The sequence below is a fragment of the Rhodococcus sp. DN22 genome, assembly GCF_036669995.1.
GTDB classification, from domain to species: domain Bacteria; phylum Actinomycetota; class Actinomycetes; order Mycobacteriales; family Mycobacteriaceae; genus Rhodococcus_F; species Rhodococcus_F erythropolis.
This window is the reverse complement of sequence record NZ_CP133326.1, coordinates 3939776-3997446: the sequence shown is the minus strand read 5'-3', so window position 1 is coordinate 3997446 and position 57671 is coordinate 3939776. Positions and strand designations below refer to the sequence as shown.

55 protein-coding genes (1 of these 55 cut by a window edge) are annotated in these 57671 nt (G+C 63.5%); 33 read left to right on the top strand and 22 right to left on the bottom strand.

Annotated elements, in window-relative coordinates:
• Positions 1–92: 92 nt before the first annotated feature.
• The 5 genes from RA302_RS18215 to proB all read left to right on the top strand — a co-directional run bounded on the left by RA302_RS18215 (position 93) and on the right by proB (position 7115).
• Complete coding sequence (locus RA302_RS18215; RefSeq protein WP_070161365.1) at positions 93–3341, top strand: translation initiation factor IF-2 N-terminal domain-containing protein; 3249 nt, start codon at positions 93–95, stop codon at positions 3339–3341.
• A gap of 319 nt (positions 3342–3660) precedes the next feature.
• Positions 3661–3972 (top strand): 50S ribosomal protein L21, encoded by a 312-nt coding sequence (rplU, locus tag RA302_RS18210; protein WP_003944533.1) that lies wholly within the window; start codon positions 3661–3663, stop codon positions 3970–3972.
• Between the two features lie 42 nt (positions 3973–4014).
• Positions 4015–4284: a 50S ribosomal protein L27 gene (rpmA, locus tag RA302_RS18205; RefSeq protein WP_003944532.1), complete on the top strand. Its 270-nt coding sequence runs from the start codon at positions 4015–4017 to the stop codon at positions 4282–4284.
• Between the two features lie 231 nt (positions 4285–4515).
• Positions 4516–5967 (top strand): GTPase ObgE, encoded by a 1452-nt coding sequence (obgE, locus tag RA302_RS18200; protein ID WP_003944579.1) that lies wholly within the window; start codon positions 4516–4518, stop codon positions 5965–5967.
• 44 nt (positions 5968–6011) lie between these two features.
• On the top strand, positions 6012–7115 hold the full coding sequence (proB, locus tag RA302_RS18195) for a glutamate 5-kinase (RefSeq protein WP_003944552.1): 1104 nt from the start codon (positions 6012–6014) through the stop codon (positions 7113–7115).
• On the opposite strand, the gene RA302_RS18190 is transcribed toward proB, so the two are convergent.
• Positions 7088–7945: an NAD-dependent protein deacetylase gene (locus tag RA302_RS18190; RefSeq protein WP_042450219.1), complete on the bottom strand. Its 858-nt coding sequence runs from the start codon at positions 7943–7945 to the stop codon at positions 7088–7090. The genes proB and RA302_RS18190 overlap by 28 nt on opposite strands.
• Positions 7946–7995: 50 nt before the next feature.
• On the opposite strand from RA302_RS18190, the gene RA302_RS18185 reads away from it, so the two are divergent.
• A complete protein-coding gene (locus RA302_RS18185) occupies positions 7996–8517 on the top strand; it encodes a VOC family protein (protein WP_083291576.1) in 522 nt (173 codons plus the stop codon).
• A gap of 44 nt (positions 8518–8561) precedes the next feature.
• Here RA302_RS18185 and RA302_RS18180 read toward each other — a convergent pair whose 3' ends face one another.
• The 9 genes from RA302_RS18180 to RA302_RS18140 form a co-directional block, all read right to left on the bottom strand.
• Positions 8562–9494, bottom strand: a complete 933-nt coding sequence (locus RA302_RS18180; protein ID WP_030536631.1) for a D-isomer specific 2-hydroxyacid dehydrogenase family protein — start codon at positions 9492–9494, stop codon at positions 8562–8564.
• Between the two features lie 9 nt (positions 9495–9503).
• A complete protein-coding gene (locus RA302_RS18175; protein WP_003944463.1) occupies positions 9504–9902 on the bottom strand; it encodes an ectoine synthase in 399 nt (132 codons plus the stop codon).
• 15 nt (positions 9903–9917) lie between these two features.
• Positions 9918–11180 (bottom strand): diaminobutyrate--2-oxoglutarate transaminase, encoded by a 1263-nt coding sequence (gene ectB, locus RA302_RS18170; protein ID WP_007731008.1) that lies wholly within the window; start codon positions 11178–11180, stop codon positions 9918–9920.
• 48 nt (positions 11181–11228) lie between these two features.
• Complete coding sequence (gene ectA / locus RA302_RS18165; RefSeq protein ID WP_003944572.1) at positions 11229–11744, bottom strand: diaminobutyrate acetyltransferase; 516 nt, start codon at positions 11742–11744, stop codon at positions 11229–11231.
• Positions 11745–11904: 160 nt separating this feature from the next.
• A complete protein-coding gene (locus RA302_RS18160) occupies positions 11905–14004 on the bottom strand; it encodes a DEAD/DEAH box helicase (RefSeq protein ID WP_030536630.1) in 2100 nt (699 codons plus the stop codon).
• 39 nt (positions 14005–14043) lie between these two features.
• Positions 14044–14865, bottom strand: coding sequence for a MerR family transcriptional regulator (locus RA302_RS18155; protein WP_064113179.1), 822 nt, complete (start codon positions 14863–14865; stop codon positions 14044–14046).
• A gap of 53 nt (positions 14866–14918) precedes the next feature.
• Positions 14919–15800 carry a ribokinase gene (locus RA302_RS18150; protein WP_064689239.1) on the bottom strand — a complete coding sequence of 294 codons (882 nt, stop codon included), beginning with the start codon at positions 15798–15800 and terminating at the stop codon, positions 14919–14921.
• Positions 15797–17239: an MFS transporter gene (locus RA302_RS18145; RefSeq protein WP_003944479.1), complete on the bottom strand. Its 1443-nt coding sequence runs from the start codon at positions 17237–17239 to the stop codon at positions 15797–15799. The genes RA302_RS18150 and RA302_RS18145 overlap by 4 nt, the downstream gene beginning before the upstream one ends.
• A gap of 243 nt (positions 17240–17482) precedes the next feature.
• The gene (locus RA302_RS18140; protein ID WP_070161359.1) at positions 17483–18586 is read right to left on the bottom strand and encodes an NADH:flavin oxidoreductase/NADH oxidase; all 1104 of its coding nucleotides are present in this window, start codon (positions 18584–18586) and stop codon (positions 17483–17485) included.
• A 195-nt stretch (positions 18587–18781) separates the two neighbouring features.
• On the opposite strand from RA302_RS18140, the gene RA302_RS18135 reads away from it, so the two are divergent.
• The 11 genes from RA302_RS18135 to holA all read left to right on the top strand — a co-directional run bounded on the left by RA302_RS18135 (position 18782) and on the right by holA (position 30301).
• Positions 18782–20068, top strand: coding sequence for a glutamate-5-semialdehyde dehydrogenase (locus RA302_RS18135; RefSeq protein ID WP_338477390.1), 1287 nt, complete (start codon positions 18782–18784; stop codon positions 20066–20068).
• A gap of 40 nt (positions 20069–20108) precedes the next feature.
• On the top strand, positions 20109–21020 hold the full coding sequence (locus tag RA302_RS18130) for a MoxR family ATPase (protein WP_003944506.1): 912 nt from the start codon (positions 20109–20111) through the stop codon (positions 21018–21020).
• Positions 21021–21028: 8 nt separating this feature from the next.
• Complete coding sequence (locus tag RA302_RS18125; protein WP_007731020.1) at positions 21029–22492, top strand: VWA domain-containing protein; 1464 nt, start codon at positions 21029–21031, stop codon at positions 22490–22492.
• 18 nt (positions 22493–22510) lie between these two features.
• On the top strand, positions 22511–23227 hold the full coding sequence (nadD, locus tag RA302_RS18120) for a nicotinate-nucleotide adenylyltransferase (protein ID WP_003944462.1): 717 nt from the start codon (positions 22511–22513) through the stop codon (positions 23225–23227).
• A gap of 46 nt (positions 23228–23273) precedes the next feature.
• Positions 23274–23720 carry a ribosome silencing factor gene (gene rsfS, locus RA302_RS18115; RefSeq protein WP_003944502.1) on the top strand — a complete coding sequence of 149 codons (447 nt, stop codon included), beginning with the start codon at positions 23274–23276 and terminating at the stop codon, positions 23718–23720.
• Entirely contained in the window at positions 23717–24391 is a 675-nt protein-coding gene (locus RA302_RS18110) for a histidine phosphatase family protein (protein ID WP_007731024.1), read from the top strand. Before rsfS ends, RA302_RS18110 begins: the two co-directional genes overlap by 4 nt.
• The gene (gene octT / locus RA302_RS18105) at positions 24378–25160 is read left to right on the top strand and encodes a diglucosylglycerate octanoyltransferase (protein WP_042924057.1); all 783 of its coding nucleotides are present in this window, start codon (positions 24378–24380) and stop codon (positions 25158–25160) included. Before RA302_RS18110 ends, octT begins: the two co-directional genes overlap by 14 nt.
• A 4-nt stretch (positions 25161–25164) precedes the next feature.
• The gene (locus RA302_RS18100; protein ID WP_003944515.1) at positions 25165–26007 is read left to right on the top strand and encodes a DegV family protein; all 843 of its coding nucleotides are present in this window, start codon (positions 25165–25167) and stop codon (positions 26005–26007) included.
• Positions 26008–26088: 81 nt separating this feature from the next.
• On the top strand, positions 26089–26970 hold the full coding sequence (locus RA302_RS18095; RefSeq protein WP_042450208.1) for a ComEA family DNA-binding protein: 882 nt from the start codon (positions 26089–26091) through the stop codon (positions 26968–26970).
• Positions 26967–29327: a ComEC/Rec2 family competence protein gene (locus RA302_RS18090; protein ID WP_338477384.1), complete on the top strand. Its 2361-nt coding sequence runs from the start codon at positions 26967–26969 to the stop codon at positions 29325–29327. The genes RA302_RS18095 and RA302_RS18090 overlap by 4 nt, the downstream gene beginning before the upstream one ends.
• Positions 29324–30301: a DNA polymerase III subunit delta gene (holA, locus tag RA302_RS18085; RefSeq protein WP_003944476.1), complete on the top strand. Its 978-nt coding sequence runs from the start codon at positions 29324–29326 to the stop codon at positions 30299–30301. Before RA302_RS18090 ends, holA begins: the two co-directional genes overlap by 4 nt.
• 87 nt (positions 30302–30388) lie before the next feature.
• Here the strand turns inward: holA and RA302_RS18080 are convergent, their stop codons facing one another.
• Together RA302_RS18080 and rpsT are read right to left on the bottom strand one after the other, a co-directional pair.
• Positions 30389–30814, bottom strand: a complete 426-nt coding sequence (locus RA302_RS18080; RefSeq protein WP_141751433.1) for a hypothetical protein — start codon at positions 30812–30814, stop codon at positions 30389–30391.
• Positions 30815–30972: 158 nt separating this feature from the next.
• Complete coding sequence (gene rpsT, locus RA302_RS18075; RefSeq protein ID WP_003944567.1) at positions 30973–31233, bottom strand: 30S ribosomal protein S20; 261 nt, start codon at positions 31231–31233, stop codon at positions 30973–30975.
• Between the two features lie 317 nt (positions 31234–31550).
• Here rpsT and RA302_RS18070 point away from each other — a divergent pair, with 317 nt between their 5' ends.
• Genes RA302_RS18070 through RA302_RS18055 form a run of 4 tightly spaced genes read left to right on the top strand, consistent with a single transcriptional unit; the run spans position 31551 to position 35756 of the window.
• Positions 31551–33056, top strand: coding sequence for a circularly permuted type 2 ATP-grasp protein (locus RA302_RS18070; RefSeq protein WP_338481175.1), 1506 nt, complete (start codon positions 31551–31553; stop codon positions 33054–33056).
• A gap of 56 nt (positions 33057–33112) precedes the next feature.
• Entirely contained in the window at positions 33113–34084 is a 972-nt protein-coding gene (locus tag RA302_RS18065; protein ID WP_003944483.1) for an alpha-E domain-containing protein, read from the top strand.
• A gap of 8 nt (positions 34085–34092) precedes the next feature.
• The gene (locus RA302_RS18060; RefSeq protein WP_007731033.1) at positions 34093–34923 is read left to right on the top strand and encodes a transglutaminase family protein; all 831 of its coding nucleotides are present in this window, start codon (positions 34093–34095) and stop codon (positions 34921–34923) included.
• Between the two features lie 59 nt (positions 34924–34982).
• Complete coding sequence (locus RA302_RS18055) at positions 34983–35756, top strand: aquaporin (protein WP_070161351.1); 774 nt, start codon at positions 34983–34985, stop codon at positions 35754–35756.
• 30 nt (positions 35757–35786) lie between these two features.
• Here the strand turns inward: RA302_RS18055 and RA302_RS18050 are convergent, their stop codons facing one another.
• Positions 35787–36320 carry a type II toxin-antitoxin system PemK/MazF family toxin gene (locus RA302_RS18050; RefSeq protein WP_030536620.1) on the bottom strand — a complete coding sequence of 178 codons (534 nt, stop codon included), beginning with the start codon at positions 36318–36320 and terminating at the stop codon, positions 35787–35789.
• 72 nt (positions 36321–36392) lie between these two features.
• On the opposite strand from RA302_RS18050, the gene lepA reads away from it, so the two are divergent.
• From lepA to RA302_RS18035, 3 genes are all read left to right on the top strand, one after another.
• Positions 36393–38285: a translation elongation factor 4 gene (lepA, locus tag RA302_RS18045; RefSeq protein ID WP_003944564.1), complete on the top strand. Its 1893-nt coding sequence runs from the start codon at positions 36393–36395 to the stop codon at positions 38283–38285.
• Positions 38286–38291: 6 nt separating this feature from the next.
• Positions 38292–39221 carry a nitronate monooxygenase gene (locus tag RA302_RS18040; protein WP_047270792.1) on the top strand — a complete coding sequence of 310 codons (930 nt, stop codon included), beginning with the start codon at positions 38292–38294 and terminating at the stop codon, positions 39219–39221.
• 80 nt (positions 39222–39301) lie between these two features.
• Complete coding sequence (locus RA302_RS18035) at positions 39302–40282, top strand: ABC transporter substrate-binding protein (RefSeq protein WP_256261723.1); 981 nt, start codon at positions 39302–39304, stop codon at positions 40280–40282.
• 56 nt (positions 40283–40338) lie between these two features.
• Here the strand turns inward: RA302_RS18035 and RA302_RS18030 are convergent, their stop codons facing one another.
• Entirely contained in the window at positions 40339–42297 is a 1959-nt protein-coding gene (locus RA302_RS18030) for a glycoside hydrolase family 15 protein (protein WP_338477378.1), read from the bottom strand.
• A gap of 82 nt (positions 42298–42379) precedes the next feature.
• On the opposite strand from RA302_RS18030, the gene RA302_RS18025 reads away from it, so the two are divergent.
• The 6 genes from RA302_RS18025 (at position 42380) to RA302_RS18000 (ending at position 46732) form a co-directional block, all read left to right on the top strand.
• Entirely contained in the window at positions 42380–42586 is a 207-nt protein-coding gene (locus tag RA302_RS18025; RefSeq protein WP_003944489.1) for a hypothetical protein, read from the top strand.
• A gap of 123 nt (positions 42587–42709) precedes the next feature.
• The gene (locus RA302_RS18020; RefSeq protein WP_309599318.1) at positions 42710–42799 is read left to right on the top strand and encodes an Ms4533A family Cys-rich leader peptide; all 90 of its coding nucleotides are present in this window, start codon (positions 42710–42712) and stop codon (positions 42797–42799) included.
• A 196-nt stretch (positions 42800–42995) separates the two neighbouring features.
• Positions 42996–44027: a sulfate ABC transporter substrate-binding protein gene (locus RA302_RS18015; RefSeq protein WP_003944569.1), complete on the top strand. Its 1032-nt coding sequence runs from the start codon at positions 42996–42998 to the stop codon at positions 44025–44027.
• Between the two features lie 7 nt (positions 44028–44034).
• Entirely contained in the window at positions 44035–44883 is an 849-nt protein-coding gene (cysT, locus tag RA302_RS18010) for a sulfate ABC transporter permease subunit CysT (RefSeq protein WP_070161078.1), read from the top strand.
• Positions 44880–45686 carry a sulfate ABC transporter permease subunit CysW gene (gene cysW, locus RA302_RS18005; RefSeq protein ID WP_003944503.1) on the top strand — a complete coding sequence of 269 codons (807 nt, stop codon included), beginning with the start codon at positions 44880–44882 and terminating at the stop codon, positions 45684–45686. The genes cysT and cysW overlap by 4 nt, the downstream gene beginning before the upstream one ends.
• Positions 45683–46732 carry a sulfate ABC transporter ATP-binding protein gene (locus RA302_RS18000; RefSeq protein ID WP_007731046.1) on the top strand — a complete coding sequence of 350 codons (1050 nt, stop codon included), beginning with the start codon at positions 45683–45685 and terminating at the stop codon, positions 46730–46732. Before cysW ends, RA302_RS18000 begins: the two co-directional genes overlap by 4 nt.
• A 125-nt stretch (positions 46733–46857) precedes the next feature.
• On the opposite strand, the gene RA302_RS17995 is transcribed toward RA302_RS18000, so the two are convergent.
• The 7 genes from RA302_RS17995 to RA302_RS17965 form a co-directional block, all read right to left on the bottom strand.
• The gene (locus tag RA302_RS17995) at positions 46858–47754 is read right to left on the bottom strand and encodes a universal stress protein (RefSeq protein ID WP_003944544.1); all 897 of its coding nucleotides are present in this window, start codon (positions 47752–47754) and stop codon (positions 46858–46860) included.
• Positions 47755–47809: 55 nt separating this feature from the next.
• Positions 47810–48586: a DUF998 domain-containing protein gene (locus RA302_RS17990; protein WP_042450193.1), complete on the bottom strand. Its 777-nt coding sequence runs from the start codon at positions 48584–48586 to the stop codon at positions 47810–47812.
• 94 nt (positions 48587–48680) lie between these two features.
• Entirely contained in the window at positions 48681–49436 is a 756-nt protein-coding gene (locus RA302_RS17985; RefSeq protein WP_070161080.1) for a sirohydrochlorin chelatase, read from the bottom strand.
• 4 nt (positions 49437–49440) lie between these two features.
• Positions 49441–50727: a GTP-binding protein gene (locus RA302_RS17980; protein WP_058039406.1), complete on the bottom strand. Its 1287-nt coding sequence runs from the start codon at positions 50725–50727 to the stop codon at positions 49441–49443.
• A complete protein-coding gene (gene cysD, locus RA302_RS17975) occupies positions 50727–51662 on the bottom strand; it encodes a sulfate adenylyltransferase subunit CysD (protein ID WP_007731054.1) in 936 nt (311 codons plus the stop codon). The genes RA302_RS17980 and cysD overlap by 1 nt, the downstream gene beginning before the upstream one ends.
• The gene (locus RA302_RS17970) at positions 51659–52372 is read right to left on the bottom strand and encodes a phosphoadenylyl-sulfate reductase (protein ID WP_003944488.1); all 714 of its coding nucleotides are present in this window, start codon (positions 52370–52372) and stop codon (positions 51659–51661) included. Before RA302_RS17970 ends, cysD begins: the two co-directional genes overlap by 4 nt.
• Positions 52369–54099 (bottom strand): nitrite/sulfite reductase, encoded by a 1731-nt coding sequence (locus RA302_RS17965; RefSeq protein WP_007731056.1) that lies wholly within the window; start codon positions 54097–54099, stop codon positions 52369–52371. Before RA302_RS17965 ends, RA302_RS17970 begins: the two co-directional genes overlap by 4 nt.
• Positions 54100–54601: 502 nt before the next feature.
• Here RA302_RS17965 and hemW point away from each other — a divergent pair.
• Complete coding sequence (gene hemW / locus RA302_RS17960; RefSeq protein ID WP_054831429.1) at positions 54602–55828, top strand: radical SAM family heme chaperone HemW; 1227 nt, start codon at positions 54602–54604, stop codon at positions 55826–55828.
• Positions 55829–55863: 35 nt separating this feature from the next.
• Positions 55864–56484 carry a hypothetical protein gene (locus tag RA302_RS17955; protein ID WP_042450282.1) on the top strand — a complete coding sequence of 207 codons (621 nt, stop codon included), beginning with the start codon at positions 55864–55866 and terminating at the stop codon, positions 56482–56484.
• A 3-nt stretch (positions 56485–56487) separates the two neighbouring features.
• Here the strand turns inward: RA302_RS17955 and RA302_RS17950 are convergent, their stop codons facing one another.
• Positions 56488–56811, bottom strand: a complete 324-nt coding sequence (locus tag RA302_RS17950) for a type II toxin-antitoxin system VapB family antitoxin (RefSeq protein ID WP_003944521.1) — start codon at positions 56809–56811, stop codon at positions 56488–56490.
• Positions 56812–56968: 157 nt separating this feature from the next.
• Here RA302_RS17950 and hrcA point away from each other — a divergent pair, with 157 nt between their 5' ends.
• Positions 56969–57671: the 5' portion of a heat-inducible transcriptional repressor HrcA gene (gene hrcA / locus RA302_RS17945; RefSeq protein ID WP_003944583.1), read on the top strand. It continues 341 nt past the right edge of the window; only the first 703 of its 1044 coding nucleotides appear in the window; the start codon lies at positions 56969–56971; its stop codon lies beyond the right edge, outside the window.

Here is a 57671-nt window from a genome sequence, read left to right as displayed (position 1 = left end):
TTCTGAGTGCGAGTACACACAGCACGCTCCCGCGTGGCCGCGTGACAACTCGACTTCTGGGTTGGACGCGCCCGGGGGCTGAGGAGACTTACGTGGCCGATCAATCCCCAACCGAATCAGATTCCAGCACCACCCCGGAATTTCCCGACAAGATGCGCGTACACGCGCTGGCGAAGTTGCTCGGCGTCACCAGCAAGCAGGTCCTTGCCGAAGCCGCAGCGCTCGGTACCGAATTGCGCAGCGCGCAGTCGAGTCTCCACCGTGACGTCGCTCAGCGGATTCATGCCTCGTTGACTTCCGCGGCCGAGGCCATCGAGCCCGTCGTCGCCGAGCTCGACACCCTCATCGACCCGGTTGTCGAGGCGCCGGTTGCCGAGGAGCCTGCTGCAGAAGCTCCCGTGGAGGCTGCTCCTGTTGCAGAGGCTCCGGCCGAGAAGCCTGTCAGGGCTCGTCGCACTCGCAAAAAGGTCGTCGTCGAAGAACCTGCAGCAGAAGAAACAGTGGATCCGGCTGTCGCCGAGATCAGCGCTGGACTCGACGCCGCAGCTGCGCTGCAGAGCAAGGAAGCCGAGCAGTCCGATCTGTTCACTTCCTTCGAGGCACCGCAGACCCATCAGCCCGAGGTGGCTCCCGCCGCGCCGCAGGTCCCGCTGTTCCTGCAGCCGGATCTCGAAGCCGCCGAGGTAGCTCCGCGTCGCCGTCGCGCACGCCGCGAGCCTGCTGCACCGGCGGTCGTCGAAGAGAAGCAGACAACCGCGGAAGCCGAAACCGTCGTTCCCGAGGCAGCGCCGGTTGCAGTTCCTGCCGTCGAAGAGCCGGCTGTGACCGCACCGCAAACCGAGGGCGAGAGCGCCGAGTCCGAGGACGAGGACGACGATCAGCCGCGTCGCCGTCGTCGTGGACGCCGTGGACGTGGACGTGGTCGCGGTGAACAGGGTGGCGAGCAGGGTTCGGACGAAGAGTCGGATACCGCTACCGAATCGGAGCAGGAATCTGCCCCTGCGGCAGTCGAGAAGCAAACCGACGACGCTGCCGGCGAAGAATCCGGTGATAAGTCCGAGTCCACCGCTGATGCGGATTCCGAGAATGCCGACGATTCCGATCTCGATGCCGACGGATCGAGCCGCCGTCGCCGCCGTCGTCGTCGTCGCAAGACCGGCACCGACGGCGCCACCGACGCGACTGCGACGTCCGAGGACGATCCGCCGAACACCGTCGTTCACGAGCGCGAGCCGCGCAACAAGACCCGCGTCAAGGACGAGGTCCAGGGCATCAGTGGTTCGACACGTCTGGAAGCGAAGCGTCAGCGTCGCCGCGACGGTCGTGACGCCGGCCGACGTCGCCCACCGATCCTGACCGAGTCGGAGTTCCTCGCGCGTCGTGAGGCCGTCGATCGCGTCATGGTCGTGCGCGATCGGGCAGACAGCGGTCAGCCGCATGCGACTACACAGGTAGCAGTCCTCGAAGACGGAGTGCTGGTCGAGCACTTCGTCACCAACTCGGCGTCCGCGTCGATGGTCGGCAACGTGTACCTCGGACGTGTCCAGAACGTGCTCCCCAGCATGGAAGCTGCGTTCATCGACATCGGACGTGGCCGCAACGGTGTTCTCTACGCCGGTGAGGTCAACTGGGAGGCTGCTGGTCTCGGTGGCAACTCGCGCAAGATCGAGCAGGCTCTCAAGCCTGGCGATCAGGTGCTCGTTCAGGTCAGCAAGGATCCGGTCGGCCACAAGGGTGCTCGACTGACGACACAGATTTCGCTTGCCGGTCGTTTCCTCGTCTACGTGCCCGGTGGTACGTCCACGGGTATCAGCCGCAAGCTTCCGGACACCGAGCGCAAGCGTCTCAAGGAAATCTTGCGCGACATCGTGCCCGCCGACGCGGGCGTGATCATTCGCACGGCGTCCGAGGGCGTCAGCGAAGAAGAGTTGGCGCGCGACGTGACTCGTCTGCAGGCTCAGTGGGCCGGCATCGAGGAGCAGGCTGCGGCTGCGGACACCGGTAAGTCCGGCAACCCGCAGGCGCTGTACGAAGAGCCTGACATGCTGGTCAAGGTCATTCGTGATCTGTTCAACGAGGACTTCTCCAAGCTGGTCATCGAGGGCGAGAAGGCGCACACGACGGTCGAGAACTACATCAACTCCGTTGCGCCCGACCTGCTTCCGCGGCTCGAGAAGTACACGCCGAACAACGGTATCGACGTCTTCGCGGCTCGCCGTATCGACGAGCAGTTGGCCAAGGCACTCGATCGCAAGGTGTGGCTGCCGTCCGGCGGCACCCTGGTGATCGACCGCACCGAGGCCATGACCGTCGTCGACGTCAACACCGGCAAGTTCACCGGAGCCGGCGGAAACCTCGAAGAGACCGTCACCCGTAACAACCTCGAAGCGGCCGAGGAGATCGTTCGCCAGATGCGCCTGCGGGACATCGGCGGAATGATCGTCGTCGACTTCATCGACATGGTTCTCGAATCGAACCGGGACCTGGTCCTGCGTCGGCTCACCGAATGCCTGGGTCGCGATCGCACGCGCCATCAGGTGTCGGAGGTCACGTCACTCGGGCTCGTGCAGATGACGCGCAAGAAGTTGGGCACCGGATTGGTCGAGGCCTTCTCGACCACCTGTGAGCACTGCCACGGCCGCGGCATCATCGTCCATTCCGAGCCCGTCGAGGTGAAGTCCTCGGACGACGGAGGATCGCGTTCGGGCTCGCAGCGCAGTGATTCCGGTACCTCGCGCAAGAACAAGCGTGGCCGCGGAGACAAGTCGGCTTCGACCGAGTCCAACGGACAGGAAGCTCCGGCGCCAGAGGTTCCGGCCGTCGACGCGACGGTCAAGCGGGCTCATCCGGTGGCATTGGCGATGGCCTCGCATCACCACGACGACGACGAGACCGTCGCGGCCGACTCGACCGAGTCTGATTCCGCCGGTGTGTCTTCGGGGGACGATGCATCCAAAAGTGCCGATCGGCAACAAGATCGGCCGATCGATACTCCTGCTGCTGCTGAGCGCCATGACGTTCCTGTTGTGGACTCTGCTGCGGAAGAAGTATCCGCAGTGGACAACGAGTCGGCCGCAGCTTCGACCGAAGCAGCTCCGCGCGGTCGTCGGCGTAGTCGCCGGGCGTCGCGGGCAGCGTCGGCACCGGTTGCCGAGGCAGCTCCCGAGGTGGGCACGGTCTTCGTGATTCCGACTCCGGAACCCGTGGTGGACGCGGTCGCGGAAAACGTTCCGGCTCCGGCCACCGAAGTTCCGGCCGAGGAAGAAGTTGTCGTCGTCAAGAGACCCCGTCGCAGGCGTGCAGCAGCACGTCCCGCAGGTCCTCCGGTAGACGGAGAGTAAGAACTACTGGCTTTCGGTCGGTTGGATGACTTCGCGATGAGCGAGGACATCCAACCGCTATCCGAAGTTTCAGCTGGTAGAAGCAGTACAGAGTAGTAAGCACCACCCCTCGGCGGGGCGGTTTGACCCTGACGGTTGCTTTCCCGTAACCTTGGAGGGTCGCCACCCGGCGGTAGAGATTCCGTGTGCCTAGAGTGCGCGTGAATGTCCCGGTACGTCAGTGCCGAGCCGAGGTGACATAAACCAGACCAGTCGCGATGCATTTGAAGCCTCAGGCAGCAGCGCGAGCAAGTTCGAAGAAGCAAGGGGTAGCCCTCCGATGGCAACGTACGCGATCGTCAAGACCGGCGGAAAGCAGTACAAGGTCGCTGTTGGTGACCTCGTCAAGGTCGAGAAGATCGAGGGTGAGCCCGGCACTGCTGTCTCGCTTGCTCCCGTTCTCGTGGTCGACGGATCTGACCTGACCACCGACGCGGCCAAGCTGGCCAAGGTCGCAGTCACCAGTGAGATCGTCGAGCACACCAAGGGCCCGAAGATCCGCATCCACAAGTTCAAGAACAAGACCGGTTACCACAAGCGTCAGGGCCACAGGCAGCCGATCACGGTGCTCAAGGTCACGGGCATCAAGTAACCAGTTCTTTCTAGCTAATTTCACCCGAGGAGGGTCAATAGCATGGCACATAAGAAGGGTGCATCCAGCTCCCGTAACGGTCGCGATTCAAACGCCCAGCGCCTCGGCGTGAAGCGCTTCGGCGGCCAGTCGGTCAGCGCAGGCGAAATCCTGGTTCGCCAGCGCGGCACGCACTTCCACCCCGGCGTCAACGTCGGCCGTGGCGGCGACGACACCCTGTTCGCTCTCGCTGCCGGCGCAGTCGAGTTCGGCCAGAAGCGTGGACGCAAGACCGTGAACATCGTTCCGGCCGTTGTTGCGGCTGAGGTCTAGTCTTTCTCGCTAGTTGTGCGTCATCGGTTCTACTTCGGTAAGCCGGTTCTGCTTTCGGTAAGAGAGTGACGCGTTCCAAGCTCCCGATAGGGGCGGACCAGGGTTGAAATAACCCGGTCCGCCCCTATCGTTTGTTTAAGCAGTACCCGTTTTGCCCCGAGCAACCCTGCTCACCAGAAGTTCAGCTCATCGCGTGAGACCCGCAATTGACTGAGGAAGGATCCGGCAGTCATGTCCCGATTCATTGACCGTGTTGTGCTGCACGTCAGCGCTGGAAAAGGCGGCAATGGTTGCGCCTCCGTACACCGCGAGAAGTTCAAACCGCTCGGCGGTCCGGACGGTGCCAACGGAGGTCGCGGTGGCGACGTCATCCTCGTGGTCGACGAGAACATCCACACCCTCCTCGACTTTCACTTCCATCCCAACGCGAAGGCGACCAACGGCAAGCAGGGCGCCGGCAGTAACCGCGAGGGTGCAAACGGTGAAGACCTCATCCTCAAGGTTCCGGATGGAACTGTGGTTCTCGATACCGACGGCAACGTGCTTGCCGACCTCGTGGGAGTCGGTTCACGCTTCGACGCCGCTCAGGGCGGCCGCGGCGGACTCGGCAACGCAGCACTCGCCTCGAAAGCCCGCAAAGCTCCCGGTTTCGCACTCCTCGGTGAGGACGGTGTCGAGCGTGACCTGGTTCTCGAACTCAAGTCGGTAGCCGACGTCGGTCTGCTCGGATTCCCCTCCGCCGGTAAGTCTTCGCTTGTGTCCGTTCTCTCTGCGGCCAAGCCGAAGATCGCCGACTACCCCTTCACCACTCTGGTCCCCAACCTCGGCGTCGTCTCGAGCGGCGACACCACCTTCACCGTCGCCGACGTGCCCGGGCTGATCCCCGGTGCCAGCGAAGGCCGCGGTTTGGGCCTGGACTTCCTGCGCCACATCGAACGCTGCGCCGTATTGGCGCACGTGATCGACTGCGCCACCCTCGATCCGGGACGTGACCCGATCTCCGACATCGACGCCCTGGAAGCAGAGCTGGCTGCGTACACGCCTGCGCTCTCCGGCGATTCGGGACTCGGTGACCTCGACAAGCGCCCGCGCGTCGTCATCCTCAACAAGACCGACGTTCCCGAGGCCGCCGAATTGGCCGAAATGGTCACGCCTGAGATCGAAGCTCGCGGATGGCCGGTCTTCACCATCTCGGCGGTGAGCCGAGAAGGATTGCGACCGTTGACATTCGCGTTGGCGAAGATGGTCCGCGACTACCGCGAAGCTCATCCGAAGCCCGAGCCGAAGCGCCAGGTCATTCGCCCGGTCAAGGTCAAGGATTCCAGCTTCACCATCGAGAAGGATCCCGATATTCCCGGTGGGTTCGTCGTCCGAGGCACCCGCCCGGAGCGGTGGATTCGTCAGACCGCCTTCGACAACGACGAGGCCGTTGGTTACCTCGCCGACCGTCTTGCTCGATTGGGCGTCGAGGACGCATTGGTCAAGAAGGGCGCTCAGCCAGGAGCTTCCGTCACCATCGGTGACGTCAGCTTCGAGTGGGAGCCGATGACGCCGGCCGGTATCGATCTGACCCGCACGGGCCGTGGAACCGACCCGCGTCTCGATCAGGTGGAGCGCATCGGCGCCGACGAGCGCAAGCACGCGCGTCGTGTCCGCCGCGGCTTGCTCGACGAAGACGCCTGACTCACGCGATTTCAGGACGAAAACCGAAGAGAGGGAACGGGACTGTGCTCGGGTCCACCAGGGAGTCGATAGCGTCGGCTCACAGTATCGTCGTGAAGATCGGGTCGTCTGCGCTCACCAGTCTGGTGGCGGGACTCGATACTCACCGACTCGATCTGTTGGCCGATGCCATCGAGGCTCGCATGCGTGCGGGTTCCGATGTCGTCGTCGTCTCGTCCGGTGCCGTCGGCGCCGGACTGGCGCCGCTGGGACTGACCAAGCGGCCTCGCGATCTCGCGACCAAGCAGGCTGCGGCCAGCGTCGGTCAGTTGGCTCTGGCTCACGCGTGGGGTACGTCGTTCGCCCGTTACGGCCGTACCGTCGGGCAGGTTCTACTCACGGCTGACGACATCGCTCGACGGACGCAGCACCGCAACGCCCAACGGACACTCGATCGTCTACGGGCATTGCACGCGGTGGCGATCGTGAACGAGAACGACACCGTTGCCACCACCGAACTTCGATTCGGTGACAACGATCGGCTGGCTGCTCTGGTTGCTCATCTGGTCGGCGCCGACGCGTTGATCCTGTTGTCGGATGTGGACGGACTGTACGACGGGGATCCCCGAAAGGGCGATGCCACACTGATTCCCGAGGTCAACAGTCCCGAGGATCTCGACGGTGTGGTTGCCGGTTCGGGTGGCGCCCTCGGTACCGGAGGCATGGCGTCGAAGCTCTCAGCAGCACGCCTGGCCGCTGATTCCGGCGTGCCAGTTCTGCTCGCGGCAGCATCGGACGCTGCGCAGGCACTCAGTGGTGCCGATGTCGGAACGGCATTTGCGCCCCGGCCGACGCGATTGTCGGCCCGCCGATTCTGGGTTCGTCACGCCGCTGACACATCGGGTGACCTCCACCTCGACGAAGGCGCCGTCCGCGCGGTCGTGTCCAAGCGTCGAAGCCTTCTGTCCGCTGGCATCGTCGGTGTATCCGGTGACTTCCACGCCGGCGACGTCGTGTCCCTGATGGGGCCGGGGGAGAAGCCCGTCGCCCGGGGTGTCGTTGCGTTCGACGCTGCGGAGATCGAGGAGATCCTGGGGCGCTCCACCACCGATCTACCGGCCGACATGCAGCGTCCTGTGGTTCACGCGGACGACTTGGTGGCGCTGTAGCTTTCGTGTTCAACGAGGGCGGAAAGTGCTTCAGCGCAACCGACTTCGAGCTTGAGGTCGGCGAATTCGTCGCCGCGAGTCGTGCCTCGATTGACGATGGCGATCGGCTTCCCGGTCTTGGCGGCATGCCGGACGAAACGTAGGCCGGACATCACGGTCAACGACGACCCGGCTACCAACAGTGCGTCGGATTGGTCGACGAGGCTGTACGCACGGGCGACGCGTTCCTTGGGGACGGATTCGCCGAAGTAGACGATGTCCGGTTTGAGTAAGCCACCGCACACGGCGCAATCCACGACGCGAAAGTGTGCGGTGGATTCGATCACGGCATCTGCGTCGGGTGCGATTTCGACTCCTGTTGCAGCAGCGACTGTTTCGGCGAATCCAGGATTGGCTTCTTCCAGCCTCTCCGCGAGAGTGGTGCGGGAGATCAGCCGCTGGCAGCTCAGGCATCGAACCTGCGCGTAGGTGCCGTGGAGGTCGATGACGTTTCGCGCGCCGGCCTTGGTGTGCAGGAGGTCGACGTTCTGGGTGATCACGCCGACGGCTCGCCCTGTTCGTTCCAGTGCCGCGACGGCCCGGTGGCCCTGGTTGGGGCGGGAGCTGTCCATGTATCGCCAGCCGATGTGGTTGCGCGCCCAGTAGTGCCGCCGAAACGCCGGATCGCCGATGAACTGTTGGAACGTCATCGGATTGCGCGGGGGTGAATCAGGTCCGCGGTAGTCCGGGATTCCGGAGTCGGTGGAGATGCCGGCGCCCGTCAGAACTGCCAGGCGACGGCCGGCCAGGAGCTCGGGGAGGGCGTCGAGGCGGCTGTTGTCGGTAGGCACCGTTCCAGGATAGGCGCGTGTGCGGGACGGAGGCGCGGAGGAAGTCCGAAATGTTCAATAGAACACGTGTGCGATCGCCAATACTCGTACACATGAACACAGTGAACCCGATCCCTGCTGGTTACCGCACGATCACTCCCTACCTTGCGGTGCCGGACGGCCATGCCGCACTCGACTACTACAAACGAGCACTTGGAGCTGGGATAGTCGATGCGATGAACGCACCTGACGGCTCCCTCATGCATGCGGAGATCCGGATCGGCGATTCGATGCTGCAGCTTTCGCAGGAGATGCCGGACTTCGGTCTCAAATCACCGCAGGACGGCTGGGTGCATTCGTCGATCGTCGTCTACACCGAGGACACGGACGAGTTTGTCGCTCGGGCAGTCGCCGAGGGAGGCACGCTGGTCACGGCTGTGGCCGATACATTTTCGGGCGACCGGCATGGAGTGTTTCTCGATCCGTTCGGCCACAGGTGGGCAGTATGCACGAAGGTCGAGGATGTACCTGCCGAAGAGGTCGCTCGCCGGGCGCGGGCGCTCTTCTTTCCGGAGACGCAGTCGCCACAGTAATTTGTGGCAACCGTGGACCGAGCATTCGAGCTTCGGCGGCGTGCTCAGTATCCGGCTACTGGGTCCACGAGGGCAGCCAGCGCCTCACCCTTCGCGAAGCGGGTCACGTTCTTGGAGACGTGATCCGCGAAGGCGGCGGGGCGAACGCCTGGCGGATTGGAATCGTGGGGTGTGATGATCGCATTCGTCAGATCCCACAGTGGGTGACCGTCCGGGAGGGGTTCGGGATCGGTGACGTCGAGACCGGCGCCGCCGATCTGTTCCGACTCGATGGCCTCGACCAGTGCGTCGGTGTCGACCAGTGATCCGCGCGCGACATTGATCACCCAGGAATGGGGTTGCATCGCCGCCAACTGCGCACGACCCACGAGGTGACGGGTGGCCGGGGTGGCGGGCGCAGCAATCACGAAGTGATCTGCGCGAGAATAGATTTCATCCATTCTGGATGCGGGGTACGTGGAGATCGCCCCGGGGACCGGGCTACCGGAACGATTGACTGCGATGCTGTCCGCCCCCTGCGCGGCCAGCATCGGAATCAGCGCGCGGCCGATACCGCCTGCGCCGATGATCGCAACCGTCGAGCCACGGAGGGTGCCGATCTTGGGAAAGAACTCGAACTGACGCCACGTTCGAGCCTCGATGTGTGCAGGCAAGTGACGAACTCCGGCCAAGAGAAGCATGAGTGCATGCTCGGCCACCGACGCCGAAAATGCACCGGCCGCCGAGGTCCACGTGATTTCTGTGTCCCTCGGAATCACACCGGAGTCGAACCAATCCTCGATTCCCGCCGACGGAAGCTGCACCCACCTGACCGACGCCGGTAACTCCGACGGAAAGGTCTCGGGTGAGCCCGCCCAGATCAGGGCGTCCGCAGTGTCGATCGGACTGATCAGACCGCCGCCCCGAAGCACCGCGCTGTCGAGCAGTGCATCGGGGACGGGGCCGATCGCTACGCGTGGAGAGGTGTCAGTCGCCATGACTAGACGCTACGCGGGGACCTCCACCAGTGGGTAGACACCGTTCTCGTCGTGCACCTCACGCCCGGTGACCGGCGGATTGAACACGCACAGCATGCGCATCTGCGTGTCCGGCTCGACGCGGTGACGCTCGTGGCCGTTGAGCAGGTACATCGACCCCGGTGCGAGATCGTATTCCTTGTTGTTGTCGAGGTCGATCAGCTTGCCGGTGCCCTCGACGAGCCAGACAGCCTCGACGTGGTTGGCGTAATGGAACTCGTTGACCGAACCCGCCTTGATGGTGGTCTCGTGGAACGAGAACCCGACGCGGTCGCCGCCGAGGACGATGCGCTTGCTGCGCCAGTTTCCGTCCTCACTCGTGATGTCGCGGTCGGTGTCGGTGATCTCGGTGGTGGTGCGAACGATCATGGGAGAGTCCTTCCTCTAGCTGCAGACCTTGAGTGTCGCCTCGGCCAGGATGGAGAGGCCGTGCTCGAGCTCGTCGTCGGTAATCGTCAGTGCGGGAAGCAGTTTCACAACCTGGTCGGAGGGTCCGGAGGTCTCGGCGAGCAATCCCTCGTCGAATGCCAACTGGCAGACCTTGCCGGCGCGCTCGGGCTGTTCGAAGACGAGGCCCTGAACCAAGCCACGCCCGCGGTGCGAGACCTCGCCGGGGAACTGATCGGAGAGGTTGGCGAAGCATTCGCTGATGCGTGCGCCCTTCTTCAACGTCGTCTTGGTGAGTGCGTCGTCGGACCAGTAGTGGTCGAGTGCCACCTTGGAGGTGACGAACGCCGGGTTGTTGCCGCGGAAGGTGCCGTTGTGCTCGCCCGGTCCCCAGACGTCGAGTTCACGCTTGAACAGCGTGAGCGCCATCGGCATTCCGTAGCCGCTGATCGACTTGGACAACGTGACGATGTCGGGAACGATTCCGGCCTCTTCGAAGGAGAAGAACGGGCCGGTACGGCCGCAACCCATCTGGACGTCGTCGACGATCAACAGGATTCCGCGATCCGAGCACAGTGTTGCCAGCGCCCGAAGCCATTCGGGGCGAGCGACATTGACGCCACCTTCACCCTGCACGGTTTCGACGATCACTGCCGCGGGGCGGTTGATTCCACTGCCGGAATCATCGAGAACGCGGGAGAACCACTGGAAGTCCTCGGTGACGCCGTCGAAGTAGTTGTCGAAGGGCATCGGTGTCGTGTGCACGAGGGGGACACCGGCGCCCGCGCGCTTCATCGAGTTACCGGTCACGGAGAGTGCACCAAGTGTCATTCCGTGAAATGCGTTGGTGAAGTTGATGACTGCCGAACGTCCGGTGACCTTGCGGGCCAGCTTCAGTGCAGCCTCGACGGTGTTCGATCCGGTCGGGCCGGGGAACTGGACCTTGTAGTCCAGGCCGCGCGGCTCGAGGATGTTGCGCTGAAAGGTCTCGAGGAATTCGCGTTTGGCGACTGTCGACATGTCGAGGCCGTGCGTGATGCCGTCGCTCATGATGTAGTCGACCAGTGCGGACTTGAGCACCGGGTTGTTGTGGCCGTAGTTGAGGGCGCCGGCACCGGCGAAGAAATCGAGGTAGTCGCGTCCGTTCTCGTCACGAATCCAGGATCCGGATGCGCTGGTGAACACTGCGGGCCAGTCACGGCAGTAGCTGCGAACCTCGGACTCGAGGGTTTCAAAAATGCTTGCTTCGTTGATATTCATATCTTCTTTGTTCCTCCGGGGCATGCTGTATGCCGAGCGCGAAGTGCGCTAGGCGCCGATCGTGTAAAGATCTTCGGCTTCGTGTCCATCGGGAAAATCGTTGGGCGAGAACAAGGTCTGCCTGGTTATCGGTACTTCGCGCCGACGTGCGAGCGCGGTGAAGAGTGCGATCGAAGCCTCGTTGTCGGGGCTGATCGTCGTCTCCAGATGTGTAACACCCAGCGGGGCAGTGCGATCCATCAAGTCGGACAGCATGCGGGCAGCAATTGCCTTGCCGCGCTGGTCTTCGTCGACCGCCACTTGCCACACGAACAGGGTTTCCTGAGCGCTGGGACGGGTATAACCGGAAACGAATCCGACTACGCGGCCGTCTACCTCCGCGACGATGGACGTCGCGCTGAAATCCCTGCACCACAACAGGTATGCATAACTCGAATTGAGGTCGAGCACCTTCGAATCACGTGCGATCTCCCAGAGCCGGACTCCGTCATCGATCTGTGGGCTTCTGAACAACACCGCGTCCGGCGCGGTGGTCGGGATAGCTCTCGTATCAACAGGCTTCATCGGTCATCTGAACGTAACAATCATTGCTGGCGAAGTCATGCAGATGTCCGTTTCGGGCCGTGTGGAACCCGTTGCGCCCCAGGTGAGGACATGAATGTGATGGTGCTCACATTATGTAACTTTTGCCGTTGTCCGAGCGACTATTTCGGGCAAAAAATCGCTATTTCGGGCTCGCGAGTGCCAACGGAAGTACCGAGTGCGCACCAGCCTGTCGAAGTGCGCGCGCGGCCATCGTGAAAGTCCAACCGGTATCAGCGATTGCGTCGACAAGAAGTATTGGTCCCTGGTGGATACTCATGTCCGGGACTTCCCAAACATCGACCAGTCCGGACACGCGATAGGCGGAGTTCGCTGCCGACACCGGAGGGTGGTCGGGCCGCAAGCGAAGGGTGCCCAGGTCGGTCAATCGCCCGACCTCGGCCAACTTGGCAGCCAGGCTCGACACCAACAAAGGATGCGTCGTGGATTCGAGGGCCATGACACCGGTGGGTCGCTCGGCCCAATTCCAGGCGGCCAGAACGCTGATACACGCGCTGACCACCGCATCGGGTACCTCGGCGTCGGGACCGTCGAAAAGCGCGCGGAGACGTTGACCCCAGCCCAGGTCCGACATCCGTCCGAGAATGCGCCCGGTTTCGGGCCCCTCGGTGATCTTCCCGGACAGCTTGACGCCCAGCTTGCTCAGGCCGGTCGGCCACATCTTGCGCGGCTCCAGGTCGAATCCGGGGCGCTGCAAGCGCGCCCGAGTCTCGTCGAGGGCGGCGGTGTCGACAGTGGTGTCGTAGCGATTGCCTGTGCAGTTGTCACAGCGACCGCACTGTGAGTTCTCCGAGGTCAGACCAGGATCGTCGAGTTGTTCACGCAGGAAGGTCATTCGACACGTCGTGATGCTCTGGTACTCGACCATTGCGGCCTGCTCGGCCTGGCGAGCGTCGTCGAGTCGGCCGTAGCGCTCGGCGTCGTACACCCAGGGTTCGCCGGTGCTGATCCACCCGCCCTTGACGCGTTTGACCGCGCCGTCGACGTCGAGGACTTTGAGGACCATCTCGAGACGCGTGCGATTGAGCTCCACCAGAGGTTCGAGTGCCGGTGTCGACGTGGCCTTTTCGGTGTCGAGGTGTTCGATGACGCTGCGGACCAGGTGCTCGCGGGGGAAGGCGACCGAGGCGAAGTAACTCCAGATCTGCTTGTCCTCGGCGCCAGGCAGGAGGATCACGTCTGCCCTGTCGGTGGAACGACCGGCGCGGCCCACCTGCTGGTAGTACGAGATCGGCGACGACGGTGCGCCGAGGTGGACGACGAACCCGAGATCAGGCTTGTCGAAGCCCATCCCGAGTGCCGAGGTGGCCACCAGAGCCTTGACGCGATTACCCAACAAGTCCTGCTCGAGAGATTCACGTTCAGTGGGATCGGTCTGGCCCGTGTAGGCGGCGACGGTATGGCCGCGCTCGGAGAGCAGGCTTGCGAGGTCGCGCGCGGCCGAAACCGTCAGCGTGTAGATGATGCCCGAACCCGGCAGCGTCTCGAGCATGTCGGCAAGCCAGGCAGCGCGCGCCGTCGCCTCCGGAATGTGGACTACAGAGAGGTGAAGCGATTCGCGTTCGAGCCCGCCGCGAAGGACGAGGGTTTCCTCACCGCCGACGCCGAGTTGGGCGGACACGTCCTCGACGACGCGGTTGTTGGCCGTCGCCGTGGTTGCGAGGACGGGAATGCCCTCGCCGAGTTCGGCGATCAAGGTCCTGATGCGGCGGTAGTCGGGACGGAAGTCGTGGCCCCAGTCGGAAACGCAGTGAGCCTCGTCGACTACGACCAGGCCGGCATCAGCTGCCAGGGCCGGGAGCACCTGATCGCGGAAGTCAGGGTTGTTCAGGCGCTCGGGGCTGACCAGAAGGACGTCGAGATCATTGGCTGCGACGCGGGCATGGATGTCGTCCCATTCGGTGACGTTGCCCGAATTGATGGTTGCGGCGCGCACTCCGGCACGTTCGGCAGAACTGACCTGGTTTCGCATCAGGGCCAACAACGGAGAGACGATGACGGTGGGGCCGTGGCCCGTTGCCCGGAGCAGCTTCGCCGAGATGAAGTAGACCGCAGATTTGCCCCAGCCGGTCCGCTGTACGACGAGCGCGCGTTTGCGCTGCACCACCAGCGCCTCGATGGCCGTCCACTGGTCCTCGCGTAGGCGGGCATCCGGCCCCGCGAGTTCGCGGAGCAGCCGCTCGGCTTCGTCGCGCATGGCTGGGGCAGTGGCGGTGGTCATGGACCCCATGGTGCACGACCCTGCCGACACGTGCGGGCTTCAGGCCTTGGCAACAGGTTCCTGCAGTTCGGTGACCCAGCCGTCGACATCCTCCGGGCACGCCAGCGTCACCTCACGGCTGGGGCCGGCATTGAGGTATCCCGCTGCGTCGATCCATTGGGCCAACGCCTGATAAGCGGGCAGGCAGTTGTCCATCGAACCCTTGTGCAGCAGCGAGGCCACGTGCTCTTCGGCCCGCAGGTCCACCACAGCGAACTCGTAGTCGCCATCGGGATTCGCGTCTACCGGTAGCGCCGCATGGACGACGACGTTCTCGTCGTCACCGGCATCCTCGTAGTAAGCGACAGCGGGTCCGATCGCGGCGATACCGGCACGATCCAAACCGGTACAAAGGCGCTCGTACAACCCGCGAACCACCGGGCCGATCGACGACGGATCCATCGTCTTGGCGGTACCGGTCAACTCCGCGACCCGCAGCGCCGGAACTGACTTGATCACAACCTCGTATGCGGACATCTGTCCCTCACTTTCGATGATCCGTAGGCGCGCCTGTACATGCGCCAGTCGCGCGGTGTCTTCCTGGATTCGGGTTTCGAGTTCTGCTCGGCGAAGCGTGAGCATCCCGCGGATCTCGTCGACGGTGACCGCCGACTCCACCACTTGCTGGACCTGGGCCAGAGTCAGGCCCAACTCCTTGAGAGCGACGATGCGGTTGAGCAGCGCCAACTGGCCCGCGGTGTACGAGCGATACCCGGTGGATGCGTCGACCCTCGCGGGTCTGAGCAGACCGATGGCGTCGTAGTGGCGGAGCATGCGCACCGACACACGACCTGCTCTCGCGAAGTCTCCGATGCTCAACATCCTTGCTCGCCCCGTTTCTCTCTCACAAACCCGATACCTACAGGTTTACGACCTCACACGGTGTCAGAGTCAAGCTGTCGGTTCAGGACTTTTTCGATCGCAGCGCGAGTGGGTGACGACACAGACGCGCCGCGGACCGTCGTCGCCAGACTTCCCGCCGTGGCAGCGAACTGCAGGGCGCGGTCCTGGCCCTGCACCCACTCCACGGCGAAGGCGCCGGTGAAAGCATCGCCTGCGCCAGTTGTATCCACGGGTGTCACGGCCGGGGAGTCGGCGTGGATTGTCTCCTCGCCCGACCGGAGATCCGCGCCGCCGGCCCCGAGCGTCGTGACGAGGTATCGGACGCGACCGGTGACCGCGGACAACTGCTCCGACTCGGTCTGGTTGACGATCAGGATGTCGACAGACTCGATCAGGGCGCCCGGAAGGTCTTGTACCGGTGAAGGATTGAGGATGACAGTTGTTCCGTTGGCGCGCGCGTGCCGGGCCGCTGTGGTGACCGTGTCGAGGGGTATTTCGAGTTGGCACAGGAGAACGTCGGCGTGTGCGATCGCGTCGAGGTCTACTTCGGACAACGAGGTGACCGAGGAATTGGCGCCCGGGACGACGATGATGTTGTTCTCCGCGTCCTCGCTCACGGTGATGGCGGCAACGCCGCTCGGGCCGTCGACACTACGAAGCAACGCGGTGTCGACCCCGGCGTCTTGCAGGGTCTCGCGCAATTGGGTGCCGAAACCGTCGTCGCCGACCGCGCCGACGAACGACACGTCCCCACCGGCCTTCGCGGCGGCGATGGCCTGGTTGCTGCCTTTGCCTCCCGCCGCGGTGGCAAAGGCAGTGCCGAGCAGCGTTTCTCCCGGAGCTGGGAATCTGGACACTGACGTGGTCAGATCCATGTTGATACTGCCGACGACGACGATTCGAGGCGTGCTCATACCTCGAGGTTATCGGCCTTCATTCTCTTTCGACGAACCTTGCGGATGATCCGACGTGCTTCCTCGTCGGTGGCGACGGAGGGCGGAGAGCCGTCGAGTGGCTTGCGTGCGGTCTCGGGGATCATCAGGACTGCGATACCGCCGATCACGGCGGCGATCATCATGTACATCGGTGCGACCAAGTTGCTGCCCGTTGCACTTTCGAGGGCGGTGAGCACCAGGGGAGTGGTCCCGCCGAAGATGGAGACCGCGAGGTTGTATCCGATTGCCAAGCCGCCGTACCTGATTCCGGTCGGAAAGAGTGCGGGAAGCACGGACGGGAACACACCGACGAACAGCAGGAGCAAGCCGCCGAGAATTGCGAGTCCCAGGAAGACCGTCACGTAGTTGCCGACGCCGATCAGAAGGTAGGCAGGCAGGGACAGGACGAAGAATCCGATGAAACCGCTGAGCAGCAAGGGTTTACGCCCGACGCGGTCCGAGAACTTTCCGACGTAGCTGATTCCCATCATCATCACGATCATGACGATGATCATCAGAACGAGTCCGTGGGATTCGTCGTAACCCAACGTGTTGGTCAGATACGTCGGCATGTAGCTGAGCAGGCCGTAGTGAGCGATGTTGTACGTGGCCACCAGGACGATGCACAGAACAAGCGGACGCCAGTTGTCGACGAGAGTTTCGCGTAGTTTCTTGCCTGTGGATTCATCTGCGAGGGAGCGCTCTTCGGCCTGCTCCATCATCTGGAATGCGGGAGTTTCCTCCAAACGTAGACGGAGGTACAGGCCGATGAGACCCAGAGGTCCGGCAATGAGAAAGGGGATGCGCCAGCCCCACTGGAGTAGGTCCTCGGCACTGACGACGGTCTGGATGATCGTCACGATGCCCGCTGCCGCCACATATCCTGCCAGAGTCCCGAATTCGAGGAAGCTGGCGAAGAAACCGCGGCGCTTGTCCGGTGCGTATTCGGCGACGAACGTACTGGCTCCGCCGTATTCGCCGCCGGTGGAAAAGCCCTGCAGTAGGCGTAGGAGTACCAGCAGGATCGGGGCGGCGATACCGATGGATTCGTAGCTCGGGATGAGGCCGATGGCGAAGGTGCTGCCCGCCATCAGAATGATGGTGGTGGCCAGGACTTTCTTGCGTCCGATGCGGTCACCGAGTGGACCGAAGAACAATCCGCCGAGAGGGCGGACGATGAAGGCTGCCGCAAAAATTGCAAAGGTAGAGAGGAGTTGAGCGCTGCCGCTCGCGTCCGGGAAGAACACTTTTCCTATAGTGGTAGCTAGATATGCGTAAACGCCGAAATCGAACCACTCCATGGCATTTCCGAGCATCGTTGCCTTGACAGCGCGCTTGACGGACGCATTGTCGGTGACGCAGACATCGGGTGATTCGGCCACTTCGAGAGCGCTGATCGAGTTCTCTGGTGTAGTCATGACATGCGCTCCCCAGCGCAATCATCGAACCGAGCGGGGCACGTACCTGATGCACGCATCTTTTCGTTGCCCACTCGCCGATGAGCCGGTCGGGAAATCGAGCGTCCGCGTGCCCTGTGGCTCGTTGCGACCCCCGTCGCACGGCTCTGGCCCGCGGCAGTGTCCGGAGCCCTCAGGGCTCCGGACTACCGGCAAGTAAGACGCTTACGCTATCAAAGTTGTGCGCGGGAGCCGATTTTCGGGCTAGAAGGCGCGGGCGTACTGCGACGGTATATGCGGTCCTACCTCGGCGTTCAGTTCACGGGCCGCCCGGCGCGCCCAGTAGGGATCACGCAACAGTTCGCGGCCGAGGAGCACCGCCACTGCGCTTCCGTCTTCGACGATCTTCTCGGCCTGTTCGGGTTCGGTGATGAGGCCGACGGCGGCGGCCGGTAGCAGGCTCTCGTTCTGCAGGCGACGGGCGAACGGAACCTGGTATCCCGGCTCCACCGGAATCTTGGCTGCCGGTGAATTACCGCCGGTGGACACGTCGACGAGATCGACGCCGTAGTCGGAGAGGATGTTGGCGAGGGCTACGGTCTGATCCGCGGTCCAGCTGTCGACGTCGAGCCCACGTTCTTCCGTGAGCCAATCGGTCGCCGAGACCCGGACGAAGAGCGGTAGCTCGGCCGGCCACACCTCGCGGACTGCGCTCAGGATTTCGAGGAGCAACCGGATGCGGTTCTCGAAGCTGCCGCCGTAGCGGTCGGTCCGCTTGTTGCTCTCGGGGGAGAGGAACTGATGGATCAGGTATCCGTGGGCCGCGTGAATTTCCACGACCTTGAATTCGGCCTTCAGTGCGCGGGTGGCCGCCGCTGCAAAGTCTGCGACGACCTTCTCGATGCCTTCCGTGGTGAGCTCGACCGGATCGGCAAGGTGACCGAACGGAACCGCGCTCGGGGCAACCGTCTGCCACGAGAGTCGGTCGTCGGCGGGCAGGCTCTTGCCTCCGCGCCACGGAACCTGCGTCGACGCTTTGCGTCCGGCGTGGGCCAGCTGAATTCCGGGCACTGCGCCGAAGTACGCGAGTTGCGCGTTGATCTCGGCGAAAGCTTGCGCCTGCGTGTCGTTCCAGATCCCCAGATCAGCTGCCGATATGCGGCCTTCGGGATTGACGGCCGTCGCCTCGGTGAGAATCAGGCCGGTGCCGCCGATTGCACGGCTCACCAGATGCGTGCGATGCCACTCGTTGGGCACTCCGACCTGGTCGCCGATGACGTCAGCGGAGTACTGGCACATCGGTGCCATCCAGACGCGGTTCGGGATGGTGACGCCGCGCAGGGTCAAAGGCTCGAACAACACACTCACGGATGGCTCCTGACTCGAAGAAGAAGGTCGGTGGGTGCAACAGTGTCGCGCGCCGGAATTGTTCCCCGGCGGTCCGCCGAAATGTCCGCAGGCGGTCCGCCGAAATGTTCGCAGGCGGTCCGCCGGAATGGTCCCGGGTGGTCACAGCCTCGTTCCGCCGAGCAGGCCGTCACGGTGGGTGGTTAATGTGTATTCATGACCGCTGTGACTTCCAACGCAGAAACCGTCGACTCGAACGCGTCCGACACCAAGTCCGTCGTGCACGACGCCGCACGCCGAGCCCGTAAGGCTTCGCGCGTCCTGGCTCTGCTGACCACCGCGCAGAAGGATGCTGCGCTCAACGCCGCAGCCGACGCGGTACTCGCGGCAAGTGATCGGATTCTCGCGGCCAACGCTCTCGATATCGACGCCGCGAAGGCGGGCGGCACCGAGGAATCGCTGCTCGACCGTCTTCGTCTGACCGCTGACCGGATCGAGGGCATCGCGTCGGGTTTGCGTCAGGTTGCCGGACTACCCGATCCGATCGGTGAAGTGCTTCGTGGATCCACTCTGCCGAACGGTTTGGAACTACGTCAGCAGCGCGTTCCGCTCGGTGTCGTCGGCATGGTCTACGAGGCTCGCCCCAATGTTACCGTCGACGCTTTCGGGCTGACTCTCAAGTCGGGAAATGCTGCGCTGCTTCGTGGTTCGTCCTCGGCAGTCAAGTCCAACGAAGCGTTGGTGGAGGCGCTACGCGCGTCGTTGGTTGCTCAGGGGCTCCCCGAGGACTCCGTTCAACTTCTGCCGAGTGCGGATCGTTCGACGGTCACGCACCTCATCCAGGCCCGCGGCCTCGTCGATGTAGTCATCCCGCGCGGCGGTGCCGGCTTGATCAGCGCCGTCGTGCGTGATGCCACCGTGCCCACCATCGAGACCGGTGTCGGTAACTGCCACGTCTATGTTCACTCGGCCGCCGATCTACTGATGGCCGAGAAGATTCTTCTCAACTCCAAAACCCGTCGGCCCAGTGTCTGCAATACAGCCGAAACCGTCCTGGTCGACGCTGCGATCGCCGAGACTGCCGTGCCGAAGCTGCTCCAAGCGCTCCAGATGCACGACGTCGTCGTGCACGGTGATCTGCCGGGACTGGTTCCCGCGACCGAGGACGACTGGTCGAAGGAATACCTCACCCTCGACGTCGCCCTCAAGGTCGTCAAGGACCTGGACGCTGCCGTCGAGCACATCGACCAGTACGGGACCGGCCACACCGAAGCCATCGTGACGTCCGATCTCTCGGCTGCCCGCGAGTTCACCGCTCGAGTCGACGCTGCGGCAGTGATGGTCAATGCGTCGACTGCCTTCACCGACGGTGAGCAGTTCGGGTTCGGCGCCGAGATCGGCATCTCCACCCAGAAACTGCACGCGCGTGGCCCCATGGGGCTACCGGAACTGACGTCCACCAAGTGGATCGTCTGGGGCGACGGGCATACCCGACCCGCCTGAAAAGTTCACCAGACTTGCCCCACCTCTCAAGGAGTTAACCGTGGACCGAGCACTTCCCGACACGACGCCGTTCTTCTCGACCGTCGACGACGTGATCGAACGGCTGGCCGAAACTGGCTATCTGTCCGACAAGGCCACCGCGACGGCAGTCTTCCTGGCCGATCGTCTGGGCAAGCCGCTGCTCATCGAGGGCCCGGCCGGTGTCGGAAAGACGGAACTCGCCCGCGCAGTCGCCCAGACCACGGGCGCAGAACTGGTGCGTCTGCAGTGCTACGAGGGCGTCGACGAGGCTCGTGCGCTGTACGAGTGGAACCACGCGAAGCAGATTCTTCGGATTCAGTCGGGCGGGGCGAGCGGAGCGAGGGGTGATGTCGCGGTCGACCACAGCTGGGATTCGACGAAGGCGGATGTGTTCTCGGAGGAGTTCCTGCTCGCTCGTCCACTGCTCAAGGCCATTCGCCGCGAGGACCCGACGGTGCTGTTGATCGACGAGACGGACAAGGCCGACGTCGAGATCGAAGGTCTGCTCCTCGAAGTGCTCAGCGACTTCGCGGTCACGATCCCCGAGCTCGGAACCATTACCGCCACCCGCAAGCCGTTCACGGTGTTGACCTCGAATGCCACTCGCGAACTCTCGGAGGCTCTGAAGCGTCGTTGCCTCTTCCTGCATCTCGACTTCCCGGACGCCGACCTCGAGCGTCGCATCCTCGCAAGCCGCGTGCCGGAGCTTCCTGAAGCGATTGCCGAGCAGCTGGTCAACACCATTCGTGTTCTTCGCGGAATGCAGCTCAAGAAGGTCCCTTCGGTATCCGAGACCATCGACTGGGGACGCACCCTTCTTGCTCTGGGCATGGACACTCTCGACGACGATGCCGTTCGCGCCACGCTCGGCGTGATCCTCAAGCACCAGTCGGACCAGGTGCGTGCCGCCGCTGAACTTCGGCTGAACTGAGGTCTGACATGGCTCCCGCAGCATCGACGTCGCCGCTCTCACCTGGCGGCCTGGCAGCGCCGCACGGGATTCCCGGTCACCTCGTCGATTTTGTCGAGGCTTTGCGACGACGCGGAATCATGGTCGGCCCGTCCGAGACAGTCGACGCCGGTCAGGTCATGTCTGTTCTCGACCTGCTCGATCGTGAAGCGCTTCGTGAAGGGCTGGCATGCTCGCTCCTGCGCAGGCCGACCCACCGGGCGACGTTCGACGCCGTCTTCGACCTGTGGTTCCCCAAGGCGATCGGTGACCGTGCGGTCGGCGACGTCGACGTCACACTGCCGCGCAAGCCAGACGGCTCGATCGACCTGCAGGCATTGCGTGAGCTGATCGCCGAACTGCTGACAGACGGCAGTGACGAGGCGATGGAGATGACCGAACTCCTGACCGCCGCGATGGTCGAGGAACTCGGGCAGTACCAGTCGAGCAACGGCCCGTCGTTCTCCGCCTATCAGGCGCTGCGTGACGTCGCCCCGGAGACGTTGCTCAACAAGATCCTGCAGGGCCTGCTCGGCAACCAGGAGGGTTCCGGGTCAGAGGGCAAGGACAACTCCGACTACCAGTCCGAGGTCGCCAAGCGCACGGCAGCGCAGCGCATCGCGGACTTCCGCAAGATGGTCGAGAAGGAAACGCGTCGACGCACAGCCGAGAATTTGGGCAAGGAGCGGGTCGCCACGTACGGCGTTCCGAAACTCGCCGAGGAAGTCGACTTCTTGCGAGCGTCCGATGCCGAACTCACCACGCTGAAGAAGAACGTCGCACCCCTGGCTCGCTTGTTGGCCAGTCGTCTCGCCGTGCGTCGTAGCCGATCTCGCGCGGGTTCGATCGACCTACGTCGTACGTTGCGCAAGTCCATGTCGACGGGCGGAGTGCCGATCGATCTGGTGCAGCGCAAGCCGAAGCGGGCGCGGCCCGAACTTGTGGTGATGTGCGACGTGTCCGGCTCGGTGGCGGGGTTCAGCCATTTCACTCTGCTGCTCGTGAACGCTTTGCGTGAGCAGTTCTCGCGCGTGCGGGTGTTCGCGTTCATCGACACGACCGACGAGGTCACGCGGTTCTTCGACTCGAACGCAGACCTCGGATCAGCGATGTCACGGATGGTGCGTGAGGCCGAACTGATCACCTACGACGGCCACTCAGACTACGGACACGCCTTCGGAGTGTTCCAGGAGAAGTTCGCGCAGTCGATCACCAGTCGCACGTCGCTACTGGTACTCGGCGACGGTCGCAACAACTACCGCGATCCCAACCTTCAGTCGCTGTCGCAGATGGTGGCAGTAGCCAAGCACGCGCACTGGCTCAACCCCGAGCCGAAGGGGCAATGGGGAACGGGTGACTCCGCGGCGAAGGTCTACAACGAGGTCATCAGCATGCACGAGTGCCGCTCGGCCCAGCAGCTTGCCGACGTCGTGTCCCGTCTGCTGCCGGTCTGACCCGTAAGCTCGACACTCGTGCAGAAGGGACTATCGGTGGAACGTGCTCGACGCCTAGGAGTGATGGGTGGCACCTTCGACCCCATTCACCATGGCCACCTCGTTGCGGCCAGTGAGGTCGCCGACCGGTTCGGACTCGACGAAGTGATCTTCGTCCCCACCGGGCGGCCCTGGCAGAAGCAGGGGAAGGGCGTCAGTCCTGCCGAGGACCGGTACCTCATGACGGTCATCGCCACCGCCTCCAACCCGCGGTTTTCCGTCTCTCGGGTCGACGTCGACCGTGAAAAAGTGACGTACACCGTGGACACGCTGCGAGACCTCCGGGCCTACCACCCTGACGCCGAACTCTTCTTCATCACCGGTGCCGATGCGCTGGCCAGCATCCTTTCCTGGCAAGATTGGGAAGAGTTGTTCGCATTGGCGAAGTTCGTCGGGGTATCGCGACCGGGTTTCGATCTCAATGCAGAGCACCTGGCCGGTCACCTCGACACCATGCCCGCCGACGCGGTCACGTTGATAGAGATTCCGGCACTTGCCATTTCGTCGACCGAATGTCGGCGTCGGGCAAGTGAAGACCGCCCCGTCTGGTACCTGGTGCCGGACGGAGTGGTGCAGTACATCTCGAAGCGGAACCTGTATCGACCTGTCGACGCGGAGCGCCGCGACGGAGCTACAACGATGTCGGAGCCCGCACCGGGGAAGTCGGAAGCCGTCCCGGGCGCCGAATCGAGCTAGCCGAGAACAACAAGTACTTTCTGAAGACGAAACTGGAGAACATCGAGTGAGCGCAAACACCGAAGCCATCGACATGGCACGCATCGCGGCCTTGGCAGCCGACGAGAAGCTGGCCACCGAAGTGGTGGTGCTCGATGTGTCCGAACAGCTGGTCATCACGGACTGCTTCGTCATCGCATCTGCGACGAACGAGCGTCAGGTCAACTCGATTGTCGAGAACATCGAAGACCGTCTCCGCGAAGCGGGACACAAGCCGGTCCGCCGTGAAGGCACCCGCGAGGGCCGCTGGGCACTGCTCGACTACGCCGACATCGTCGTCCACGTCCAGCATGACGAGGAGCGCAACTTCTACGCTCTCGATCGTCTGTGGAAGGACTGCCCGACGGTCGAGGTCGAAGGCCTCGGACAGAACCGTCCCGGCCCCGCCGACGCCAACACGGTGTTCGAGACCGACACGGTTTCCGAGCCGGACGCGCAGGATCCCTCGCTGTGACTTCGTCGGCGCCCAGTGCGGCGTCGAACCCTGTCCGCCGGCTCATCCTGCTGCGTCACGGACAGACCGAATACAACGCCGACTCTCGGATGCAGGGGCAACTCGACACCGACCTGTCGGAGTTGGGACGCACGCAGGCCAAGAGTGCAGGTCCGGTGATCGCCGATCGCAGGCCGTTGACGATCGTGTCCTCGGATCTGCGTCGGGCGTACTTCACGGCCGTCGCAGTCGGTGATGCCGCCGGACTTCCGGTCCTCACCGACATGCGTCTGCGTGAGACACACCTGGGGGAATGGCAGGGCCTGACTCATCATGACGTCGACGAGCGCACTCCCGGTGTGCGATCTGCGTGGCGAGCGGATGCCACGTTGGCGCCGCCCGGCGGCGAAAGCCGAATCGACGTCGCGAATCGCAGCCTCCCCGTAGTTCACGAATTGCTCGACACGCACCCGGACTGGGCCGAGCGGCCCGTGGTTCTGGTGGCGCACGGAGGCTTGATCGCGGCACTGACAGCGGCATTGCTCGACCTACCCATCGATCGCTGGGCCGTCCTCGGCGGATTGGGAAACACCAGTTGGGTGCAACTCAGTGGACATGGTGACGTCAAGTCGATCGAGTGGCGACTCGACGTATGGAATGCTTCTGCGAGTGTCGCAAATGACGTCCTCTGAAAGTGCCGACGGGCAGCGCCCCGTCCTCCTCGTACTCGCGGATTCGCTGTCGTATTTCGGCCCCAAAGGCGGCCTCGCGGCAGATCATCCACGCATCTGGCCCAACATCGTGGCCGACGAACTCGGCTGGGACGTCGAGTTGGTCGCCCGTATCGGATGGACGTGTCGCGACGCGTGGTGGGCACTGACTCAGGATCCTCGTGTGTGGGCGGCGGTGCCGCGGGCCGGCGCCGTCGTGTTCGCGGTCGGCGGGATGGACTCGCTGCCGTCCCCATTGCCTACCGCGCTCCGCGAGACCATCCGCTACGTTCGGCCACCCGCGCTTCGACGCGTGGTGCGCGAGGGTTATCAGTGGCTGCAGCCGCGGCTTGCACCTCTGGGCCGCCCGGTCGCACTTCCGCCCAAGCTGAGCGTCGAGTATCTGGAAAGCTCGCGAAATGCGTTGGAGTACATGCGGCCCGAACTGCCGATGATCGCGACCCTGCCGTCGGTGCACCGCAGTGATGCCTACGCCAGCGTGCATGCCGGACGACCTGCCGCGGTGTCCGCGATCACCGAGTGGGCTACGGAGAAAGACGTTCCCGTAGTCGACCTTGCAGATGCAGTGCGTGACAACGTCTTTTCCGAGAACGGCAATCCTGACGGCATTCACTGGGGTTGGGACGGTCACCTCGGCGTAGCCCGCGCGATGATCGCTGCGATTCGCGGGGTCGAGGCGCAGAAAGTGGTTTCGCCGGAACTGGTAGCACCGCCGAGCGAAGTCGGGTAGCAGAATGCCGGTCGTCGTCGTCACGGATTCCTCCGCCTGCATCCCGCAGGAGTCGGCCGACGCATGTGGCATTCAGGTTGTTCCGCTCCACGTGCTCCGTGACGGCTGCGACTTGCGAGAGGGCGTCGACGCAATGCCGAGCGACCTGTCGGGAGTGACAACGGCCGGAGCGTCGCCCGCCGAGTTGTCCGAAGCGTATGCACGCGCCCTGGACATGAGCGACGGTGACGGCGTTCTCGCCGTTCACATTTCACGTCAACTGTCGGGAACGTGGGAAGCCGGACGAGTCGCAGCCCAGGAATTCGGTGGCGCCGTCCGGATCGTCGATTCACAGTCCGCCGGTATGGGTTTGGGCTATCCGGCTCTCGAAGCTGCACGCTTGGCCGAGAAGGGCGCTTCACTCGAAGAGGCGTACGGCCGGGCGGTCGACGTAGCGAGCCGTGGGCGCTGCTACATCGTCGTCGACAAACTTGATCAATTGCGTAGGGGAGGACGAATCGGAACCGCGGCCGCACTGCTGGGCACTGCATTGGCGATGAAGCCGATCCTGCATCTGGTGGACGGCAAGCTCGTGCTCGGCGAGAAGACACGTACCACCACCAAAGCTCTTGCACGGTTGGTGGATTCGGCAGTCGAACGCGCCGGTCTCGGTCGTGTGGCGATAGCCGTGCATCACATGCGCGCGCGAGAGCGTGCGGACGGGATAGCCGAACAGTTGGCCGAGCGCATTCCCGATGTAGCGGAATCCGTCGTCACCGACTTCAGTGCGGTTATCGGAGCGCACGTCGGTGTCGGCGCGATCGGTGTTGTGGTGTGCCCGTTGCCGGAGATCGACACGAGCGCCTGATCGCTTCTCCACAATCCGCGAGTTCTCCACAGATATAAATTGTTCGTCGTTGGCGGCGAGGTCTCTCGTTAGCGTCCAGTCATGAGGATCAGCGAGGAGCGCGAGCGGGCGCGTGATCGCCTCGCGGCGATGGACGGCAACTACAGGCGGCGACACGAGGACGTCGACGAATTCGAGGATTCAGGGTCTTTCGAGAGGTCCCCCGAGTGGCTTCGGGACTTCGACGAGGACGACTACGACGCTCAGCCCGACTCGTCACGGTTCGACCGATTGCCCGAACATTGGCGCGGTACACGTTGGCGCCCGAGTCGGTCGGCGACCTGGGTGTTGGCGATCGTTGCAGTTCTGGCTACGGCAATCGGCTTGTTCGCCGTGTGGTGGGATTCTCCGAGCCTGCAGGCGGTCCCACCGTTGCCCTCGCCCCAGAATGTCACGGAGAAGAATGTGACTGCCGGCGATGGTGAATCAGCCAGTCCTGTACCGACCGGCGTCGTGGCAGAGCAGCCGCCCGAGGCTGTGGTGGTCAGTGTCGTCGGGCTCGTGCGCACGCCTGGGCTTGTCAATCTTCATTCGGGCTCGCGCATCGCCGACGCGCTTGCTGCGGCAGGTGGCGTGCTCGACGGAGCGGAGACGGTGGGCCTGAATCTGGCTCAGAAACTTGTCGACGGCGATCAGATCGTGGTTGGTGCGGCCGATCAGTCCGGTGGTGTTTCTTCGAGTACCACTGCAGGAGGGACCAGCCCCGCAGCTACGGGGGAATCCGGCGGGGCTGGGCTGGTGAACCTCAATACCGCCACCGAGGCCGAACTGGACGAGCTTCCCGGGGTAGGGCCGGTAACGGCTGCGGCGATCATCTCCTGGCGCACCTCCAACGGAAAATTCACGGACATAGAACAATTGGGGGAAGTCGACGGGATCGGCCCGGCAAGGTTGGCCAAATTGCGAGTGCTGGTGTCGGTGTGAACGAACCGGAAGCCTCGCCGGTCCTCGACGCTCGACTGCTTCTGTCGGCGGTCGCGGTGTGGGGGAGCAGTGCGGTGGGGATCCTGTTCGGCCCGGTCGCCGCGTGGGTACTGGCGGTGGCGTGTGCGGTTCCAGCGGCACTCCTCACTTACGTGGTTGTGCGCCGGACATCAGCGGGGTGGGCACGAATCATGTTGGTTGCATTGCTGTTCGGTGCCGGGTGTAGTGCCGTCGGCGGGTGGCGGGCGTCCGAGGCGGAGAGGCACCCACTGACCCGAGCTTCTCTCGAGGGAGCTTGGGTGAGTGTCGAAGTGGAACCCTCGGAGGATCCGCACGCGGTCTCCGGCGCGGTGGGTCAAGGTCAGGTCGTCTTCAGGGCAACCGTCAATTCGGTGACTGCCCAGAACCGCAGGTACTCCGGAGGCGGCTTGGTCACCATCCGGGCGCCCAGTTCGTCGTGGCTCGAAGTTGTTCCAGGGCAGAGCCTCACGGTTCGTGGCCGGGCGAGTCAGCCATGGCGTAGCGATTCCACGCTCGCCGTGATCACGTCCGAAGGGCCTCCCGTCGCGGTGGGAGAAGTGCCCTGGTATCAGCGATGGGCAAGTGTGGTGCGCATTCGTTTCGCGGCTGCGTGCTCGGCTGCACTCCCGCCGGATCAGGCGGGTCTGCTGCCTGGCCTCGTCGTCGGAGACACGTCGGCGCTGTCGCCGGTGGTGAAGGACAACTTCACCGTTGCCGGACTTTCCCATCTCACCGCGGTGTCCGGCGCCAACATCAGCATTCTGCTCGGGGCCGTTCTGCTGTTGGTCAGAGCCGCGGCGCTCAGTCCACGGGTCGGCGCCGCTTTGGCGGTGGTAGCCCTCGTTGCCTTTGTTGTCGTCGCGAGGCCGTCGCCGAGTGTTCTACGCGCGTCGGTGATGGGCTTGGTAGGCCTGCTCAGTCTGGTCACTGGTCGGCGCAAACAGGCGCTGCCTGCGCTGGCCGCCGCCGTCATCGTTCTGGTAGTCGTGAGGCCCGAGCTGGCCGTCGACTGGGGATTTGCGCTGTCGACTACTGCGACGGGCGCGCTGGTGATCATTGCTCCGGTGTGGGTGGACGTGCTTCGCCGAAGAGGCTGGCCCCGTTGGTTTTCGGAGATGACAGCTGTCTCGGGTGCTGCGTTTGTCGTGACTGCACCGTTGGTGGGCGCCATGGCGGGAACCTTCAGCGTGGTCACGATTGCCGCGAACATGGCGGTGGCGCCGGTGATCGGAATCATCACGGTGTTCGGTGCGGTGATTGCCTTGTGTGCGCTGATCTGTCCACCGATCGCGGTGTTCGTCGCGCCATTGGTGCGGCCGCCGATGGGGTGGCTGCTGTGCGTGTCCGAGCGGGCGGCGGCGCTTCCCGGAGCGTCGGTGGTAGTGCCGTCAGGACTCATCGGTGCCCTCGTCGTCGTGGGAGTCCTACTGGCGACGGCCCTGACGCTGTGGAATCGGATTTCGAGATGGGTGCTCGGCGTTCTCGTTCTGGGAGTTGTTCTGGCCCTGATCTTTCAGCACGTGTTCGGGGGTGGCCGTATTGCTCCGGGGTGGGCACTGGTGATGTGCGACGTCGGTCAGGGGGACGGTCTTGTGCTCTCGACTGGAGACGGCAGGGTGATCGTCATCGATGTCGGTCCTGATCCCACGTCGATGGGTCGTTGTCTGAACATGTTGGACGTCAACGACATCGCGTTGCTGATGATCAGTCATTTTCATGCCGATCACATCGGTGGATTGGAAGCAGTCCTGAGTGGGCGTTCGGTCGCTGCGGTCGGAGTCGGGTCGATGTTGTTGCCGGAGTCAGGTTTTCGGACGGTAAAGGATGCCGCCGAGTCGCACGGCGTTCCGGTTGTCTCGTTGCGGGCAGGTATGGAGTTGACGTTGGGATCGGTGAACGTGGAGGTTCTCGGACCGTTGCTTCCGGCTCCCCGCGATACGGGGGACGGCGCGGACGCCGCGAACGATCAGTCGCTGGTGGTGATGGCGCACACGGGCGCGGGTCGAATTCTGTTGACGGGCGACGCCGAAGTTGCGGGGGAGGAGGCCATCCTCCGATCGGGTACGGATGTGAAGGCCGATGTGTTGAAGCTGCCCCATCACGGTTCTCGGACCACGTCGTCGGCATTTCTGGAAGCGGTGCGTCCGAGGTTGACGATGATCAGCGTCGGCGTCGGCAACAGTTTCGGGCACCCGAATGCGGAGGTTCTCGATGAACTGGATTCATTGGGCGGGGCGGTGGTTCGGACCGACGTCGACGGCACCGTCGCTGTGTACGGCGGGGGCGGCGGGTCTGTGTCCATCGTGTCGGTTCCTCGTGGGACCATCTTCGGGTGAGTAATCCGTCTGGAGTCGATCCGCTGCATCTTGTTCTCGGGGACGACGAGTTCCTGATCGACCGCACGGTATCGCAGCTCATCAGAGCTGTCCGCGGTGACCGCGGCCAGGGTATTTCGGATCTCCCGGTGACCAAGATGCGTGCGGGCGACACCAATGCTCCCGAGTTGGCCGAGTTGCTCAGCCCTTCTCTTTTTGCCGAAGACCGTGTGATCGTCTTGGAATCGGCTGCAGAAGCAGGCAAAGATGCCGTAGCGCTTGTCCTGGAGGCTGCACGCGAGCCGGCAGAAGGTGTGGTTCTGATCGTCGTGCACTCGGGCGGCGGTCGCGCGAAAGCGTTGGCGCCGGCCCTCGAGAAGCTCGGCGCGACGGTTCACAACTGCGGAAAACTGAACAAGAGTCAGCTTGTCGACTTCGTCCGGGGTGAGTTTCGGACCGCAGACGTCAGGGTTGCGCCAGATGCGATCGCCGCGATGATCGAAAGCGTCGGCTCCAACCTCCGCGAACTAGCGTCGGCCTGCTCGCAATTGGCGGCAGATACGGGCGGCAAGATCGACGTCGATGCAGTCCACAAGTATTACTCGGGCAAGGCCGAGGTTTCCGGATTCGACGTGGCCGACAAAGTCATCGTCGGCGATACCCGGGGTGCGCTCGAGGCGCTCCGATGGGCAGATCAGATCGGAACAGCCCATGTTCTGCTCGCGGATGCCCTCGCCGACGCAGTCCACACCATCGCGAAGGTCGGCCCGTTTGCACGGGGCGGTGACCCGTTCCGGTTGGCGTCGGACCTCGGAATGCCGCCGTGGAAGGTCAAGAAGGCGATCAAGGAGGTCGGCGGCTGGGATCCCACGTCGATCGGCGCTGCGATGCAGATCGTCGCCGCCCTCAATGCCGACGTGAAGGGTGCCGCAGTCGACTCGTCCTTCGCCCTGGAGATGGCAGTGCGGAAAGTGTGCGCGTTGCGGAAGAACTGAGTACAACGTGGCCTACTGCGCGTCCGGCCAGAAGTAGTCCGACGACAGTGGCGGCCGTGGCCTCACCCGCCCGGTAGTCGAGGCGTTTCACGCAGGCTTGCTCCAACTGAGTAGCGGAATGGCCTGAGGCCGTGTCGTTGGTTCACCTGTTCTGATGTCGGTCACCCGTAGTGAGTCGTGCGACACCGGATTCACCACACTGCCGCAGACAATGGTTTCTTGGCCGATGCTGTCCACCGGCACCTTCACGGTGGTGAGTAGCGCTCGTCCAACGGCGAGAAACGCCAGAATCGCAACGAGTGAACACATCACGCCGAAGAAGATCCGGAATTCGCTACGTTGCCTGCGCTTACACCATCCGTAGCTTGCGGCACCTCCGACGACTGCAACCGTCAATGATTCCCACCAACGAGGGATTCCCAGGGCGGCCACTACGCCGAAAGCGACGACCGCCCAGAAGACAGTCGTGAACAACCAGCTGCGAGGGCGCTTCCCGTGCCCGTTGATCGCCATCATCAGATGGTTGCAGCCCGCTCCACATATTCGCTGCAAGACATGGATGGCGGGTCTTCGCACTGACCCGATTGAATACGCAAAATAGCCGCCTGGTCTTTCGACCTGGCGGCTATCGAGACGAACCAGTGTGACGGCGAACCGTCACAGTGGAAACGTCAGAGCTTGTTGGCAGCCTGCGAGAGTGCAGACTTCTTGTTGGCAGCCTGGTTGGCGTGAATGACGCCCTTGCTGGCTGCCTTGTCGAGCTTGCGGCTGGTGGAGACGAGGAGCTCGTTGGCCTTGTCCTTGTCACCGGCTGCCGCAGCCTCGCGGAATGAACGGATCGCGGTACGTAGCGAGGACTTCACCGACTGGTTACGGAGTCGGGCCGCCTCGTTGGTACGGATTCGCTTCACCTGGGACTTGATGTTGGCCACGCGTAAAATCCTTGTCGTCTTTAGCTGGTTACGGTCGAGAAAGCTGTGGGCGCACTGATGCACCGACTGGCAAGATTACCAGCCGAGGGCCCAAGAACCCAAACCGTCGCACGTTGCGTCTGTCGAGAAGGGTACACCGAGCGCCCGATTTCTCGCCGCGCTGCCGAATAGCCCCACTTGTAGCAGCATGTTGCCCTGTGACGCCGCCGCCTTCGAAAAGTTCGAGTAAAACAGGTTCGACCACCACCCGAGCGCGTCCTGCCGCAGTGTTCGACGGATATTCAGACATCGGTCGCTACGAGTTGGCTTTCGACGAGATGTTCGAGCCCGACGGCTCGGTGCGTGGTCCGTACAAGGGTGTGTACAAAGCCCTGGCGCCGACGAGCAGCGCCGACCTCGCCGCGCGTGCCGACGCACTCGGACGCGCATTCATCGACCAGGGTGTGACGTTTTCGCTGTCCGGGCAGGAACGACCCTTCCCGTTGGATCTGGTGCCACGCGTCATCGCCGCCCAGGAGTGGTCGCGGCTGGAAAAGGGCATCAAACAGCGGGTGAAGGCGCTCGAGTTGTTTCTCGCGGACATCTACGGCGAGCAGCGAATCCTGCGCGATCACGTGTTGCCGCGCCGCCTGGTCACCTCGTGTGAGCACTTCCACCGTGAAGCGGCCGGCATCGTGCCGCCCAACGGTGTGCGAATTCACGTCGCGGGTATCGACCTGGTCCGAGACGAGGCGGGAGAGTTCCGAGTTCTCGAGGACAATCTGCGATCTCCGTCCGGTGTCTCCTATGTGATGGAAAACCGTCGCACCATGACTCGGGTGTTCCCGGATCTGTTCATGTCCCACAAGGTGCGGGCGGTCGGTGATTACGCAACACACCTGCTGAGGGCGCTGCGTGCGGGTGCTGCACTCAACGAAGCGGACCCGACAGTGGTTGTTCTCACACCGGGTATCGCCAATTCCGCCTATTTCGAGCATTCGTTGCTCGCTCGTCAGATGGGTGTGGAACTCGTCGAAGGTCGCGACCTGTTCTGCCGCGACAACATGGTGTACATGCGCACTACGGAAGGCGAGCGCCAGGTCGACGTCATCTATCGCCGCATCGACGACGAGTATCTCGACCCGATGCACTTCCGTCCGGATTCGATTCTCGGCGTCGCAGGCCTACTGAATGCGGCGCGGGCGGGCAACGTGGTGATCTCGAGCGCCGTCGGCAACGGAGTCGGTGACGACAAACTCGTCTATACCTACGTTCCGCAGATCATCGACTACTACCTCGGTGAGAAGCCGCTCTTGCAGAACGTCGACACGTTCCGCTGTTGGTTGGACGAGGAGTGCGAGCAAGTCCTCGACCGCGTCGCCGAACTGGTCATCAAGCCGGTGGAAGGGTCCGGCGGCTACGGAATCGTCTTCGGACCCGACGCGAGCCCCAAGGAACTGGCCGCGATCACCCGCAAGATCAAGGCAGACCCGCGCGGGTGGATTGCGCAGCCACTCGTGCAGTTGTCCACGGTGCCGACCAAGATCGACGATGTTCTCTCGCCGCGCCACGTGGACTTGCGGCCCTTTGCCGTCAACGACGGTGAGGACGTGTGGGTGTTGCCCGGCGGCCTGACCCGGGTGGCACTTCCGGAAGGTTCGCTGGTGGTCAACTCCAGCCAGGGCGGCGGAAGCAAGGACACGTGGGTGCTTGCGAGTCGCACCTCTGACGAAGACCCAGAGTTGTCAGGCGAGGAACTGGTGTCCGAGCCCCCGGAATCCGCGGAGCCGGTGCAGGGTCCCGAACTGAGCACCTCGCAGCAACAACAGCAGCAGCAACAGTGAACACCTCGGAAGTGCCCAGCTACCAAGAACTATCAGTGAACGGAGCGTGGTGACCGATGCTTGCTCGCAACGCAGAGTCCCTCTACTGGATCGGCCGCTACGTCGAGCGCGCCGACGACACTGCTCGGATCCTCGACGTCGCCGTCCATCAATTGCTCGACGACGCCACCGTCGACCCGGACCGCACGTCGCGTCTGCTCCTGCGTGTCCTCGGCATCGAGGCGCCGGAGGGCAAGCTCGACGTGCGCTCGCTCACCGATCTGGTTGCGTTCAGCCGCAACCAGGTTGGTTCGATCGTGGACTCGCTGGCAAGTGCTCGTGAGAATGCTCGCGGGGCGCGTGAGGTCACGTCGAGTGAGATGTGGGAGTGCCTGAACACCACGTACAACGGACTGGCCGAGCGTGAACGTGCCTCACGCAGGCTGGGGCCACACGAGTTCTTCCGCTATGTGGAGGAACGCGCAGCGATGTTCGCGGGCCTGGCGGATTCCACGCTCAGTCGCGACGACGGCTATCGGTTCCTTCTGCTGGGCAGGTCGATCGAACGTGTCGACATGATCGTGCGGATGCTCCTGGCGCGCGCCGGTGACCGCCCGTCGTCGCCGGCATGGGTCAGTGTTCTTCGCTCGGCGGGCGCACATGACACGTATCTGCGTACGTATCGCGGAGCGCTCGACGCCAATCGCGTCGTCGAGTTCATCTTGTTGGACAGGCTCTTTCCGCGCTCGGTGTTCCACTCGATCAGGCAGGCCGAGAAGTGCCTGCAGGAGCTCGACCCGCAGCCGGGCAGTCGCGTCGGAATCCGGGCGGAGGCGCCGCGGCTTCTGGGCCGCGCACGTAGCGAACTCGAGTTCCTGCCGCAGGGCGTGTTGCTCGAGGATCTGCAGGGACGGTTGCTCGGTTGGCAGGAGACCTGCCGCGAACTGGGTGAGGCAATTGCATTGCAGTACTTCCACGCTGCGCCGTGGGTCGCGTGGACGGATGCCGGCGCCGCGTATGCGGAGTCGACGGTGGAGGGAGAGCTGTGAGCTGGCGAATGAGGGTCGTGCACACCACGGGATATGCGTACGACGCCCCGGTGACGTCGTCGTACAACGAAGCGCGATTGACACCTCGCGGCGACACCAGGCAGACGGTGATACTCACGCGCGTCGAAACCCAGCCGGCAACGCGTTCCTACCGATACACCGATTACTGGGGCACCGCGGTGACCGCCTTCGACTTGCACGCCCCGCATACGGAACTCGAAGTGACCGGGCTGTCGGTGGTGGAGACGGAACCGTTCGTTCAGCCCGAGGAAACCGTCGACTGGGATGAATTGTCGGGAAACGCGATTAAAGATCGATTCAACGAACAACTGAGTTTCACGAGATATGTTCCGCGTGATCGTAAGCTGGCGACAATTGCCAAGGAATTGCGCAAAGATAAATCACCTGAAGATGCAGTAGTGGCTGCGTCGCAATGGGTTTACGGCGAAATGTCATATGTTCCCGGTACGACCGGAGTGCATACGTCGGCGGTGGAGGCCTGGTCGGCCAGGAAAGGTGTCTGCCAGGACTATGCGCATCTGACCTTGGTGTTGCTTCGAACGATGGGGATACCGTGTCGATACGTTTCCGGCTATCTCCACCCCAAACGTGATGCGGCAGTCGGGGACACGGTGGTCGGGGAATCGCACGCGTGGATCGAAGCGTGGACCGGCGCGTGGTGGGGATACGACCCGACCAATGCGATAGCTGTGAATGAACAGCATGTCTCGGTCGGAATAGGAAGGGACTATTCGGATGTGCCGCCTTTGAAGGGAATCTTTTCCGGTGGACGCTCCACAGATCTCGAAGTTGTTGTGGAGATCACCAGGCTTGCGTAAAGTCCGGCAAATCTAGGCGCGTGAGCATTACTACCGTTCGATGAGAAGAAGGTGGGAATATGTCTCCAACTGCACAGGAATTGACTGAGATCGAACCGATCTCGGATGTGAAGAAGTATGCGGCCGAAGCGGTGGGAACATTTGTGCTCGTGTTCTCCGCAGTCGGAACTGCCGTCTTTGCAGGTGCGAAAGTCGGCAATCTCGGAGTTGCCTTCGCATTCGGCCTGACCCTGCTGTTCCTCGTATATGCGATCGGACCGATTTCCGGTTGCCACGTCAACCCAGCCGTGACTCTCGGCCAATTCGTGATCGGGCGCATCTCGGCCGTCAATGCGGCGATTTACGTTGTCGCGCAAGTGATCGGCGGCTTGGTCGCCGGCGTCGTGATCTACGCGGTGGCCAACAGTCTCCCGGCGTACAACCGGGCCGCAGACGGCCTCGGCGCAAACGGTTGGGGCGCACACAGTCCGTCGGCCGAGAAGAATCTTCTCGGACAGGTGGTTTCCGACGGTTACGGCATCGGTGCCGCGATGATCATCGAGATTCTCCTGACCGCTCTGCTCGTGTTCGTCGTTCTCGCGTCGACCGACCAGATCTCCGACGTGCCGCTCGCCGGGGTGTCCATCGGCTTCACCCTGGCCGTCATTCACCTGATCTCGATCCCGATCGACAACACCTCCGTCAACCCTGCTCGAAGCCTCGCTGTCGCGCCGTTCCAGGACGGTGCACTCGGTCAGGTGTGGTTGTTCATCGTGTTCCCGCTCATCGGCGGTGCGCTCGGTGCACTCATCTATCGAGCACTATTCGGACGGTTCAACCGTATGGACAGCTGATCGATACTGTTTCCATCGTCCGGGTCGGCTTCAGCTCCAGCTGAAGTCGGCCCGAAGTTTTGCCGCGACCGCGTCGAACTTCTTGTGATCCATGACGGCGCCCTCGCGCCGGATCCCGCTCTCGGGAACGTCGAGCACCCGGTCGAGCCGGACCCAGCTGGGCCTTCCCTCGCCGTCCCATGGACCCGAACCGATTGCGAGCCAATCGCGCTCACCCTCGCGTTTACTCTGCGAAGACAACATCAGGCCGAGCAGCGTGTCGCCGTCGCGGCCGACAACCAGCACCGGGCGGTCTTTGCCCTGGGTCGGATCCTCCTCGTAGGCAACCCAGGTCCAGACGATTTCGCCCGGATCGGCCTTGCCGTCGAGGTCGGGGGAGTACTCGACCTTGCGGGCGCGATGTGCGGTCGGAGACGTCCGCGCGGCGATCGGGCGGCCGGACGGACCCGGCTTCGAGGCAGACGACTGGGACGTGGACGACTGCAGCTGGCGCAGCAACGCAGGGCCCTTCTCCACCGCGAGGGCGCCGAGGGTTCTGCCGATCTGCTTCCACATGCTTGCCATAGCGTTCGAGCATAATCACCCACCCGTGGGAACCCCTGGTACGGCGGCGCCGAGACTTGGATATCCTGAGGGTTGACAGTGGCCCGGATCCGGGCCGGTGCCGGTCCGACTAAGGGGTCTCCCATCAGCAGCTTCGCCGACAAGACGTTCACGGATCCTGCGCAGATCCGGAACTTCTGCATCATCGCGCACATCGACCACGGTAAGTCGACGCTGGCAGATCGCATGCTTCAGCTCACCGGTGTGGTCGAAGAGCGGGCGATGCGTGCGCAGTACCTGGACCGCATGGACATCGAGCGTGAACGCGGCATCACCATCAAGGCTCAGAACGTTCGTCTGCCCTGGACCGTCGACGGCGAAGAGTTCGTCCTTCACCTCATCGACACACCCGGCCACGTCGACTTCACGTACGAGGTCTCCCGTGCGCTCGAAGCATGCGAGGGCGCAATTCTGCTGGTCGACGCTGCTCAGGGCATCGAAGCTCAGACGCTGGCGAACCTCTACCTGGCGATGGAGAAGGATCTCAAGATCATTCCCGTCCTCAACAAGATCGACCTCCCGGCCGCGGATCCCGACCGCTATGCCGAAGAGATCGCGCACATCACGGGCTGCGAGCCCGGTGATGTCCTGCGCGTCTCGGGTAAGACCGGCATGGGCGTCAAGGAACTGCTCGACGAGGTCATCAAGCAGGTACCTGCGCCTGTCGGCGATGCTGACGGTCCCGCCCGCGCGATGATCTTCGACTCCGTCTACGACGCCTACCGCGGCGTGGTCACCTACGTGCGTGTGGTCGACGGTCGGATCCGTCCCCGCGAGAAGATCACGATGATGTCCACGGGCACCACACACGAACTGCTCGAGGTCGGCATCATCTCGCCCGAGCCGAAGGCCAGTATCGGTCTGGGCGTCGGCGAGGTGGGCTACCTCATCACGGGTGTGAAGGATGTCCGCCAGTCGCGCGTCGGTGACACCGTCACCACCACCCGCAACGGCGCGACCGAACCGCTGGTCGGCTACCGCGATCCCAAGCCGATGGTCTACTCGGGCCTCTACCCGATGGACGGCTCGGACTACCCCGTGCTGCGCGATGCCCTCGACAAGCTCCGTCTCAACGACGCGGCCCTGGCGTATGAACCCGAGACGTCGGTTGCCCTCGGATTCGGCTTCCGCTGCGGCTTCCTCGGCCTGCTCCACATGGAGATCACCCGCGACCGCCTCGAGCGTGAGTTCGGCCTCGAACTGATTTCCACCGCGCCCAACGTCGTCTACCGCGTCGTGATGGAGGACGGGGCCGAGGTCATCGTCACCAACCCGTCGTACTGGCCGGAAGGCAAGGTGCGCGAGGTCTACGAGCCGGTCGCCAAGTGCACCGTCATTGCCCCGAGCGAGTACGTCGGCGCCATCATGGAGCTGTGCCAGTCCCGTCGCGGTGAGCTCGGCGGCATGGACTACCTCTCCGAGACTCGCGTCGAACTGCGCTACGAACTGCCCATGGGCGAGATCATGTTCGACTTCTTCGACGCCCTCAAGTCCCGCACCAAGGGTTATGCCAGCCTCGATTACGAGGAGGCCGGTGAGCAGCAGGCCGATCTGGTGAAGGTCGACATCTTGCTGCAGGGCGAGGCCGTCGACGCGTTCTCCTCGATCGTGCACCGTTCCAACGCCGGCGCTTACGGCGGACGCATGACGTCGAAGCTTCGTGAGCTGATTCCTCGCCAGCAGTTCGAGGTTCCGATCCAGGCCGCGATCGGCGCGAAGATCATCTCGCGCGAGAACATTCGCGCAATCCGCAAGGACGTTCTCGCCAAGTGCTACGGCGGCGACATCAGCCGTAAGCGCAAGCTGCTCGAGAAGCAGAAGGAAGGCAAGAAGCGCATGAAGACCATCGGTCGCGTCGAGGTGCCGCAGGAAGCATTCGTGGCGGCCCTGACGTCGGAATCGGTCGGCGAGAAGCCCAAGAAGTAGGAGCGCATGGTCACCACCTGGTTGTCCCGAGAGTTCGGAATCGAAATCCCGGTTCTCGGGGCGCCCATGGGTGGCCGCGCGGGCGGCGCGCTCGCCGGAGCTGTATCGGCGGCCGGCGGGTTGGGTCTGCTCGGCGCGGCCCGGTACAACACACCGGAGTGGATCGAGGCCGAAGCCGAAGTGGCCCGCTCGATCGGCGGAAAATTCGGAGTCGGCCTGATGACGTGGTCGCTGCCCGAGAACGAGTTGATGCTCGACGCCGCGATTGCCGTCGAGCCGACCATGATCACCTTGTCGTTCGGTGATCCCGCCTCGTATGTCGGACGAATCCACGATGCGGGCATTCCCGTTGTGTCACAGATCAATACGCTCGAAGATCTTCGCATTGTCGAGGCCGCGGGTGTCGACGGCGTGATCGCGCAAGGCGGTGAGGCAGGCGGTCACACGGGCCGAATCGGAACCTTGCCGCTGCTGCAGGAGATCCTCGAAACGACATCACTTCCAGTACTGGCGGCCGGCGGAATCGGGACCGGCCGCGGTTTGGCCGCAGTCCTGGCGGCCGGCGGGGAAGGCGTGATGATCGGAACGGCGCTGCTCGCCAGCCCGGAGACGGTCGGGCCGGACTATGCCCGCGAGCGCGTCGTCGAAGCCGGAAGTGCCGACACGATTTACACCTCGGTGTTCGACCGAGCGCGCAGTCAACCGTGGCCGCAGCGGTGGGGTGGCCGCGCGGTGGCCAACGAGTTCACTGCCGCCTGGCACGGAGTCGACGCCGATGAGGAAATGCTGGCAAAGGCGTACGACCCGTCGGATCCCCACAGCGGAGTCGTCTACGCCGGAGAAGCTGTCGGACTCGTACACGGAACCCATCCGGCCGGCGACGTGGTTCGACGCATCGGCGCCGATGCGGAGCGTCTGCTCTCTCGTTTCGCCTGAAAGCAAGGTCGGACACAGCCGGGTCCCATATGAGAAGGTAAGCCTCTGCTAACTAGTGGAGGAGTATTTTCGTGCGTGCGATGAAGTTTTCGACGGTAGCTCTCTTGGGAGCGCTGGTCGTAGGTATCAGCGGATGTTCGTCCTCGGACGCCGACGAGATCGCGGACGGTCGGGTGACCACGATCGACCACAAGTTCGGCGCCACCACGATCACCGGGACGCCGACGCGCATCGTCGCGGCCGACACCCAGTGGCTCGACGCTCTGCTCGAACTCGGAATCCAGCCGGTGGGGTACCTGGCTGCCGGCCCGATGGGCGACGAGCGTGGTCTGTTCCCGTGGGAGAGTGGCGTGGACGCGTCGGCGAAGGAACTCGATCGCTCGGCGATCCAGCAGTTCGGTGTCCCGCTCAAAGCTGAAGAAATTGCAGCCTTGGATCCCGATCTGATTCTCGGCGGGTTCTCCGTCGCCGATCAGGACGATTTCGACCAGTTGAGCAAGATCGCTCCGACAATTGCCGGTCTGTCCGACGTCCAGGTCGATCCGTGGCAGGACCAGGTGGAGATTCTCGGCCGGGTTCTCGACAAGGAGTCGCGAGCCGACGAGATCGTCGAGGCGACAAACGGGCAGATCGATGCGCTCGCACAGCGGTTGCCGGGGCTGAAGGGTAAGACCGCTCTTTTGTCGCAGTACGTCTTCCCGACGTCGCAGTTGGTGATCGTCGCTGATCCCAAGGACGGTGCTTCGGGACTGTTCACGCGTCTGGGAATGTCGTTGCCGCCCAAGCTGGTCGACGAGGCCGGTGTGACCGGTGGCCGGCTGATACTCAGCCCGGAACGGGTCGACGCTCTCAGCGCCGACGTCGTGGTGCTGCTGCCCAACGGCGGGTCGCTCGACGACATGATGAAGCTGCCGGGGTTTGCCGACCTGCCTGCAGTCAAGGGTGGCGGATTGGCCATCGTCGACTATCCGACTGTTGCCGGCCTGAACACTCCGTCGTCGCTGTCGCTGAAGTACTCGCTCGAATCGATCACGCCGCAGCTCGAAGCGGTGGCCGGCTAGACCTGCTGTGCGCCTTTATTAACCGCGGGCGGTTAATAAAGGCGCACAGCAGGGGTCTAGGTCGCGTTGTGCGCGGGCTGGAAAGCTCCGGCTTCGGCAGCTTCCTCGGCGCGGATCACGTGGACCACGGCGTTGATCAGCGCCAGGTGTGTGAACGCCTGCGGGAAGTTACCCAGATGGCGACCGGTGTGCGCGTCGATCTCCTCCGCGTACAGCTTGAGCGGGCTCGCGAACCCGAGCAGACGCTCGCAGAGATGCTTTGCCCGATCCAGTTCGCCGATCTCGACGAGGGCGGACACCAACCAGAAGGAACAGATGGTGAACGTTCCTTCTTCACCGCTCAATCCGTCGTCGGTGGTGTCGACGCGATAGCGCAGGACCAACCCCTCTTCGGTGAGCTCGTCGGCGATCGCCAGCACCGTTGCCCGGATGCGCGGATCGTCGGCCGGCAGGAAGCGCAGCAGCGGTGCCAACAAGAGCGACGCGTCGAGTGAATCGTGGCCGTACCGCTGTGTCAGAACTCCGCGCGAGTCGACACCGTGCGCGAGGATGTCGGCCTTGATGTCGTCGGCGATGGCCGTCCATTGCTGTGCAAAGCTCTTCTCGCCCTGCATCTCTGCCAGCTTGGCGCCGCGATCGAGAGCGACCCAGCACATGATCTTCGACGACGTGAAGTGCTGCGGTTCACCGCGCACCTCCCAGATCCCGCGGTCGGGCTGGCGCCAATGCTTGATCGCTTCCTCGACCTGCTTCTTGAGTAGCGGCCACAACGCCTCGGGGACGCGCTCGCGGGTACGGATGTGGAGGTACACCGAGTCGAGCATGGTGCCCCAGATGTCGTGCTGCTGTTGATCGAACGCCCCGTTGCCGATACGCACCGGACGGGCGCCGTCGTAGCCGGACAGATGGTTGAGTTCGGATTCCTCGAGCGTGCGCTCGCCGCCGATGCCGTACATCACCTGCAAGGGATGTGGCTGACCGTTGTCCGAACTCGACACGTCGTAGATGAAGTTGAAGAAGTCGTTGGCCTCACGGTCCAACCCGAGCGTGTAGAGGCCCCACAGTGCGAAGGTGGAATCGCGAACCCACGCGTAGCGATAGTCCCAGTTGCGTTCTCCGCCTGGTGTTTCCGGTAGCGAGGTCGTCGAAGCCGCGAGTAGGGCTCCGGTCGGTGCGTAGGTGAGCCCCTTGAGTGTGAGCGCACTGCGCTGTAGGTATCCGCGCCACGGGTGATCGGGGAACTTGCCGATCGTCACCCACTCACGCCAGGACTTGGACGTCTGCCACATCTTGTCGGCGGCCTCGTCGAACGTCTGCGGCGCGGGAAGATCCGACCACGAGAGCGCGACGTACACGTTGTCGCCTTCGACCAGTCGCGTCCGCGCTCGTGCTTCACGACCTTCCAGACCCAGTCGTAGGTCGGTGGTCAAGCGCAGAGTGGGATGGTCTCCGGGCTTGGCGGAGCGACACGTTGCCGTTGCTTCCTCGTAGACCTTTCCGGTGTACTCCCAATTCGCCGTGCCACGGTGATAGTCGAACGCGGGCTCACAGCTCATCTCGAGTTCGACGGTGCCGCTGACGCATTTGACCGTACGGAGAAGGGTGTGTTCGGCATCCCAGTCGGTCGGTGTGCGCTTGTGCGTGTTCGATCGCTTGTCGACGTTGTGCCAGGGACCGAGAACCAGGGCGTCGCGGACGACGAGCCAGCCGGTCTCGGTCTGCCAGGTGGTCTCGAGAATGAGTCCACCCGGCAGATAGCGCCGAGCGGCCGGCACGTTCTGGCCGTAGGGGCCGATACGGAAATGGCCTGCGCTGCGGTCGAGGATGGCACCGAACACGCTGGGGGAGTCCGGGCGGGGAACGCACATCCACTCGACAGATCCGTTACGGGCAATCAGGCACGAGGTTTCGCAATCGGAAAGAAACGCATAGTCGTCGATCGGGGGAAAGCTGCTTCGATGGTGACCCGTGGAGGCGGGAGGAATCGTCTGCACCACTTCGTCGTCAGCACTCATTCGGCCATCATCCGGCCAGAATCGGCACACGTCCAATCCACACGCTGTCGGGACCGTATCGTCCGAAGGATAGGGTGTTGGCGTGGATCGGATTGCGGATTGGTGGGACAGCTTCGAGCTGTGGATGGCGGGGCTCCCGTTCATCCCGCAGGTCGCGTTGGTCCTGATCGTCGTCGTTCCGCTGTGCCGCCTGGTGGCCATCGGTCTGGATCGCGCGTTGGCCGCCGTTCTCGCTCTGCCGCTCTTCGGCTGGTTGCGTAGGAATTCTCGAGAAGTAGAGGAAAGCTGATGCCCCGCTCACGGGTCACTCTCGCCCTGATAGCCCTGATTCTCCTCGTGATCGTCGCGTGGCTTCTCACCCGTTAGTTCTCCCGATTAGAGCGGGCGCCGGTGCTCTGCTAAAGTCCACCGCGTGTCCGAAGCAACAGCTCCCGTAATCCGCCACCAGTTGGCGTTGATTGCTGTCGGCATGCTCGACGTCGCTGACGTCGCCTGTTGTTGATTTCCTGAGTTCGACCTCTCCGGTGGTGCTGCGCACCCCACTCGAACTTCTCTGCGCGTAACTCGCGCCCCCGATTCAGGGCTCATCGCCCGTCGGCTCTCCATGTCTGAACATCCCGATGGAATCAGCCCCAGAGGTCTCGGACTTGTCGTTTGACCAACCCTCGTTTGTCAGTCCTTTCAGGAAGGTATCTGCAATGAAACGCCGTTCCCGCACACTTCTCACTGCTATCGCGACCATGGGGGCCGTGGTACTCACAGCGTGCAGTGGTGGCTCGAGCGACACCGTGGGTGGTGACAGCGCCGCCAGCGACGGTAGCGCCGGCACGATCAACCTGTTCGCCTACGCCGTGCCGAAGCCTGGCTTCGACAAGCTCACCGCAGCCTTCCAGGCGACCGACGAGGGCAAGAACGTCAACTTCAATCCTTCCTACGGCGCCTCGGGCGACCAGTCGCGCAAGGTGAAGGACGGCGCCGAGGCAGACTTCGTCAACTTCTCCGTCGAGCCCGACATCACCCGCCTGGTCGATGCCGGTCTGGTCGATCAGAACTGGAACCAGGACGCCTACAACGGAATTCCGTTCGGATCGGTAGTCACCATCGTGACGCGTCCGGGGAACCCGAAGGGCATCAAGGACTGGGACGACCTGCTTCAGCCCGGCCTCGAGGTCGTCACGCCGAACCCGTTCAGCTCCGGCTCGGCCAAGTGGAACCTCTTGGCGCCGTACGCCGCGAAGAGCGACGGTGGCAAGAACCCGCAGGCGGGTCTCGATTACGTCACCGCTTTGGTCAACGACCACGTCAAGATCCAGCCCAAGTCGGGACGCGAGGCTTCGGAAGCCTTCCTGCAGGGTAGCGGTGACGTTCTGATCAGCTACGAGAACGAAGCACTGTTCATCGAGGGCAACGGCGACCCGGTCGAGCACGTCACCCCGCCCACGACCTTCAAGATCGAGAACCCGGTTGCCGTGATCTCGAACAGCAAGGTCCTCGACAAGGCGACCGCGTTCAAGGACTACCTGTACACGACCGAGGGTCAGACGCTCTGGGCCGAAGCAGGATTCCGTCCCGTGGATCCCGCCGTCGCTGCCAAGTTCACCGACAAGTTCCCCGAGCCGACCAAGCTGTGGACCATTGCAGACCTCGGCGGCTGGAAGGCCGTGGACAGTGCTCTGTTCACCAAGGACACCGGTTCGATCGCAGTGATCTACGACAACGCGACCAAGTAAGACTGACGTGACTGACACTATTGACCCCACCCCCGTGGCTCGTCGGCGAAAACTCGCGCGGGTCACGGGGAGTGTGGGGCCGCTCGGAATCGGAGTGGCCACCCTGTGGCTCTCCGTGATCGTTCTGCTTCCGCTCGCCGCGTTGACCGCCACCGCGTTCGACGAGGGGATCTCCGGATTCTGGGACGCCGTCACCGCACCCGTCGCCTTGGCGTCGTTGCGCGTGACGTTGTTGGTCTCGGTGATCGTGGCACTGATCAACGTCGTGATGGGCACGATCATCGCGTGGGTGCTGGTCCGGGACGACTTCCCGGGCAAGCGCATCGTCAACTCGATGATCGATCTGCCGTTCGCGCTACCGACCATCGTGGCATCGATCGTGCTGCTGTCCCTCTACGGCCCGCAGTCACCGATCGACGTCCACCTCAATGCAACCCAGCCCGGACTGATCGTGGCATTGGCCTTCGTGACCTTGCCGTTCGTGGTTCGCTCGGTGCAGCCGGTGCTGATGGAGGTCGACCGCGAAGTCGAGGAAGCCGCTGCATCGTTGGGGGCTTCCAACTGGACGATCTTTCGTTCCGTCGTTCTTCCGACGCTGGCGCCTGCCGTCATCTCCGGCGCGGGGCTCGCATTCGCCCGAGCGATCGGTGAATACGGCTCGGTCGTTCTGATCGGCGGAAACATCCCACGCGTGACACAGATGACGTCGCAGTACATTCAGCAGCAGATCGAGATCGATCGTCCGACCAACGCCGCTGCCGTCTCGGTAGCGTTGCTGGCCATCGCATTCGTGACGCTGTTCGTCCTGCGAATCTTCGCCTCGCGAGGACAGCGACGTGAGGAGAGTTCCCGATGAACGTGTCCAGAGGATCGAAGATCGGTCTGCGGACCATCGCTCTCGTCTACCTGTTCGTGTTGCTGGTCGTGCCGATCGGTGTGATCCTGACGCGAACGTTCGAGAACGGAATCGGCCCGTTTCTCGAATCGATCACGACACCGGCAGCGATCTCCGCGTTGAATCTTTCGCTGATCATCGTGGCGATCGTGGTCCCGATCAACGTCGTGTTCGGTGTGGTCACCGCTCTGGCACTCGTGCGTGGTCGGTTCCCGGGCCGCGGAGTTCTGCAGTCGGTGGTCGACCTGCCCTTCGCAGTCTCGCCCGTCGTCGTCGGTGTGTCCTTGATTCTTCTGTGGGGTGCCAACGGTTGGTTCGGCGGCATCGAATCGTTGGGGTTCAAGGTCATCTTCGGGTTGCCAGGCATGGTGATCGCGACGATTTTCGTGACGCTGCCCTTCGTCGTCCGGGAAGTCGAACCCGTACTTCACGAGATCGGCGACGAGCAGGAACAAGCGGCCGCGACGCTCGGTGCCTCGGGCTGGCAGACGTTCTGGCGGATCACCTTGCCCGCGATCCGTTGGGGCCTGACGTACGGAATCGTGTTGACGGTGGCGCGTTCGCTCGGTGAATTCGGCGCAGTCATCATGGTCTCTTCCGGCTTCCCGGGGGTATCCCAGACACTGACGTTGCTGGTGCACTCGCGATACATCGACGACCACAACACCTTTGGTGCGTATTCGGCGGCAACGCTGCTGATGGGCATCGCCATCATTGTCCTGTTGCTGATGACGCTGCTGGACCGTAAGAGGAGCACCACATGATCACAGTGACCGGGGCCCGCAAGAACTACGGTGATTTCGCGGCGCTCGACGACGTGACGGTCAACATTCCCTCGGGTTCGTTGACGGCATTGCTCGGGCCCAGTGGCTCGGGAAAGTCGACGTTGCTGCGTTCGATCGCAGGGCTCGAAGAACTCGATTCGGGAACCATCACCATCGCAGGCAAGGACGTCACCGGCGTGTCGCCGCAGAAGCGTGACATCGGTTTCGTGTTCCAGCACTATGCGGCGTTCAAGCACATGACGGTGCGGGACAACGTGGCGTTCGGGCTCAAGATCCGCAAGCGCCCGAAGCCGGAGATCGAGAAGAAGGTCAACGAACTACTGGGGATCGTCGGTCTCGACGGCTTTCAGCATCGGTACCCCGCGCAGCTTTCCGGTGGTCAGCGTCAGCGCATGGCGTTGGCGCGCGCTCTGGCGGTGGATCCACAGGTGCTCCTGCTCGACGAGCCCTTCGGCGCGCTCGACGCGAAGGTGCGTGCCGACCTGCGCACGTGGTTGCGTCGCCTGCACGACGAGGTGCACGTCACCACCGTCCTGGTCACCCACGACCAGGAAGAGGCTCTCGACGTCGCCGACCGCATCGCGGTGCTGAACAAGGGGCGGATCGAGCAGATCGGTGAACCTGCCGACCTGTACGACCGCCCGTCCAACGACTTCGTGATGTCCTTCCTCGGATCCGTCGCGAAGCTCAACGGGCAGTTGGTCCGTCCGCATGACATCCGTCTCGGCCGCGATCCGAGCATGGCTCTCGCGCAGGAATCCGGAACGGCCGAGTCGCTCGGCGTCACACGCGCAACCGTCGAGCGCGTCGTGTACCTCGGCTTCGAGGTTCGAGTGGACCTGCGCAACGAGGCAACCGGCGAGCTCTTCTCGGCTCAGGTCACGCGCGGTGACAGTGCAGCGCTGCACCTCGAGGCGGGGGAGACGGTGTACGCGCGTGCTACCCGGGTGCCGGATCTGCCGGAGACCCCGGTGTCGACGCCGGTGCAGGAGCCGGTCACGGTGAGCGTGGTCGGCCAGGTATGACCCGCTCGCCCTGTTTGACCTGTTGTACCCCCACTCCTGTTTGAGCGAACGGCACTTTCGGCCTCCTGATGGCGCCGAAAGTGCCGTTCGCTCAGAGTTGGGGGCCGGGCAACAGCGAGACGAGTTCAGCCCTCTCGGCAGACGAGGACCGGGCATTGGGCGTGGTGGATGAGGCTCTGACTGGTCGATCCGACTATCGACGCCATGAACGGGCTGCGGCCGTGGCTACCGACGACTACGAGTTGCGCTTCCGCCGAGTGCTCGAGCAGTGCCTTCATCGGTCCGCTGCGCTGGACACTGCGGGTGACTTCGACATCGGGGTACTTCTCCGTCCAGCCGGCGAGGCACTCGGACAGCAGTGCATGCTCATGCTGTTCGTACGGTCCCCAGTCGACGAAGCGCCTGGCTTCGGAATACCCGCCCAGCGAGGCGTGCTCGTTCCACGTGTGGACCGCAACCAAAGGTGCGCCGAGGAACGCGGCAAATTCGAAGGCATGCGCGACGGCGAGTTCGCTGAGCTTGCTCCCGTCGACGCCGACGACGATGGGCCTGGTGTCGGCCATCGCGTGATCACCCGTACCGCGGAATACGGCCACGGGACAGTGCGCGCGGTTGACCACCCGAATGGTGTCGGATCCGAGAAACACGGACTGCATTTCGCTGGTGCCGGCCTGACCCAGTGCAACGATGCGAGCCGACTTCGAGAGTTCGACGAGTGTGGTTGCGGGAGTACCGGTCACGAGGCCACGTTCGACGGTGACGTCGGTGTGATCATCGCGGATGGCGTCCTCGGCCTCGTCGAGCAGTTTTGCACCCTCGACGCGAAGGTGGTGGTCGAACATCTCTTCGTCGGTGACGTTGGTACCTCCACCGGACTCGGGTTGTCCTGGCAGCACGTGGGTCAGGCGAAGTGGTTCGTCGAATCTCTTTGCAGCCGAAGCTGCCCACCTCGCGGCGTTGACCGCGCTTGCCGAGCCGTCGATACCGGCCACGATTCCGTGTCGAACAGATGCACTGGTCATGGAAGTCTCCTCGCGTCGCCTCCCTACCAGTGTGTCCCTGCTCACCCCCGGTTCGCTACAAACTCGTCAGCTTCCGCGGTGCGAGAACGTCGGTAGGCACAGCCGCGCGAGATCGACGCGGGCGCAACGACAACAGAGCGGTGATGAATCCGTTACCGGACAGTGTCAGTTCCACGTTCTTCAACACGGTTCGGCGCATCAACGCAAGCAGGGCTGCGACGCCGGTGACGGCCATCCACATAGGCAGCGGGTACAGCGTCAGGCGTTCACCAAGGCCGAAAGTGAGGGTTCGTCCGAGAAGCAGTACGGCACCGACGATTCCGGTAGCCGCGCAGAGCCCTGACCACACTGCGATCCATTTGCTGTGCTTCCAGAATTGAATTGCCATGAGGACGAGAACGGCATGACGTGCGACGAAGCCGGGAAGTACGGCGGTCCAATGAACGAAGGTCCCGTCGTTCGCCGGGAAGAGGCCGGTGGCCGCGGTGCTCAATGCAACGACGACGGCAAGACCGAGAATCCACTTCTTCGCACGACCGTCCGGAATGTACTTGTGCAGCAAGGCTGCACCGAGGATGGTGAGCGCACCGAGGATCATGAAGGCCGCGTTCATCACGTCGTGCATCGGCGAACACGAATCCACGCTGCATGTCGTCACGCCCAGCGAACTGATGGAGTCGCGCGCGAAGCTGTACGGCGTCTTCCATGCTCCGGCTGTGAAGATTTCGACAAGCAGGTAGAGCACCGACAGGACCCATGCGATGCCGGCTGTGCCGAGGCGAAGATTGTGAGTGATGGTGTTCCCTCTCGCGGCGCTCTGAGGGGATTGCACCCAAAGATCTGTTTCGCAGGCGAAGGAGGTACCTTCGCGAGCTGGACAGATCCAACACTACGGTAACAATCTGATAACGGCCTGTGAAACCGGATCAGGCGGAGCGGACCAGACGGTCGGGTAGTGCATCAGCGACTTGTCGGTAACGGTCGATCATCGTTTCGATCAGTAGAGAGTGCCCACCGATCGTGTCGGCGAAACGCGCGCGCGGACATGCAGTTGCTGCGGCAGCGCTGAGTCGATCGGTCAGTAGGCCGGGAGCCAAGAACCACGGTGCGACGACAACACGTTCGGCGCCGTCCTGCTCGAGTGCGGAGATCGCCTGGGCAACTGTCGGTTCCGCGGATGTCGCGAAACAGATTCGAACGCCCGACCAGTTGGTTCCGCCGAGGAGAGTGGACGCCAATTCTGCGGTCGCGGCATTGGCGCGCGCATCGGACGAGCCGACTGCCGCAAGAGCGACACCGACCGACGGATCGTCCGGCCGGGCACCCGCTTCGAGAATTCGCTCGCGTACTGCCTCGATCAGCCGAGCATCGCGACCCAGTACGTCTGCTTGGAACACGGTCAACTGGGGGTGGCGTGTCGCGGCAGCGGCCAAGAGTCCGGGCAGATCTACCCGGGCGTGGAAGGCATTGCCCAGCAGCATCGGAACAACAACGGCGTGAGTGTGGCCGTCGTGTGCAACTCCGTCCAGGACCTGATCGATGGACGGTGCATTGAGGTCGAGAAACGCCAGCCGGACATCGAGGTCTGGCCGGACTTCACGAAGAGCTGTCACAGCAGCCGCGATCACCCGAGCAGAGCGGGGATCACGGCTGCCGTGCGCAACAGCGATGAGCGGAACCATCGACTTAGACGCGCTCGCCCAATTCGACAGCGGAAATGACGTCGCCCACCAGGCCGGCTGCGAGAGTGTTTCCACCAGCGGGATCGATCAGCAGGAAGCTGCCGGTGTGGCGGTTGACGGCGTAGTCGTCAGCCACGATCGGCTCGGCCACCCGGATGGAGATCTTGCCGATCTCGTTGAGCTCGAGCGTTTCCGGGCCCTGATCCGTGGTGAGGTCCTGCTCGTTGAAGCGTTCCACCAAGCTGCCCACGATGGCCTGCGTCGTTCGCGTGCCGTGCTTGAGCAGCAGACGTGCACCGGGGCGCAGCGACTTCTCGGCCAGCCAGCAGACAGTGGCGTCGAATTCGCCGATCGGCTCGGGTGCGTCGGACGGCGATGCGATGGTGTCGCCGCGTGAGACGTCGACGTCGTCGGCCAGGATCAGCGTGACGCTGCGTCCGGCGTGGGCGACGTCCAGTTCGCCGTCGGCCGTGTCGATACGTGTGACGGTGGTGCGCGTACCCGAGGGCAGGATCACCACTTCGTCGCCGGGCACGACGGAACCTGCAGCGACCTGACCGGCGTAGCCGCGGTAGTCGAGGAACTCTGCGGTGCGGGGGCGGATCACGTACTGCACCGGGAAACGCAGACCGACGCGATGCGGCTCGGCGTCGACCGGAATCGACTCGAGGTGCTCGATCAGCGTGGGGCCGGTGTAGTACGGGGTCTTGTCGGAGCGGATGGCGACGTTGTCACCGTGCAGTGCCGACACCGGGATCTCGACGACGTCTTCGCTTGCCCAGCCCAGTGAGCTGGTGAGTTCGTTGAACTCGGCGGAGATCGAGGTGAAGACCTCTTCGGGGTTCTCGACGAGGTCGATCTTGTTCACGGCGAGAACGAGCTTCGGGACACCGAGCAACGCGAGAACCGCTGCGTGCCTGCGAGTCTGCGCGATGACGCCCTTGCGAGCATCGACCAGCAGGATCACGAGCTGAGCCGTCGAGGCACCGGAGACGGTGTTGCGGGTGTACTGCACGTGGCCCGGTGTATCGGCAAGCACGAAGGTGCGCTTGGGGGTCGCGAAGTAGCGGTACGCCACGTCGATCGTGATGCCCTGCTCACGCTCGGCGCGCAGTCCGTCCACCAGGAGTGAGAGGTCAGGGGTGTCGAGACCGCGGTCCACCGACGCACGGGTCACGGCGTCGATCTGGTCGGCGAGAACGGATTTCGTGTCGTACAACAGGCGGCCCACGAGGGTGGACTTTCCGTCGTCGACGCTGCCGGCAGTTGCCAGTCTGAGCAGATCGCTCATCAGAAGTAGCCCTCTCGCTTGCGGTCTTCCATGGCCGCTTCGGAAACTCGGTCGTCGCCACGGGTCGCGCCGCGCTCGGTCAAACGTGATGCCGCAACCTCGGCGAGGATCGCTTCGTTGTCAGCCGCATCGGAGAGAACAGCACCGGTGGTCGAACCGTCGCCGACGGTACGGTAACGCACCGAAAGGGTCTGCAGCTCTTCGCCGTCAGCCGGCCCACCCCAGACTCCGGGGGTCATCCACATGCCGTCGCGCTGGTACACCGGACGCTGGTGGGCGTAGTAGATGCTGGCGAGTTCGACGTTGTCGCGGGCGATGTAACGCCAGATGTCCAGTTCGGTGAAGTTGCTGAGCGGGAAGACGCGCACCTGCTCGCCGGGGGAGTGGCGACCGTTGTAGAGGTTCCACAGCTCCGGGCGCTGCTTCTTGGGATCCCACTGGCCGAAAGCGTTGCGCAGTGAGAAGATCCGCTCCTTGGCGCGTGCCCGCTCCTCGTCGCGACGAGCGCCACCGAAGACGGCGTCGAAGCGATTCTCCGAGATCGCGTCCAGCAACGGCACGGTCTGCAGAGGATTGCGGATACCGTCGGGACGCTCGGTGAGGCGGCCGTCCGCGATGTACTCCTCGACGCTGGCCACGTGCAGGCGCAGGTTGTACTTGGCCACCACGTGGTCGCGGAAGTCGAGGACTTCCTGCAGGTTGTGGCCGGTGTCGACATGCAGCAGGGTGAACGGCAACGGCGCAGGCCAGAAGGCCTTGATCGCCAAGTGCAGCAGCACGGTGGAGTCCTTACCGCCCGAGAAGAGAATGACCGGGCGTTCGAATTCGCCGGCCACCTCTCGGAAGATGTGGATCGCTTCGGACTCGAGGGCGTCGAGAGTATCGAACTGTGTGCCGTCGAGCTGAGGCCGTGAAGGTGTCAAGTCAACTGTCATGATGCGTGCAACCCGCATTCTGTCTTGGAGGCACCGGCCCAACGACCGCTACGCGGATCGCTGCCGGGGGCTGGCTTGCTGGTGCAGGGTGCGCAGCCGATGGACGGATATCCCTCGTCGACAAGGGGATTGACGAGGATGGAATTGGTGTCGATGTAGTTCTGCATCTCCTCGTCCGACCAGGGAGCGATCGGGTTGATCTTCACGAGTCCGAAGGCTTCGTCGAAGGAGATCAGGGGAGCGTTGGCGCGGGTGGGCGCTTCGACGCGGCGGATGCCGGTCACCCACGCGCTGTACCCGGACAGTGTCTGCTTGAGCGGCGCGACTTTGCGTAGTGCGCAGCAGCGGTTGGGATCACGGGCGAACAGATCCTTGCCCTCGGCGACATCCTGCTCGGCGACGCTTGCCAGCGCACGAGCGTTGATGACGTTGACGCCGTACACCTGCTCGACCGCGTCACGCGTGCCGATGGTTTCGGGGAAGTGGTAGCCGGTGTCGAGGAAGAGGACGTCGACGCCCGGATGCACCTGTGCGGCAAGGTGAACCAACACCCCGTCCTGCATGTTCGACGCCACGATGTACGAGTCACCGAACGTGTCCTCGGTCCACTGCAACAGTTCCTGCGCGCCGGCTCCGTCGAGTTCTACTGCACCGCGCTCGGCGATGGACCGAAGCTCGTCGGCAGTTGCTCGCGAAATGTCCACTGTCATCGCAAATCTCCTTCGTCTGCGCGCACTGCCCATTCGGCGAACCGTTCACCTTCGTTGCGGTTCTTGACGAACTGACGTACGACGCGGTCGATGTAGTCACCCATCTCGACGCTGGTGACCTTGTGCTGGCGCAGCTTGCGTCCGAAGGCGCTGTCGAATCCGAGGCTGCCTCCCAGGTGAACCTGGAAACCCTCGACTTGATTCCCCTCACCGTCGTCGACGAGCTGGCCCTTGAAGCCGATGTCGGCGATCTGCGAGCGAGCGCAGGAGTTGGGGCAACCGTTGATGTTGATGGTGATCGGCACGTCGAGCTGGCTGTTGATGTCGGCGAGACGCTGTTCGAGTTCGGGCACGAGCACCTGCGAACGCTTGCGGGTCTCGGCGAACGAGAGCTTGCAGAACTCGATGCCGGAGCAGGCCATCAGGTTCTTGCGCCAGTGTGACGGTCGGGCGGGAAGGCCCAGCGCGTCGAGATCGGCGATGAGCGGCTCGAGCGTCTCGTCGGCGACGTCGAGGATGATCAGCTTCTGGTACGGAGTGAAGCGGATCCGGTCGCTGCCGGCCTTCTCCGCGGCGTCGGCGACCTGAGCCAGGATGTCTCCCGAGACGCGGCCGGCGATCGGAGCGAAACCGACTGCGTTGTGGCCGTTGCGGGTCTTCTGGATGCCGACGTGATCGATCGGGCGCTTGGGCTTCTCGGGCGCGGGGCCGTCGATGAGCGGGCGCTCGAGGTACTCGGTCTCGAGAACCTCGCGGAACTTCTCGATACCCCAGTCCTTGACGAGGAACTTGAGCCTGGCCTTCGCGCGCAGACGGCGGTAGCCGTAGTCACGGAAGATCGAGACGACGCCCTCCCAGACATCGGGGACCTCGTCGAGCGGAATCCAGGCGCCGACGCGCTGCGCCAGCATGGGGTTGGTGGACAGTCCGCCGCCGACCCAGAGGTCGAGGCCCGGGCCGTGCTCGGGGTGGTTCACGCCGATGAAGGCGATGTCGTTGATCTCGTGAACGACGTCCTGCTGGCCGGAGATGGCGGTCTTGAACTTGCGCGGCAGGTTGGAGTACTTGGGGTCGCCGATGTAGCGGCGCACGATCTCGTCGATCGCCGGGGTGGGATCGAGGACCTCGTCGAGCGATTCGCCGGCCAGGGGAGAACCGAGGACGACGCGGGGGCAGTCACCGCACGCTTCGGTGGTCTTGAGTCCGACGGCTTCGAGGCGCTTCCAGATCTCCGGAACGTTCTCGACCTCGATCCAGTGGAACTGGACGTTTTCGCGGTCGGACAGGTCGGCGGTGTTCCGGCCGAATTCCTTCGAGATACCGGCGATGGTGCGCAGCTGCTCGACGTTGAGAGCGCCGGCGTCGCAACGCACGCGCATCATGAAGTACTTGGCCTCGAGCAGGTCGATGTTCTCGTCGCCGGTGAAGGTGCCGTCGTAGCCTTCTTCGCGCTGGGTGTAGAGACCCCACCAGCGGAAGCGGCCGCGAAGGTCGCCCTTGTCGATGCTGTCGAAGCCCTGCTTGGAGTAGATGTTCTCGATGCGGGCCCGAACGTTGAGCGGGTTGTCGTCCTTCTTGGCCTGCTCGTTGGCGTTGAGCGGCTCGCGGTAACCGAGGGCCCACTGACCTTCGGCGCGACGCTTGGCGGGACGCGCAGCGCGTGCAGGCCGGGCTTCGGCAGCTGCTGCCGAATCGGCGGGTGTGGCGGCGTCGGTGGTCGACGTCATCGATGAACTCCTGGATCTGGGCGGTTGATCGGCACGCGGCACGCACTATCGATGAACTGTGGCGGTGTCTGATCGGGACGCACCGGTCCGTGTCGGAAATCGAGGGGGCTGTCCTCGGTCTCGGAAAGCTCGCGGCCGGCAGGTGTGCTCACGAAAACGAACAGCTGGAGAAGCTGCGTCCCTGAAAAGGCATGTCTCTGCAGAGAGTGTTTCGGTGAAGCAGATGGAGATGAGCGGGAAAGGCTGGAAGATCAGTGAAAGATCAACAGCTACACAGGTGCAGACACGACGAGCTGCACACACGCTTGAAGTCGACATGGCGACGCGCCACAAGTCGCACTCCGAGTCCGGTCATGCGGACCATTGTGCCACGTCAACTCGATAATTCCGACTCGGGCGCATATTTCCACGAAAAACGGGGGAAATATCGAGTTCAAGCCACGTGCCGACCTGCATCGCAGGCTGAATAGGTGTGCGTTCCGGATGCTGGGACACTGGAGGCGTGAATGCCACCAGCACGACTCCCACTCGACAGAGCGAGGCGACGCCCTTCGCCTTGCCCGCGCGATCGCTCGAGGGTGTCGGGAAACGGCCGTTCGGGATCTACATCCACGTCCCGTTCTGTGCCACCAGGTGTGGGTACTGCGATTTCAACACCTACACGGCCGGAGAGCTCGGAACTTCCGCCTCGCCGCAGTCGTGGTTGGAAGGTCTGCGGCGCGAACTCGATCTCGCGGCCGAGATGACGGGCGCCCCGGCGGCGGAGACCGTGTTCGTGGGCGGTGGAACGCCGTCGCTGCTCGGTGGTGACGGATTGGCCGACGTGCTGTCGGCGGTGCGGAGCAGCTTCGGCCTGGCGTCCGGCGCCGAAGTGACCACGGAATCGAACCCCGAATCGACGTCGCCGGAGTTCTTCGGTGCTCTCCGCAGCGCTGGATTCACCCGGATTTCCCTCGGCATGCAGTCGGCCGCCCAGCACGTTCTGAAGATCCTCGACCGCACGCACACCCCAGGTCGCGCCGTCGCTGCCGCGAAAGAGGCTCGCGCAGCTGGTTTTTCGCACGTGAATCTCGATTTGATCTATGGAACCCCGGGGGAGCGCGATCAAGACCTGGACGCCTCACTCGATGCGGTCCTCTCCGCCGATGTCGATCACGTCTCGGCCTACGCGTTGATCGTCGAGGACGGCACCGCCATGGCTCGCAAGGTCAGGCGCGGCGAGTTGCCCGCCCCGGACGACGACGTGCTGGCCTCGCGGTACGAACGAATCGATTCACGCCTGTCCGAGGCAGGCTTGCGGTGGTACGAGGTCTCCAACTGGGCAAAGGCGGAAACCGCGGACTCCGGTGACACCCGGTGTCGTCACAACCTCGGCTACTGGGACGGCGGTGACTGGTGGGGTGCCGGTCCGGGCGCGCACAGCCACGTCGGCGGAGTGCGGTGGTGGAACGTCAAGCACCCGGCGCGGTACGCGGAACAGTTGGCGCTCGGTGAACTTCCCGTCGGCGGCAGCGAAGAACTGACCGCCGAGGACGAACACATGGAGCGCGTCATGTTGACCGCGCGGTTGCGTACGGGACTTCCGTTGTCGGAACTGTCTGCATCCGAACGTCTTTCGGCCGAACAGGTGGTAGTCGACGGGTTGGCTGTGATCGAGAACGATCACGTGGTTCTCACCGACCGTGGTCGCCTGCTCGCTGATGCGGTGATTCGCACGATCCTGACCTGACGCGCAACCATCCTTCGCCGCGTAATGTGGCCGTGGTGGCCATCATTCATCGTGCGCAGCTGAATCCGTCCAAGAACGACCTGCTCCGAGCGTGGGTGCCCAAGCAGCCGTGGCTCGGGTCGGTCGACTGTTCGACGCTCGAACGCGTCGACGCCTATCGTTTCGACGACCCGGACGGTGAGGTCGGAATCGAGACGCACCTGATGCGCTCTGCCGACGGTCGAATTCTTCAGGTCCCGCTCACTTATCGTGGTGCTCCGCTGGACGGGGCGGAGACCGCGCTGATCGCGACCATGGATCATTCGGTACTCGGCGAACGGTGGGTGTACGACGCATGCTGTGATCCGGTCTACGTCAGCGCGGTGGCGACCGCGATTCTGACCGGTGGGGCCGGAGTCGAACTGGTCTTCGCGGACACCGCCGATCGCATCCCCGTGACGGCTCACGTAGTAGGCAGCGGTACGGCCGGCGCTTCCGTACCGGCAGTCGAATCCGTGACCTGCTCGACAGTCGGCACCGACACGATCATCCGCGCGGGAGATCTGGAATTGACTGTGGTGAGAGTGATCGACGCAGATCGAGTCTCGGGCTCGGCGACGCTCACCGGAACCTGGCCGGGGCAAACGACACCTGCGTTGCTCGTGACTATCGCGTGAGCGTCAGCGGACTCCCTCGATGACACCGGGCATCGCGTCGAAGTCGAAGACACGCGCGTGCAGCACGACGCGGTTTCGCAGGGCCGAACGAACCGCTCGGTGCAGACCGTCCTCGAGGTAGAGAGTGCCGCGCCACTGCACTGCGTGCGGGAACAGATCGCCGTAGAAGGTCGAGTCCTCCGACAGCAGGCGATCGAGTTCGAGGACCTTCGTGGTGGTCACGATCTCGTCGAGTCGAACCTGACGTGGAGGGAACTTCGACCAGTCGCGTAGAGACAGTCCGTGATCGGGATACGGTTTGCCGTCCATCACGCCTTTGAAGATCATGTGCCGCCTTGTCCATGGTTGTGCGATCGACCTTTCGCCGATCTCACTCCACAGTAAGGGCAACAGCCGTCTCTGGCGCTCGGGCGATTAGACTGCCAGTGGAAACCGATGTGTAAATGTCGGTGTTCGTTCTTTTCAGGAAACGGAGGTGGCAACGATGTCGAGTACCGACGACAGGCGTTTCGAGGTCTTACGTGCAATCGTGGCCGATTACGTCTCCACCCAGGACCCGGTGGGATCCAAGGCACTGGTCGAGCGTCACAACCTCGGAGTGTCGAGCGCCACTGTGCGCAACGACATGGCATTCCTCGAGGCCGAGGGCTACATCGCCCAACCGCACACCAGTTCCGGCCGCGTCCCCACCGACAAGGGATACCGCGAATTCGTCGATCGCATCGCCGACGTCAAGCCCATGTCCGGGCCCGAGCGTCGAGCGATCCTCGAGTTCTTGGAGTCGGGTGTCGATCTCGACGACGTTCTGCGTCGTGGTGTGCGACTGCTCGCGCAACTGACCCGTCAGGTCGCGGTTGTCCAGTATCCGTCGCTGTCCGCGTCGTCGGTTCGCCACCTCGAGGTGGTCGCGTTGACGCCGGCGCGCCTGCTTCTCGTTCTCATCACCGATTCCGGCCGCGTCGATCAGCGAATCGTCGAACTCGGAGACGTCCTCGAAGACGAAGACCTTTCCCGGTTGCGCACGCTTCTCGGCGGAGCACTGGAAGGCAAGCGCCTGGCCGCCGCGTCGATTGCCGTGGCGGAACTGGCTGACGAGTCTCCGGCCGACCTTCGCGACGCCGTGATCCGCTCGGCAACGGTTCTGGTCGAGACCCTGGTCGAACATCCGGAAGATCGTCTCGTTCTGG

What these genes read in the sequence shown, in the direction of transcription:
- rplU (WP_003944533.1), top strand. Translation starts at nt 3,661, where the DNA reads ATGGCAACGTACGCGATCGTCAAGACCGGCGGAAAGCAGTACAAGGTC.
- rpmA (WP_003944532.1), top strand. Translation starts at nt 4,015, where the DNA reads ATGGCACATAAGAAGGGTGCATCCAGCTCCCGTAACGGTCGCGATTCA.
- obgE (WP_003944579.1), top strand. Translation starts at nt 4,516, where the DNA reads ATGTCCCGATTCATTGACCGTGTTGTGCTGCACGTCAGCGCTGGAAAA.
- RA302_RS18185 (WP_083291576.1), top strand. Translation starts at nt 7,996, where the DNA reads ATGTTCAATAGAACACGTGTGCGATCGCCAATACTCGTACACATGAAC.
- RA302_RS18180 (WP_030536631.1), bottom strand. Translation starts at nt 9,494, where the DNA reads ATGGCGACTGACACCTCTCCACGCGTAGCGATCGGCCCCGTCCCCGAT.
- RA302_RS18175 (WP_003944463.1), bottom strand. Translation starts at nt 9,902, where the DNA reads ATGATCGTTCGCACCACCACCGAGATCACCGACACCGACCGCGACATC.
- ectB (WP_007731008.1), bottom strand. Translation starts at nt 11,180, where the DNA reads ATGAATATCAACGAAGCAAGCATTTTTGAAACCCTCGAGTCCGAGGTT.
- ectA (WP_003944572.1), bottom strand. Translation starts at nt 11,744, where the DNA reads ATGAAGCCTGTTGATACGAGAGCTATCCCGACCACCGCGCCGGACGCG.
- RA302_RS18160 (WP_030536630.1), bottom strand. Translation starts at nt 14,004, where the DNA reads ATGACCACCGCCACTGCCCCAGCCATGCGCGACGAAGCCGAGCGGCTG.
- RA302_RS18155 (WP_064113179.1), bottom strand. Translation starts at nt 14,865, where the DNA reads ATGTTGAGCATCGGAGACTTCGCGAGAGCAGGTCGTGTGTCGGTGCGC.
- RA302_RS18150 (WP_064689239.1), bottom strand. Translation starts at nt 15,800, where the DNA reads ATGAGCACGCCTCGAATCGTCGTCGTCGGCAGTATCAACATGGATCTG.
- RA302_RS18145 (WP_003944479.1), bottom strand. Translation starts at nt 17,239, where the DNA reads ATGACTACACCAGAGAACTCGATCAGCGCTCTCGAAGTGGCCGAATCA.
- RA302_RS18135 (WP_338477390.1), top strand. Translation starts at nt 18,782, where the DNA reads ATGACCGCTGTGACTTCCAACGCAGAAACCGTCGACTCGAACGCGTCC.
- RA302_RS18125 (WP_007731020.1), top strand. Translation starts at nt 21,029, where the DNA reads ATGGCTCCCGCAGCATCGACGTCGCCGCTCTCACCTGGCGGCCTGGCA.
- octT (WP_042924057.1), top strand. Translation starts at nt 24,378, where the DNA reads ATGACGTCCTCTGAAAGTGCCGACGGGCAGCGCCCCGTCCTCCTCGTA.
- RA302_RS18100 (WP_003944515.1), top strand. Translation starts at nt 25,165, where the DNA reads ATGCCGGTCGTCGTCGTCACGGATTCCTCCGCCTGCATCCCGCAGGAG.
- RA302_RS18095 (WP_042450208.1), top strand. Translation starts at nt 26,089, where the DNA reads ATGAGGATCAGCGAGGAGCGCGAGCGGGCGCGTGATCGCCTCGCGGCG.
- RA302_RS18080 (WP_141751433.1), bottom strand. Translation starts at nt 30,814, where the DNA reads ATGGCGATCAACGGGCACGGGAAGCGCCCTCGCAGCTGGTTGTTCACG.
- RA302_RS18070 (WP_338481175.1), top strand. Translation starts at nt 31,551, where the DNA reads ATGTTCGAGCCCGACGGCTCGGTGCGTGGTCCGTACAAGGGTGTGTAC.
- RA302_RS18065 (WP_003944483.1), top strand. Translation starts at nt 33,113, where the DNA reads ATGCTTGCTCGCAACGCAGAGTCCCTCTACTGGATCGGCCGCTACGTC.
- RA302_RS18060 (WP_007731033.1), top strand. Translation starts at nt 34,093, where the DNA reads ATGAGGGTCGTGCACACCACGGGATATGCGTACGACGCCCCGGTGACG.
- RA302_RS18055 (WP_070161351.1), top strand. Translation starts at nt 34,983, where the DNA reads ATGTCTCCAACTGCACAGGAATTGACTGAGATCGAACCGATCTCGGAT.
- RA302_RS18050 (WP_030536620.1), bottom strand. Translation starts at nt 36,320, where the DNA reads ATGGCAAGCATGTGGAAGCAGATCGGCAGAACCCTCGGCGCCCTCGCG.
- RA302_RS18040 (WP_047270792.1), top strand. Translation starts at nt 38,292, where the DNA reads ATGGTCACCACCTGGTTGTCCCGAGAGTTCGGAATCGAAATCCCGGTT.
- RA302_RS18035 (WP_256261723.1), top strand. Translation starts at nt 39,302, where the DNA reads ATGAAGTTTTCGACGGTAGCTCTCTTGGGAGCGCTGGTCGTAGGTATC.
- RA302_RS18030 (WP_338477378.1), bottom strand. Translation starts at nt 42,297, where the DNA reads ATGAGTGCTGACGACGAAGTGGTGCAGACGATTCCTCCCGCCTCCACG.
- RA302_RS18015 (WP_003944569.1), top strand. Translation starts at nt 42,996, where the DNA reads ATGAAACGCCGTTCCCGCACACTTCTCACTGCTATCGCGACCATGGGG.
- cysW (WP_003944503.1), top strand. Translation starts at nt 44,880, where the DNA reads ATGAACGTGTCCAGAGGATCGAAGATCGGTCTGCGGACCATCGCTCTC.
- RA302_RS18000 (WP_007731046.1), top strand. Translation starts at nt 45,683, where the DNA reads ATGATCACAGTGACCGGGGCCCGCAAGAACTACGGTGATTTCGCGGCG.
- RA302_RS17995 (WP_003944544.1), bottom strand. Translation starts at nt 47,754, where the DNA reads ATGACCAGTGCATCTGTTCGACACGGAATCGTGGCCGGTATCGACGGC.
- RA302_RS17985 (WP_070161080.1), bottom strand. Translation starts at nt 49,436, where the DNA reads ATGGTTCCGCTCATCGCTGTTGCGCACGGCAGCCGTGATCCCCGCTCT.
- RA302_RS17980 (WP_058039406.1), bottom strand. Translation starts at nt 50,727, where the DNA reads ATGAGCGATCTGCTCAGACTGGCAACTGCCGGCAGCGTCGACGACGGA.
- cysD (WP_007731054.1), bottom strand. Translation starts at nt 51,662, where the DNA reads ATGACAGTTGACTTGACACCTTCACGGCCTCAGCTCGACGGCACACAG.
- RA302_RS17970 (WP_003944488.1), bottom strand. Translation starts at nt 52,372, where the DNA reads ATGACAGTGGACATTTCGCGAGCAACTGCCGACGAGCTTCGGTCCATC.
- RA302_RS17965 (WP_007731056.1), bottom strand. Translation starts at nt 54,099, where the DNA reads ATGACGTCGACCACCGACGCCGCCACACCCGCCGATTCGGCAGCAGCT.
- RA302_RS17950 (WP_003944521.1), bottom strand. Translation starts at nt 56,811, where the DNA reads ATGATCTTCAAAGGCGTGATGGACGGCAAACCGTATCCCGATCACGGA.